This window comes from Marilutibacter penaei (assembly GCF_014145395.1).
GTDB lineage: Bacteria > Pseudomonadota > Gammaproteobacteria > Xanthomonadales > Xanthomonadaceae > Marilutibacter > Marilutibacter penaei.
In genome coordinates, this window is record NZ_JACHTE010000011.1 from 1 (window position 1) to 57671 (window position 57671).

Here is a 57671-nt window from a genome sequence, read left to right on the forward strand (position 1 = left end):
TCGGAGGAGCGCTAAGATCGAGACGAATTAGGCGTTAGGACCAGTCGATGCGTTCTGGGGGTATTTATGGGGGCATTTCTGGCGTTTAGCACCGCAACCAATTGATTAATAAGGCGATGTGATTGTCGTCGCCGGCATGGACTCGAGGTGGAATGGCTCGCGCCGGCGGACATCGAAGCCGCGTACGGCTTCAGTGCGCCTGCCGCCATCCTCAGTGCGAAGGCGGCCCAGGTCGACCCCTACCGGTTCGCCCACCGCCTGCTCGCGGACATCGTCCGCCGCGGCGCAGTCGTCCACGACCACGAGACGGTCGTGGGCATCGAGGCCAGCAGGCGCCGCGTCACCCTGCAACTCGCCTCGGGCGCGACGGTCCGCGCCGGCCAGGTGGTCCTCGCGTGCGGCTACGAAAGCCAGGCCTGGCTGCGGCAACGGGTGGCGCGCAATCGCAGCAGCTATGCCTTCGTCAGCGCCCCGCTCCCGGCGGCGCGGCTGCAGGCGCTGTCACGCACCCTCGTGTGGGAAACCGCCCGTCCCTATCTTTACCTCCGTACGACGCCCGACCACCGCCTAATGGTGGGCGGCGCCGATGACGCCGTGGATATCCCCAAGCGGCGCGACGCGCGAGTCGCGGGCAAGGCACGAAAACTGGCCCGCAAGGCGGCCGCCCTGTTCCCGGACCTGCCGCTGCAGCCGGAATTCGCCTGGGCCGGTACGTTCGCGGAAACCCCGGACGGCCTGCCGCGGTTCGGCGCCCATCCCCAGTGGGGACCGCGCGTGCTGTTCGCCATGGCCTACGGCGGCAACGGCATCACTTACTCCGCGATCGGCGCCGGCCTGCTGCGCGCGACCATCGAAAAGCGCCCCCACCCGCTGCGCCGGCTGTTCTCCTTCGAGCGGGGATAGGCCGGCCCGCATCCCTTACCCGAGCCTGATCAACCTGTACTTGCGCGACTGCGCGACCTCACATCGGGAGCTCAAGCTCAGCGGGGTGTAGTCCGGCATCCGGCTTTACGGCAGCCCGACGCCACCCAGCGGCTCCGTCACCACGTGCTGCTCGAAGCCGGCGATCAGCGGGCGACCCCGGGCGATGGCGTCCTGCACGGCGGGCAGCGACAGCGAGGCCTGGTGGCTCGCTGCATCGGTCCAGACCTCGGTGATCCAGAGCACGTCGTCGTCGCCGGGATCGCGGGCGACGACATAGGCGATGCAGCCGGGCATCGCGGCCGTCCCATCCAGAAGGATCGATGCCAGCGCGTCGCGCTGGCCGGGTGTGCAGCGGATCTTGCCGATCAGGCCGTGCATGGCGGTCGCCTCCTCAGGGTCGCGATTCGCTGAGTTCTTCGAGGATGCCCCACTCGCCCGCGCCACAGTCGCCAATCAGGATCGAGATCGGGCTGCTGTAGTGCTTGAGCAGCGAGTAGCGGCTCGCGGTGACGCGCACGCCGTCGCCCTCCGGGGCGTACGCGATGTCCGAGTAGGTGTTGCCGTCGCCGCGCGCCTTCGCCAATGGCATGGCCTGCCGGATCAGCCCCTTGTACTGCGACGCGGGCAGTTCCAGCGTTCGCTGCTGGCCGTCGGGATAGGTGCGCACGTTGCGGATCAGCGCCGTGTCGCAGTAGAGGTCGGCGGCATCCGGATCGAACGCCCGCTCGCGCGTCTGGTACTCGGCGAACAGCCGCTCGCCGCGGTCGCTGTCGGCGGCGTGGACCGGTGCGAGCAGCGTGCCCGCGGCGGTCAGGGCAATGCAGAGACGCTTCATCCTGGATCCTTGTACTCGAAGGCCATCGTGGCGCCGTCGACCAGCGGGAAGAACGCCGCGTCGGGCGCGAGTTTCAGATCGATCCAGAAGGTGACCTCGCGCGGGTCGGGCGGGGTCTTCGCGAAGCGGGATTCAACTTCCAGCGCCAGTGAACCCGCAGTCCCCGCCTGCAGCCGATGCTGCACGTCGGCGAGGTGGCCTGCACCTTCATCGTCCAGCGCGAACAGGTATGTGGTGACCGGGACGCCCGTACTCAGGAAACCCGTCGATCGCGCCTCGGACAGCGTCTGGAGGTGCCTCAACCCGAGCTGCTGGGTCACCGGCGGACCGGACTCGCCGGCAACGGACACCTTCAGTTCGGCGCTTGCAAGATCGAGCTCGAAGCCATCAGGCACCGACACCTTCACCCGGACCGCCAACGGGTCCACCTGCGCGAACGTGTCCGGTGTGACGTTCGAAAGCCGCCACGCCGTCGACAGCGGAATCGACGCACATGCGGTCGATCCCAGGGCGAGCGCGAGCAGTACGAGATGGGCGAAACGCAGGGTCGGCATCATGGTGTCCTTTCCGGGTGACGGTCCGGGGCCGTCAGTCCTTCCGATATCGCACGCGGCCCAAGCCGATCATGCGTGCCCACATCGAAACGATCAAGCGTCCCGCGCGTCGCCTGGACACCCTGCCGTGGGCAAGACGCAAAGAAACCCGACGGGCCGTGCGGCGTTGACGGGGCCAGCCGGGAGTCTTCCAGCGCCGCCGGGCGACGTCGCGAGGAACTTCAGCCCGCGTCTGCGTACAGCCTGGGAAAATACCGCTCCATCAGCGTTTCAGGGTGGCTCGGCGCGGTGAAGCCATAGCGCGCATACAGGCCATGGGCATCGCCGGTCGCCAAGGTGAAGCGGCGCAGGCCCTGCAGGCGCGGATCGCCGATGACCGCGTCCATCAGCGTCCGCGAGTGGCCGTGGCCGCGATGCTCCGGCAGCACGAACACGTCGACGAGATTGGCGAAGGTCGCCTGGTCGGTGACGACACGGGCGAAGGCCACCTGCCGGTCGCCGACAAAGCCACCGAAGCACAGCGAGTGCGCGATCGCCTTCTCGACCAGCGCGCGCGGGATATCGCGCGCCCAGTAGGTCTGCCCGGACAGGAACCGATGGATGAGGTCGACGTCGAGCTCGGCGGCGTCGGTGCTGATGTGCAGGAGGTCCATGGCATGAGGCTCCGGTGGGCGTCGCGGCGGCGTGCCGCGTTCAGTCGGGTGAGAACTCGGCGAACGCCTCTTCGCCGGTCATTTTCCGCGTGTCGTTGGCAAACGCGTAGAACCCCGGCTTCTCGTCGATGAAGATCTCGGTGGTCAGCGTGAACCCGCGATCCTGGAACAGTCCAGCCGGCAACGCGTACTCGCCGTTCTGCAGCAGGCAGTAGAACAGGTGGGTGCCGCAGGCGCCGCAGAACCCGCGCTCCGCCCAGTCCGACGACCGGTAGCGCACCGGCTCCGCGCCGCTGAACGCGACGTTCGCGCCCCCATGCACGGCGAACATCGGCCCGCCCGACCAGCGCCGGCACATCGCGCAATGGCAGAGCGCGATCTCATCGCAGTCGGGTACGGTGACTTCGATGGCACCGCACAAGCATGTTCCGTTCATGGCTCTCTCCTGGGGAAGCGGGACGTCAGCACCCGTCATTCAGATGTTGGTTCCGTCGCGGCGGCATCCGGTCGCCCTCCGTCGTGGATCCAGTCCAGCGCCGGGTCGATCCACGCGGGAAGGGGCTGGTAGAACGCCCCATGTTGCTTGCCGGTGTTGATCTCGATCTCCTCGAACACCCGCGGCGGCTCGGGCTGGCGGGCGAGCGGCGCACAGCTGCCGGCCAGGTCGTCGCTGATCTCGTGGATCGACAGCACACGGCCCGTCAGTCGGAGGTGGGACGGCACCGGCCCGCCCAGGCACGCCGCGAGCAGGACGAAGCGCACCTCGGGCCGGCGCAGGTAACTGGAGACCCGCGTCGCGATGCCGCCGCCCTTCGAGAAGCCGACCACGGCGATGCGCCCGGGCGGCACGCCCCGGGCAATGAGCGACTCCACCTGCGACACCACCACGCCGGCGTAAGCCGCCATGTCCGTCCCCGGCGGCCGCGGCGCCGAGATCACCACCGCACCCCGCGCCGAAAGCGCGTCCAGCACGGCAGGGTAGTCGTACAGGCCAAAGCGCGGATCGGTCGGGCGCGGGCCCGCGTTCTCGATGATGCGCCCGTGCAGGTAGATGAGATGGACCTGCGTCGTGTCTGGCGCGTCCAGAACATCCGTGCGGACGCTGCCTGCGTGCGTCGCCCCGCCGGATGCGAGTAGTAGAGACAGAAACAAACCGGCCTTCATGGGTTGCCCTTCACCCGTCCGAACGCGCCCTGATGACGCTCCCTTTATCGCACAGGCAGCGGAACGCCATGCCGTCTTGGCGACGGGGCATCGCTGGGCCCGTCGAATCACCGGACGCTTGACGATGACATTAATTCCATTATTCTAGATCAATGGAAACGAATCAGGCCATCGCCGCCCTGACCGCCCTGGGCCACGCCACCCGGCTGGCGATCTTCCGCTTGCTGGTCGAAGCCGGCCCCGACGGCCGGATGGCCGGGGAGATCGGCGAGGCCCTGGCCGTGCCAGGTGCGACGCTGTCCTTCCACTTGAAAGAGCTGGTGCACGCCGGCCTGATCGACGGCGAACCGCAGGGGCGCAAGGTCTGCTACCGGGCCCGGTTCGATGCGATGAACGCACTGGTCGCCTACCTGACCCACAACTGCTGCGCCGGCACGGCGGACACGCGCTGCGATACCGGCGTCGCGCCCGCTCGCTGCTGACCTCCTTTCCCTCCACCGCTCTCCCGGAACCCGTCGATGAAACGTCGCGTCCTCTTCCTCTGCACCGGCAACTCGGCCCGCAGCGTCCTCGCCGAGGCGACGCTGCGTGCCTGGGCCGGCACCCGTTACGAGGCCCTCAGCGCCGGCAGCCAGCCCACCGGCACGGTCAACCCGCACGCGTTGCGCCAGCTCGCGGCCGAGGGCATCGCCACTGCCGGCCTGCGGAGCAAGTCCTGGGACGAGTTCGCCACCGCCGGGGCGCCTCCGTTGGACATGGTGGTCACGGTTTGCGACTCGGCCGCGGCCGAAACCTGCCCGGTGGTGTTCGGCGACTTCCTCCGCGTGCACTGGGGGCTGCCCGACCCGGCCGCCGTCGACGGCGACGACGACGCCCGGCAGGCGGCCTTCCGGGAGGCCCACGCCATCGTCAAGGCGCGTCTGCAGGCCTTCCTCGCCCTCCCCGCCGAGGCCTGGAACGACCGCGCCGCGCTCAAGGACTCGCTCGACCGGATCGGCTTCGTGGAGCCGGACGACGTCGTCGCCGACCATGGCTGATCCAACGCCGGCGATGGGGCGGTTCGAGCGCTACCTGAGTGCCTGGGTGGCGCTGTGCATCGTCGTCGGCACGGCCCTGGGGCACGCGCTGCCGGAGGCCTTCGCGGCCCTCGGCCGGATGGAGGCCGCGCGGGTCAACCTGCCGGTCGCGGCGCTGGTCTGGCTGATGATCATCCCGATGCTGCTGAAGGTGGACTTCGGTGCGATGCGCGACGTCCGCCAGCACTGGCGCGGCATCGGCGTCACCCTGTTCGTCAACTGGGCGGTCAAGCCATTCTCGATGGCGCTGCTGGGGTGGCTGTTCCTGCGCCACGTGTTCGTCGATTGGCTGCCGCCCGGCCAGGTCGACGCGTACATGGCCGGCCTGATCCTGCTGGCCGCGGCGCCCTGTACCGCGATGGTCTTCGTCTGGAGCCACCTGTGCCGCGGCGACGCCAACTTCACCCTCAGCCAGGTCGCGCTCAACGACGCGATCATGGTCGTCGCCTTCGCGCCGCTGGTGGCCCTGCTGCTCGGCCTGTCGTCGATCACCGTGCCCTGGGACACGCTGGCACTCTCGGTCACGCTGTACATCCTGGTGCCCGTGGCGCTCGCCGCCGGGCTGCGCCGCTGGCTGCTGGCCCACGGCGGACAGGCGCGTCTGGACGCCGTGCTGGCCCGTCTCGGTCCGCTCTCGCTGGCCGCCCTGCTGGCGACGCTGGTGCTGCTGTTCGGCTTCCAGGGCCGCCAGATCATCGAGCAGCCGCTGGTCATCGCGATCCTCGCCGTGCCGATCCTGGTCCAGGTCTACTTCAACTCCGCACTGGCCTACCTGCTCAACCGCCGCTTCGGCGTGGCCCACTGCGTGGCCGGGCCTTCGGCCCTGATCGGCGCGAGCAATTTCTTCGAACTGGCGGTGGCGACGGCAATCGCCCTGTTCGGCGTGCATTCCGGCGCGGCACTGGCCACCGTGGTCGGCGTGCTGATCGAAGTCCCCGTGATGCTGTCGGTGGTGCGGATCGTCAACCGCAGCCGCGGCTGGTACGAGCGGCGGCTGGCGACACCGTAACGGCGCAGCGGGTGAGGGCGGTCATCGCGCGTGGGCCAACTGCTCAAGCGCCGGCAGCGTCGGGCGAGTCCGTCGCGGAGGCGATCGCATCGTAGCCGGCCGCCGAGAACTCGATCAGGCAATAGCCGTGGCCGAACGGATCCGCCATCACGGCGATCCGTCCCCAGGACGCCGTGCGGATCGGCTGCTCCGGGATCGCCCCGGCGTGCAGCGAACGCTCGACCGCGGCCTCCAGGTCGTCGACCACGATGTCCAGATGGATGGGCGTCCAGTGCCGCGCATATGACCGCTCACCGCCGGTCGCCGATGGGGCCGTCCCCGCCGCCTTCGCCAGCAGGTAGATCGCACAGTCCGCACCCAGCAACTCCACCCCGTCGGCGCCGAAACGGCGCGCGGGCGCCAGCTGGAAGGCCGCGCAATAGAAACGCTCGCCCGCCTCCAGGTCCGGCACGTCGATGTTCACCAGCAGCTTCATGGCGTGACGCCTCCGCGTCGGTCCGCAGGCATTGTCAGGCCTTCCGCCCGGCCCTGCACCTCAGGGCCACGCCCAGCGCGCCGACCACGCCCGCGAGCATGCAGGCCAGGTGCAGCGGCCCGGTTCCGACCTGCCCCAACAGCGGGTTACCGCCGGCGAATGGCCACGCCGGCGACATGTCCGAATGCATCAAGGCATCGAACAGCACGTGCGAGAACGTGCCGACATAGGCGCCGACGAACGACGCCGTCCACGTAAACGGCGCGTGCGGCACGCGCAGCCAGCGCAGCACCCGCGCACTGACCGGTCGCCCGATCGCACCGGCGATCGTCCCGATCACCAGCGCACCCGGCACGGTATGGCTGGCCCCGTGCACGGCCGGCCAATGGCCCAGCAGGCCGAGCAGCGGCTCGATGTCCATCAGGACCTGCGCGCCACCGAAGACCATGAAACTGAAACGCGGCCCGCCGATGGCCTTGAACAGGACGCCGGGGCCGAGGTGGAACGGGGTAAAGGGCATGCAGTTCCCGGGGGTTGGGTGCGGGTGGGGACGGGCGCCTCGCGCTCAATGGCGCGGCATCGGCACCACGCGACTGATCTCGCAGCCTCTCGAGAACGCCCCGGTGGGCAACGTTCCCATCGCGGCGAGGCCCTGGGAGACGTGGTCGAGCAACACCACCTTGTCGCCCGGGCGCCCGCACACCGCTGCGCCGCGGTTCCTGGACGCCAACTGAATCGCATGGGCGCCGCCCAGATCCGGGCAGGAGCCGACGGTCTCCACCCGGTAGTAGCGATTCCCGGCGTGCCGCCTCGGCGACACCTCCACCACCAGCCCCTCGCCATCCTCGCGCCATCCGCGCAGGAAACGCGCGTCGACGCACTGGTCCGTGGCCCCGCGGATATCGCGCCAATGCGGAGCGCGGACCTTGACGGGGTCCATCGTCACCGTGGACGCGCCGTGCTCCACGACCGCGGGGGGTACGGGCGGCGACGCGGCAGCGGCGCTCCCGATACCCGCAAGGGCCGTGGCCAAGCCGGCCATCAGCATGTGTGCGGTCCTCATTGCCCTACCTCCCTGGCGGCCCTTCGACCGCGCCGAAGAGCGGGGTCGGATCGATCGGATGACGGTACTACAGACCCGGGACATCAATCCGGATGACGCGATCGTCGAAGCCGAAGACGATGCGGACGGTCAGGCGCCGTCCTGCGTACTGAAGGTGACCGCGCCGTCCGCGTCGAGCACCTCGATACCGGCCTCCCCGTGCTGGTCCACCCGCAGCCGGATGCGCGTGCGGCCCTGCGGATCGGCGAGGAGGATCTCGGCGTCTTCGTTCTGGTTGTGGATCGCGATGCGCCGCTCGACGACCTTGCTGGCCCCGATCACGTCCAGGTCCGCGGGCGGACGCGAGTTGATGTGGATCCCGGCAACGGCGTCGCTGCCATCCGGGCTGACCCGGGTCACCATCCCCATCGCATCGTAGTTCGGATAGTCGAACGCCAGTGCCGACACATTGCCCATCTCCGCGTCGGTGATCGCAAGGCCGCCGACCTCGCTGCCCTCGGCGTCATAGAAGACGATGCCCGCCGGCTGCACGGCGCGCGGATATTCCTTCCCGCCCAGCCGTGGCAACGGGAACTGCTCGGCGTTGGAGATCACCAGCCGCGCCACCCCCGAAGGGTCCACCACGTTGATGCGCTCCACCGTCAGTTCGGCCTGGCTGTCCGGGGACCGGGCGGCGGTCAATGCCACGGCGCCGAGCGCGACCGTCGTGACCAGCGCGTACACCTTGAGCCAGCGAACGTCGCGGATGAGGTTGGCGTGCATATCGGACGTGATGTTGTCTTGGGGGTCGGTCATCGTGGTGCCTGGCGGGTGGGGAGGGGTCGGGTATGGGACCGGCCTGCGCGGCGGAGCGGTGCCGGCTGGAACGCGTTGTCAGGCCTCACCCTGCTGCTCACGAGGCCAACGGGAGAACGCGAACACCCAAAGCAGCAGGATGTTGACGATCGGAATGAGCGCCACCAGCGCCCACGCACCCGAGAACCCCGTCCGCTGCAGAATCCGCCACACCGGCGGCACGAAAAGCACTCCCGAAAAGAACAGGACGATCCAATGCAAAGAGCTGAGTGTTCCCACCAGGTGCCTCCAAGGGTTCGGTCGGTATGGTTCGATGCCTGAATCAGGCCGGGCCGCGAACTGGCTTTGGCGTATATGAACTGTGCGCACTACTCGCCATAACTCGATGCGAGGATACGCCCCTCCTCATCAAGCTCGACGATGAAGGGCACTGCCCGCTTGTCATTGCCCGCATAGCGGCGCTGGATGAGCGACATGCCATCGGTGGCGACCCAGGACGGTCCACGGTAGCCAATTCTCGCGAGCGTCGCGGCGACCCTCTCGGGATCGTCTTCCAATGCCACCGTGATGAAGTTCTCTTCCGGCGAGGGCGTCTCTTTCGCGCGTGCTGAGAGGGTCTCGAGGCATGGCTTGCACCACGTGGCCCAGAAGTAGAGGGTGGCGGGTTGGCCACGCAGCTCAGCAAATGACCGCTTCTGGCCGGACAGGTCGATCATGGCTGTCTCGTCGATAGGCCTGCCTTTCAAGGCATCAGAGCTTGGGGCGAACAGCCCGAAGTAATAAGCACCGGCGAGAATGGCGACGATGAGAAGGAGGGAGCCGAACAGTGCGACGTTTTTCATGTCCGTATGACGCCTGGGTTATGCCGGCTCGCGAAGCGGCTTCGGGCTGAATGAACTGCTAGCTGCCTGCGGGGACCGGCAACGCATCCACAACAATATGCACCAGTTCTTCTGGGTACGTGACTGATGCCGGAGTGGTTGTCAGCGGCGGTGGGTCTGCTGCCCCTCGAACGGATTCGGTCAAGCCGCTGGTAGCTTCGTAGATTGGGGCATTCACGGTGAAGGTGGAAGGCACTGGCGCTGTGCCGGCCAGCGCTTGATACAGAACTGCCGCATTCAGCAACGCAATACCCGGGCCAGGGTGCACCCCATCAGGGTCCGTCCATGCAAATTCTTGAGGGGTAGAACGTAGCACCTGAAGCTTTTCCGAAACTTCGAGGTACGAAATACCGGCCTCGACGGCGGCAGCAGACTCAGCGGATACCAATGCTTGAGAAGCAGACGGGTTGCCTTGGTAGCTTCCCAGCAGATACGCCTTGGTGCCTGAGTCCGCGGCCAGCGACGCGAGCGACTTGATGGCCTTACGCGACTCCAAGCAGCACGCAGGGCCAAACGAACACAAAAGATCGCCGCCGCGTTCCTGAAGGACAACGGCGTCATATCGCTTGGTCTCCAAGGCGCGGGCAACAGAGCCGTCATTTACTCTCTGAGCAAGTGTTGCTCCACCTTGGACTATCATGTCGCTTTCGACACTCTTGCCATTTGCGGCAGCAAGCGCGTCGAACACGGCCGGCGTATTTCCGACGTACGTCAGGCTATTTCCTACAAACAGCACGAACTGCTGCGATTCTGGTGGGTTCGCCGCCCTACACGGAATTGATATCAAGACAAGAATGATGATCAGGAGCCGCATGGGATGCATATGTCAGCTAAAGGCAGCTAACGCCGGAGCCAAGCCGAGCTGCGAAGCGGCGCCGGCTTGAATGAATAGTCAAGCTTCAACCTTCGCCGGAGCCTCTGCCTGCTGATTTTCAGCCGGAGAGGGATAGTGGTACCAACTTTCATGAGGTGAGAATTCACCGCAAGCCAGGCAAGCCGTGTTGCGCCACTGGTACCTGCAACCAGGACAGACACCACGTGTCCAGAAAGTGTTCCAGACGGTTCCGCAGTTGGCACGAGTGCAAAGCCAGCGGTCTTCGCCTGCCGGACGCCACTCACATATGGGACAGTAGATTTCCGGTTGCGACATTATTGCTGCTGAGACCTAAAACCTGAATTAAGCCGACCCGCGAAGCGGCTTCGGCTTGAATGACTTGTTCGGGCTTAGCCTGCAGACCAATCGAAGACAGCTAATCACAGTCCGGCTTCGTCAGCTCAAGGAGGATACCTGGCGTGCCGAGTTCTTCTACACGGTCGGCTCCGCCACGGGCACCGTAACCCTGCTGTGAGTTCGTACCGCCATAGGTGCGGGTCAGTTGAGTTGCCTCGGATGTGTTCATGTCATATAGCGAGATTTCAACCGTATGATCCTCGCTTGTAGCCCCAATTTTGATGCCTAGGCTATAGCCATTAGGCAGTTCAACCTGCTTTATCTCATTCTCAGTCACAATCCATTTGGAGACATGCTCGCCGTTCCATGAGAGCGAGACGCTCTGTGGTGAAAGGCAACGCCCGCCGTTTGCTGCAATTGCTTGATGAGCCCACGGTGATGCTAAGAGGGCAGCCAGAAGCGAAAGAGCGATTTTCATGTCACCTCCTTGGGTTGCCACAGCTAAGGCCTAACGCCTAATACGCTTCCAGAACGAAGCATTCGTTGAGTATCACCCCGCTGCCGGGGCGCTATTGACCCGAATCTACTACGGATCATCCCGGGTCCCGCCCTCCCCCGCTGCGGCGCCGCGCCCTTGCCCCTGCCGCCGCATCCCGTCGGCCTCCCCAGCCGACGAAGGTCGCATTGTTATACTGCGCCGACTCTGCCTTGCCTCTCGCCGTGCCCGTCGACCCCGTCGGCAGGCCGCGGCGCCGGGTGCCGGGCGACCCCCAGCCACAGGCGACCCCCCGCCCGGAGCCACGCATGACCAGCACGTCCGAACTTTCCGATCCGGCTTCGGCCAACACCTCGCTGACCAACGGGGTGAACGACCCGGACTACACGCTGGAGCACAAGTACACGCGGGAATCGGGGCGCATCTACCTGTCGGGCGTGCAGGCGCTGGTCCGCCTGCCGCTGATGCAGCGGCTGCGCGACCAGGCGGCCGGGCTGGAAACGGCGGGCTTCATCTCGGGCTACCGCGGGTCGCCGCTGGGTGGCTTCGACCTCGAGCTGTGGCGGGCGCGCAAGCACCTGGCCGATGCCGGGGTGAAGTTCCAGCCGGGCCTCAACGAGGACCTGGGCGCGACCATGGTCTGGGGCACGCAGCAGACCAACCTGTTCCCGGGCGCGAAGGTCCAGGGCGTGTACGGCATGTGGTACGGCAAGGGCCCGGGCGTGGACCGGACCGGCGACGTGTTCAAGCACGCCAATGCCGCCGGCACCTCGCCGCACGGCGGCGTGCTGGCGCTGGCGGCCGACGACCACGCCTGCCGCAGCTCGACCCTGCCGCACGGCTCGGAGCACGAGTTCGTCAGCGCGATGATGCCGATCCTCAACCCGGCCGGCGTGCAGGACATCCTGGACATGGGCCTGGTCGGCTGGGCGATGAGCCGCTACACCGGCCGCTGGGTGGGCTTCAAGACGATCGCCGAGACGGTGGAGTCCTCGGCCTCGGTGGACGTGAACCCGCTGGCGCTGCGGATCGTCACCCCGGACGACTTCGACATGCCGCCCGGTGGCCTCAACATCCGCTGGCCCGACCCGCCGATGGACCAGGAGATGCGCCTGCACCAGTACGCGGTGAAGGCCGCGCAGGCCTTCGCCCGCGCCAACGGCATCGACCGCATCGTGGTCGACTCGCCGAACCCGCGGCTGGGCATCGTCACCACCGGCAAGAGCTACCTCGACGTGCTCCAGGCGCTGGAGTACCTGGGCCTGGACGCGCGCGCCTGCGCCGACCTCGGCATCCGCGTCTACAAAGTCGGCATGACCTGGCCTCTGGAACCGGTGGGCATCCGTGCGTTTGCGCGCGGCCTGCAGGACATCGTGGTGGTGGAGGAGAAGCACGCCTTCATCGAGAGCCAGATGAAGGAGCTGTTCTACAACTTCGATGGCGCACGTCCGAGCATCGTCGGCAAGTACGACGAGAGCGGCGAGTGGATCCTGCCGTCGACCTCGGAGCTGACCCCGGCGCGCATCGCCGGCGTGATCGCGCGGCGCATCCAGAAGTTCCACGACAGTGAGCACATCCGCGACACCCTGCGCTGGATGGAGCAGAAGGAGTCGGCGCTGGCGCTGCCGCGTGCGCAGTTCCCGCGCGTGCCGCACTACTGCTCGGGCTGCCCGCACAACACCTCCACGGTGGTGCCGGAAGGCTCGCGCGCGCTGGGCGGCATCGGCTGCCACTACATGGTCACCTGGATGGACCGCAGCACCGACACCTTCACCCACATGGGCGGCGAAGGCGTCACCTGGGCGGGCCAGGCCGCGTTCACCGACACGCCACACGTGTTCCAGAACCTCGGTGACGGCACCTACTTCCACTCCGGCTCGCTGGCGATCCGCCAGTCGATTGCGGCTGGCGTGAACATCACCTACAAGATCCTCTACAACGACGCGGTGGCGATGACCGGCGGCCAGCCCGTCGACGGCACCCTGAGCGTGCCGCAGATCGCGCAGCAGGTCCGCAGCGAAGGCGTGCACACCATCGTGGTGGTGTCCGACGACGTATCGAAGTGGCGCAAGCGCGAGCTGTTCCCGTCCGAGGTGGAGTTCTTCGACCGTCGTGAACTCGACGACGTGCAGAAGCGCCTGCGCGAGGTGAAGGGCGTCAGCGTCCTGATCTACGACCAGGTCTGCGCCACCGAGAAGCGCCGCCGCCGCAAGCGCGGCAAGATGGTCGACCCGGCCAAGCGCGTGGTCGTGAACTCGCTGGTCTGCGAAGGCTGCGGCGATTGCGGCAAGAAGTCGTTCTGCGTGTCGGTGCTGCCGAAGGAAACCGAGTTCGGCCGCAAGCGCGAGATCGACCAGAGCAACTGCAACAAGGACTTCAGCTGCGTGACGGGCTTCTGCCCGAGCTTCGTGACCGTCGAGGGTGGCGATCTCAGGAAGGGAGTGTCTGACAAGAGCGGGGCCGCATCGAACGCGAAGGACCGCCTGAAGGACCTGCCGATGCCGGTGCTGCCGGCGCTCGAGCAGCCCTGGAACATCCTGATCACCGGCGTCGGCGGGACCGGCGTGGTGACCATCGGCGCGCTGCTCGGCATGGCCGGCCACCTGGAAGGCAAGGGCGCGACCGTGCTCGACCAGACCGGCCTGGCGCAGAAGGGCGGCGCGGTGACGACGCACATCCGCATCGCGAAAACGCCGCACGACCTGCATGCGGTGCGCATCGCGGCGGGCGAAGCCGACCTGGTGCTGGGCTGCGACATGGTGGTGGTCAACGACTACTGGGCGCTGTCGAAGATCCGCGAGGGCCGCAGCCACGTGGTGCTGAACAGCTACGAGGCGATGCCGGGCACCTTCACGACCCGACCGGACATGGAGTTCCCGGCGAACGCGATCATCCAGGCGATCACCACCGCCATGGGCGATGGCGGGCGTGCCACTCACAAGCCGCACGTGGTCGACGCCACCCAGGTGGCGACCGCGCTGCTGGGCAACGCCATCGGCAGCAACCTGTTCCTGCTCGGCTACGCCTGGCAGCAGGGCCTGGTGCCGATCAGCTTCGACGCGCTGATGCGCGCGGTGGAACTCAACGGCGCTGCGATCGAGATGAACAAGACCGCGTTCGCCTGGGGCCGCCTGGCCGCGATCGACCTGCCGGCGGTGCTGGCCGCGGCCGGCATCGCCCCGACCCCGGCGGCGGCCACCGGCGGCACCACCGTGCTGCCGATGCTGGAGCCGGGGGCGTGGGAGAACACCGAGTGGGGCGCGACCTCCGCGCCGCGCGCGACCCGCGACGAGGACGAGCTGCGCCACCTGCCGAACGCGCTGGGCACGGCGAAGTCCGATGCCGACAGCGTCGCCTTCCTGCCGCTGGACGACGAGCGCCTGTCGCGCTCGCTGGACGAGCTGATCGCCCGCCGCGTGGCCTTCCTGACCGAATACCAGGACGCGGCCTATGCGGCGCGCTACAGCAGCCTGGTCAGCCGCGTGCGCGACGCCGAGCAGGGCAAGTCACCAGGCAGCACCGACCTGACCGAGGCGGTGGCGCGCTATGCGTTCAAGCTGATGGCCTACAAGGACGAGTACGAAGTCGCGCGCCTGTACACCAGCGGCGAGTTCATCCGCCGACTGGAGCAGCAGTTCGACGGCGACGGCAAGTCGATCCAAAGCCGACTGAAGTTCCACCTGGCGCCGCCGCTGCTGGCGAAGAAGAACGCGAAGGGCGAGCTGGTGAAGGGCGAGTACGGCCCGTGGGTGTTCACTGCGTTCAAGTGGCTGGCGAAGCTGCGCCGCCTGCGCGGCGGCACCTTCGACATCTTCGGCTACACCGAGGAGCGGAAGATGGAACGCCGGCTGATCGCCGAGTATTTCCAGACCGTCGAGTCGCTGCTGCCCGCGCTGGATGCGGGCAACGTGGGCCTGGCGGCGGAGATCGCGTCGATCCCGGAGCACATCCGCGGCTACGGCCACGTGAAGGAGGCGCACCTGCACAAGGCGAAGGCGCGCGAGACGGAGCTGCTGGCGGAGTGGAAGAACCCGCTGCGGGTGGTGAAGGTGGCCTAAGCCCGCCACACCGAGCCGCGTGGACAGAAGCCTCGCACGCGGGGCTTCTGTCTCCACCTTCAATCTCAAGATGCGCAGATAGGGATTGACGCGCCGCCTTTCATTGGGACTGAAAAATCTATTCATGATTCCCGTCGCTCAGCGGTAAAAGATGGCCTAAGGCGCTTATTTGAAAGCCTTTAGACCTTGACTATCTATTCATAGATAGATTCAAATAAGGCTATGCCATCCCATAGCCAAGCCGTTGAGGCCCTGTTACGCCGCGGCCCGCGAACATCAGCCGCACTGGCGGCGGCACTCGGCGTCAGTCAACCGACGATATCCCGTGCACTCGCCGATCTGGGTGAGGCGGTGGTCCGCATCGGACGCGCGCGTGCCAGCCGCTACGCGCTGGCACGCGAGGTGGGGCGCAACGGCAGCCAATGGCCGCTGTTTCGCGTCAACCATAAAGGCCAACCGGATCCGCTGGGCAGACTGCATGCGCTTCACGGCTGCTGGTTACTGGAATCGGAGCGGTCATTGCCACTGTACCGGCATGACGAGTTCGCGAACGGTGAGTACCCTGACCTTCCATGGTTTTTGTATGACCTGCGCCCGCAGGGCTTTCTAGGCCGCGCACTTGCCAGGCGCCACGCCATGGAGTTGGGTATCTCGGAGAATCCCGAGGACTGGTCTGCCGATGACGTGCTGATTGCTCTGTTGCGGCGGGGTGATGACCTACCCGGCAACCTTGTGCTCGGGGAGAGCGCGCTCGAGCAGGCTTTGGTTGGCACCCTGTTCGACGATCCCGACACGCTCATTGCACCAGCGCAGCGTGCACGGGCTTACCCGGAACGTGCGCGTCAAGCAGAGGCGGGCGATGCCGCTGGCTCATCGGCCGGCGGTGAGCAGCCCAAGTTCACCGCGGAACTCGACGTCGGCAATCATGCGCGCGCTTCGGTGATCGTGAAGTTCGCTCGCCATGACCCCGCCAACATAACCGCACGGCGCTGGGTGAACCTGCTGGCCTGCGAACACTTGGCCGGGGACGTATTGGCGGAAAACGGCATTGAAGCGGCGGTCAGCGAAGTGATCGACAGCGATGGCTGGCGCTTCCTGCAGTCCACCCGTTTCGACCGCACGCCGCAGCGTGGCCGCCTCGGCACCGTGACCCTGCGCGCGCTGGATACCGCCTATGTCGGCGGCGATCCGAACCACTGGCCGGCGTCCGCCATCGCATTGCAGCGCGAGGGCATCGTGTCCGCGGAAGATGTCAATCGGGTCCTGCGCCTGCACCTGTTTGGCCGCTTCATCGGCAACACCGACATGCACTTCGGCAACTTGAGCTTCTTCACTGAGCCCGGGGAGTTGCAGGTCAGGCTCGCACCCGCGTACGACATGCTGCCGATGCACTACCGTCCCGGTGCCGGTGGCACGGTGCATGAACGCCCCTACGACCTCCCGCTGCCGACCGGAGACATGGTCAGTTGGCGTTGGGCCGGGTACGCCGCCCTGGCCCTGTGGCAGCGCGCCCAGGAGGACGCACGCATCGAACCTGCGTTCCGCGCGGTTGCGGCGGGCAACGCCCAACGGATTGCGCGCCTCCTGGAACGCTTCGAGGGCTGAGCCCCCCCCGCGGCGCTCAGCGCGCCTCGAGGATGTCCGAGAGCCGGTCGGCGGTGCCGGGCAGGCGCTCGAGCACGGGGTACTTGGGGCCGTCGCGGTAGTCCAGGGTGGCGGTGCGGATGACCTCGCCGTGGCGGACCAGCAGTTCGATCGCGCTGCCGTCGGTCTGGGCGGCCCTGATCGCGTCCTCGAGCACGATGGGGTCGGCGGCGTAGCCGTTCACTGCCAGCAGCGTGCTGCCCTGGGTGACCCCCGCGTCGAAGGCGGGGCCATCCCAGCGCACGGCACTGACCAGGTTGTCCTTGGCCGACAGCACCAGGCCGATCGAGGCGGTGTGGTCGGCGATCTGGCGCTGCGCCTGCACGGCCTTGTGGTACGGCGTCGGCGTGTCGCGGTAGGCCAGTCGCCAGCCGGAGGCGGGCAGGCCGTCCAGCGGTGGCGCGTTGGCGTCCAGGCGTTCGCGCAGGAACGACGCCCAGTCATGGCGGACGACGTCATCGAGGGTCGCCACGACGTCGTCGAAGTCGTAGGGGCGCACCTGCCACTGACCGTCGTCCATGCCGAAGAAGCGCGCGGCGAAGTCGTCCAGTGAGCGGCGGCCGCGCGAGCGGTCGCGCAGTTCCGCATCGACCGCCAGCCACAGCAGCGCACCGGCGTTGTAGTAGTCCTCGCTGAGCTGGTGGCTGCGCGCGGCCTGCGGCCGGCGGGCGGCGATGATCGGGTCGTGGGTGGTGTCCTGCAGGTTGCGCCAGGCGAAGCCGGGGCGGTCGACCGTATACGTCGACGCCACCAGCGCCAGCGCACCCATCGCCTCGTCGCGCGTCCACAGGCCGGAACGCGCAGCCAGCACCATGCCCCAGTACTGGGTCTGGCCTTCGTAGACCCACAGCAGCTCGTCGCGCATCGGGACCTGGAAGTTCGGCGTCGCCAGGCCGTCGGGACGGCGGAACTTGCCGTTCCAGGAGTGCACGAATTCGTGCGCGAGCAGGTCGCGGCCGGCGGGCTGCGCGTCCCAGTCGGTGAAATAGCCGGGGGGCAGGCCGTTCTCGCTGGAGCGATGGTGCTCCAGGCCGATACCGCCAAGGTGGTTGGACAGGGAGAACAGGAAGTCGTAACGATCGAAGTGCTGCGAGCGGAACAGCGTGTAGGCCTGCTCCACCAGTTCGCGGTGCTTGCGGAGCTGCGCGTCGCTGGCGGCGAGGTAACGCGGCGAATCGGCGAACACGTCGAGGTGGACCGGCCGCGAGGCGCCGGGGTCGAGTTCGAAGCGGCGATGGTGGCGGCCGGCAAACACCGGCGAGTCCTGCAGCGTCTCGAGGTCCACCTCGGCATAGCGCAGGGTGTCGCCGGTGCGTGCCTGCAGTTCCAGCGCGCTGCCGGCCTGCCAGCCGGTGGGCAGGGTCAGGATCGGCGCGTAGCGCAGCTGGTCGGCGGCGGTGTTGGCCGGATACAGCAGCACGGTGCCCCACTGCAGGTTGAGCAGGTCGCGCGTCATCACCACCCGGCCCTGGTCGGGCGCGGTGGGGGTGAGCATGTCGAACGCGACCTCGATCATGGACACGCCCGCGGGCACGTCGAGCATGAAGGCGAAGACCTCGTTGGGGTCACGCGTCCATGCGAGCGGCTGGCCGTTGGCGGTGATGCGCAGGCCGGCGAGCTTGTGGATCGGCCCATCCGGGCGGTGCTTGCCGGGGATCCACTTGGGGAACAGCAGGGTCAACGGACCGGCCTGCACGGGGATGCGCTGGCGCACGCGGAACATGCGGCGCGCGGTATCGGTGGCATCGACCTCCAGCGCGATCGTGCCCGGCCAGGCCGATGCCGGCACGGCGGGCGTGCCCCAGTCGGCGGCAGGCACGGGAGCCGGTTGCGCCGCCGCAGGGACGGCCAGAGAGGCGATCAGGGCGGCGGCCAGCAGGGCAGGACGGATCAGGGACATCGACACACTCGTGCAACGGCGGACACGCCCAGATCCTACGCAAGAAGCGCGCCAGCCGGACGTGCCGAAGGCACGGTCCGGGTTCAGGGCGCCTCGTTCCCGGCCTGTTTTTCGCGGTCCAGCCAGCGCTTCTCGGCGCGGTACAGCTCGCGCGCCTCGATGTCCCAGGCCAACAGGTCGGCCGAAAGCACGCGGTACAGCGAGACCATCACCAGCGCCATCAGCAGCGCGAACGGCAGCGCCGCGACGATCACCACCGCCTGCAATGCCTCAAGTCCGCCCGCGACCAGCAACGCCACCGCGATCGCCGCCTGCAGCACGCCCCAGACCACCCGGCGCGACAACGGCGGGTCGTCGCTGCTGTCGCTGGACATGCTGGCCAGCACCAGCGTTGCCGAGTCCGCCGAGGTCACGAAGAAGCTCATCAGTAGCAGGACCGCCGTCCAGACCAGTACGGTCGAGAACGGCAGCAGGTCGGTCATCGCGAACAGCACGTTCTCGTAGCCGCGCGCCAGCGCGGAGAGCAGGTCGGCATGGTCGAACATCTCGGCATGCAATACGGTGCCACCGAAGCCGGCGAACCAGACGAAGCTCACCAGCGCCGGCGCGAACACCACCCCGAGGATGAACTCGCGCACGGTACGGCCGAACGAGATACGGGCGAAGAAGGACCCGACGAAGGGCGCCCAGGCGATCCACCAGGCCCAGTAGAAGATCGTCCAGTCGCCGACCCAGGCCCGCTGCGAGAACGGCGTCATCCGCAGGCTCATGGCGGGGAGGAAGTTGAGGTAGTCGCCGAGGCTGGTGGTCAGGGTCTCGAAGATGAAAGCCGTCGGGCCGAGCACGATCACCAGCGCCAGCAGCAGCGCGGCGATGCACAGGTTGAGGTTGGACAGCCACTTGATGCCGCGCTGCAGGCCGGTGGCGCTGGACGCCATGTACAGCACGAAGGCCACCGCGATCACCACCAGCTGGGTGGCCAGCGTCGGCGCGATGGGGGTGACATGGCCGAGGCCAGCGGTGATCTGGGTGGCACCGAAGCCCAGCGTGGTGGCCACGCCGATCGCGGTCGCGACCACCGCCAGCACGTCGATCAGCTGTCCGAGCGGCCCGTGCACGTGCCGGCCGATCAGCGGCGTCAGCAGGTCGCTGACCTTGCCACGCGCCTGCCGGTTGAACTGGAACCACGCCAGCGCCAGACCCATCAGCGCATAGATGGCCCACGGATGCAGGCCCCAGTGGAAGAACACGTAGCGCATCGCCGCCCGCGCCGCCTCGTTGCTCTCCGGCGGCAGGCCCTCAGGGGGACGCTGGAAGTGCGACAAGGGCTCGGCCGCGCCCCAGAACACCAGGCCGATGCCCATGCCCGCCGAGAACAGCATCGCGAACCACGACGCGCGCGAGAATTCAGGCTCGGCCTCGGCGCCGCCGATGCGCAGGGTGCCGAGCCGCCCGAACGCCACGTAGGCCAGGAACGCCAGCACGCCGAACACGATCACCAGGTACAGCCAACCGGCCCCGGAGAGGGTCATGGCCTGCACGTGCGCACTGAAGGTGCCGAACGCCTCGGGCGCAAGCACGCCGGCCAGCACCAGGATCGCCAGCAACGCCACTGAAATCCGGAAAACCATGGGGCCCCACCCTGGATCGGTCCCTGCATGGTACGGACGGGGGGTGAAGCCCTTGCATGGACGGCCGCCGTACCGGGAACCGTACGACCCACTCCCGCACGGTATGGGTGCGGTGCGGCATCGGCGATCGTCGCCGGGGCTCGAGGGCGAGCCCTGTCTGGATCGGCGTCACAGTTCGGCGGTCGAGACCATACGGCTCGCCATGGTGGCGACACATACGGCGTAGAACGGAAGCACAGGGGACCACTACAGGGAGTTCGTGGCACATGAAACGTCGTTCATTCGTTCTATCCGCCGTCGTCGCCGCCGGGCTGAGCCCGGTCCTGCTGCAGGCCGCCCCGCCGGACATGGCGGCACCGGGCCTCGACCTGGCCCCCACCCTGCAACAGCACCTCGATACCGAGGAAGCCGCGCTGCGGCCGCAGCGCCAGGCCTTCCAGCGCCACTTCCGGCAGGCCTATGCCCGCTACCCGTCGATCCCGGCCGGCACCCTGGAGGCGATCGCCTTCGTGCAGACCCGCTGGATGGACGTGCAGCCCGACGTCGGCGCGGCGGAGAGCCACCAGCACATGCCGCGCGCCTGGGGCGTGATGGGCCTGTACGCCGGCGAGGGCTTCGCCGACCAGATCACCGAGGGCGCGCACCTGATCGGCGCGCGGCCGGCGCAGGTCAAACGCAACCCGCGGCTGAACATCCTCGCCGCCGCCGCGCTGCTGGACCAGGAGATCCGTCGCGACGGCGGTGCGCGCCAGGCACAGGCCGCCACGCCGGAGTCCATCCGCCCCGCGCTCATGCGCTATGCCGGTTTCTCGCCGTCTCCGGCGGAGGCGGCGCGAGCCAGCGCGGTGGGCGACTATGCGCGAACCAGCTTCGCCTATGACGTGCTGCTCGCGCAGGACCGCGGCGTGAACGACCGGGGCATCGTGGTCCCGGAACGCGCGATCGAATGGGAACGCGCCTTCGATGCCGACCAGCTGGTGACCCTGCGTGCGCCGATGGTGCGCCTGGACGCCGCGCGCGACCGCATCGACCTGGGCCCCTATGCGGTCGATCCGGTCACGGAGACGCTTACCCGTGGGCACGGGGACGACGCACCCGCCATGGCGAGCGGCGCCGGGCCGGCCCCCGACGTCGGCACCCAGAGCACCGACTACGGCCCCGCCCTGTGGGTGCCGTCGCCGTACTACCGCTCGCGCTCGTCCTACAGCTCGGTGACGATCCACACCGCGCAGGGCAGCTACGCCGGCACCATCAACTGGTTCAAGAGCAATCCCTACAGCGTCAGCGCGCACTACGTGATCCGCAGTTCGGACGGCCAGGTGACCCAGATGGTGCGCAACTCGAACGGCGCCCACCACGTCGGCGTGCACAACGGCACCACCCTGGGCATCGAACACGAGGGCTACGTCAACAACAGTTCCTGGTACACCACGGCGATGTACAACAGCTCGGCGGCGCTGGTGCGCAGCTTCTGCAGCAAGTACTCGGCGATCAGCTGCGCCAACGCCTACAACGGCAACGCCCACAGCGGCGTGGTGGTGCTGTCGACCTCGATCGACGTGAAAGGCCACCAGCACTACAGCAGCCAGACCCATACCGACCCCGGCATCAACTGGGACTGGCGCCGGTACTACACCCTGCTCAACCCGGGCAGCGGCGGGACGACGAAGTACCTGGACCGCTTCGAGAGCAGCGTCGGCCACTTCAACACCAGCCCGACCTACTCGGGCAGCACCACCGGTATCTCGACCGCGTCCAGTGCGACCCGCAACTGCAGCACCCGCAAGAACGGCAGCTGCTCGCTGCGGGTCCTGCTCAAGGACAATGCGTCCAGCAGCGCGGCCTGGTCGGTTCGCCTGCTGTCCGGCAGCGGCAGTCCGTCCAGCAACACCGCGCTGACCCGCGCCAACGGCACGATCGGCTTCTGGGTCTACGCGGGCGGCAGCGGGATGAAGGTCGGGGTCGGCATCGACGACAGCGATGGCACCGAGCGTTCGACCACGAAGACGCTTACCGCAAACACCTGGACATACGTCTCCTGGTCGCTGACCAACTCGGCGCACTGGAACGCCTGGGTGGGCGGCAATGGCGCCATCACCGGTGGGACGGTGAAGCTCGACGCGATCTGGATCGAGCGGGCGCAGACGGCATACGACGTCAACGTCTATATCGACGACGTGCAGATCAGGAACTGACAGCTCACGCCCTGATCAGGGCGAGTGCCGGCATCCATTACCCCCGGCCTGCAAGGGTGCGGGCCGGGGACATGGCGATCAGGCGGCGGTACCTTGCATGCCGCTTCCAACGCGTGCCTCCTCAACTGCCATGGCGCCAGACCACGCAGCGGTTGTGGGCCGGCATCGCGACATCCTCGACGAGGGATAGCCCGGCGCGTCGCGCCAGCGCATCAACGGCTTCGATGTCGCGCAGTCCCGAGCGCCCATCGCGCGCCTTCAGCCACGCGTCGAACTCGGCGTTGCTGTCGCTGGTGTAGCGGCCTTGCCGGTTGAAGGGCCCGTACACTGCCACGCGGGCATCCGGCGCCAGCCAGTGCGGCAGGTCGGCGAACAGGGCCTCGACCTCCGGCCAACCCATGATGTGCAGGGTGTTCGCACTGAACACTGCATCGAAGCACCTGCCCTCGGCAGGCGGCCGCAGGCCCTCGCCGGCGACCGACTGCAGCGGGATGGGGGGCGGCGTGTTCGGCAATGCCGCTTCATCGAGCCAGGCGCGAATGCCAGGCAGCGCGTCGGGGTGGTCGCTGCATTGCCAGGCCCAGGACGGCATGGCGGCAGCGAAATGCACGGCGTGCTGGCCGGTGCCGCTGCCGATTTCCAGCACCGATCGCGCACCATCGAAATGACGCATCAGCACGTCGAGGATGGGGTCTCGGTTGCGTTCGCAGGCAGGCGCGAAGGGCTTGTCGACGGCGGGCTTGTCGACGGCATTACCGGTGCCGCGAGCGGTCATGCGCCGGGCATGCGCCGCGCCGGCACGCCGCGGATCGCGCGCTCGATGTAGGACCACACCCAGAGCGCCGCCGCGAGCACCGCCGCGCGCGCCAGATTGACGGGCGCGGCCATCGCGTCCAGCAAGCCTGCGTCCAGGGGCGCGTCCAGTCCCATGCCCGCGAGCACCGCGACTGCCAGCACGGCCGTGGCGATGGCAGCGACCAGCCAGAAGGCTTCACGCACGCACGCCGCCAGGACCGAGCACCGGTCCGCCGGGGGCGAGGTTTGCGTGACGCGTTCGCGGGGGAGGGAGCAGCTGGCCATGGGCGTACTGTGCACGAGGGCCGGTCACGGCCGCGTGCAGCGGCGCTGAACCGCAAGCGAACGCCTGCTTCGCAGCCGCGACCTTGCCGGGCTTCGCCCCTTTCCGGCAGAACGCCGGTAGGCTGTCCCGATGAAATCCCAGGACCTCACCCAGGGCCCGATCGGGCGCACCCTGTTCGTGTTCGCGCTGCCGATCCTGGGCGGCAACGTGTTGCAGTCGCTGAACGGTTCGGTGAACGCGGTGTGGGTCGGGCGCTTCCTCGGCGAAGAGGCGCTGACCGCGACGGCCAACGCAAACAACATCATGTTCTTCCTGATCGGCGCGGTGTTCGGCCTGGGCATGGCGGCAACGATCCTGGTCGGCCAGGCCACCGGCCGCCGCGACCACGCGCTGGCGAAGCGGGTGATCGGTACGGCGGCGACCTTCTTCGGCAGCGTGTCCCTGCTGGTGGCCGCCATCGGCCTGCCGCTCTCCCGCCACCTGCTGGTGTGGATGGACACCCCCGGCGCGGCGCTGCCCTACGCCGAGGCCTACCTGCGCATCATCTTCATGGCGGTGCCCTTCATCTACCTGTTCGCCTTCCTCACCGCCATCCTGCGCGGCGCCGGGGACACCCGCACGCCCTTCCTGTTCCTGCTGCTGGTCGTGCTGCTGGACATCGTGCTGAACCCGCTGCTGCTGTTCGGCATCGGGCCGTTCCCGGAAATGGGCATCGCGGGTTCGGCGACCGCGACCTTCGTCGCCAATGGCAGCAGCCTGCTGGCGATGCTGCTGTGGCTGCGTCACCGGCGGCACCCGCTGTGGATCGGCCGCGGCGAACTGGGCCTGTTCCGCCCCGACTGGACCCTGCTGCGCACCCTGGTCACCAAGGGCGTGCCGATGAGCCTGCAGATGGTGCTGATCTCGGCGGCGATGATCGCGATGATCAGCATGGTCAACACCTATGGCACGCATACCACCGCGGCCTACGGCGCGGCCCTGCAGCTGTGGACCTACGTGCAGATGCCGGCGATGGCCATCGGTGCCGCCTGTTCGACGATGGCGGCGCAGAACGTCGGCGCGGGGCGCTGGGACCGGGTCGGCGCGACCACGCGCGCAGGCGTCGGCTTCAACTTCGCGATGACCGGGGCGCTGATCGTCCCTCTGGTGCTGTTCGACCACGCGACGCTGTCGCTGTTCATGCCCGACGGCAGCCCCGCCCTGCCGATTGCCCGCCACCTCAACCACATTGCGATCGGCTCCTTCCTGTTCTTCGGCGTGACCTTCGTCGTATCCGGCGTGGTGCGCGCGACCGGCGCGGTGGTGCCGCCGCTGCTGATCCTCGGGATCGCGCTGTGGGGCATCCGCATCCCGTTCGCGAACCTGCTGCAGCCGACGCTGGGCGTCGATGCGATCTGGTGGAGTTTCCCGGCGAGCGCGGTCAGCGCGATGCTGATGTCGCTGGCCTATTACCGCTGGGGCCGCTGGCGCGAGGCGCGGATGCTGCCAGCGACGCCCGCCGAGGTCGCCGTGCCGGCCGAGGTCCACTCGCAGGTGCCGGCGCCGGTGGCGGACGAAGGCGCCCGCCTCGATCCGGACGGCGACCGTCTCACGCCCTGAGACGCCGGGCTGGCCCACTGGCCTCCTTTGGCGGAGGCGACGATGGGCCGGGCACTGGCAACGCGCGACAACCATGACCTCGAGGAAGGGCTCGATTTCAGCAGTACCGCGCCGCGGGCGCGAACGCGCGGCGACGGCGGCGCGCTGACCCGGCGACTGGCGCGCCGCTACGGCGACCGCATCACCGGCCATTTCACCCTGCCCGGTCACGAAGGCCGGTACGCGGACCTGCCGGACGACCTGCCGCCGGCGCTGGCGGCAGCCTTGCGCACGCGCGGCATCGACCGGCTGTACTCGCACCAGGCCGAGGCGTGGACGGCGGTCCGGCGCGGCGAGCATGTCGCGGTGGTGACGCCGACCGCCTCGGGCAAGTCGCTGTGCTACACGCTGCCGGTAGTGGCCTCGGCCATGCAGGCGCGCGCGCGGGGGGGGTCGTCGAAGGCGCTGTACCTGTTCCCGACCAAGGCGCTGGCGCAGGACCAGGTCGCCGACCTGCTGGAACTCAGCCGTGCCGGCGACCTTGGCCTGAAGGCCTTCACCTTCGACGGCGACACCCCCGGCGATGCCCGCCAGGCGATCCGCCTGCACGGCGACATCGTCGTCAGCAACCCGGACATGCTGCACCAGGCGATCCTGCCCCACCACACCAAGTGGGCGCAGTTCTTCGAGAACCTGCAGTACGTGGTGATCGACGAGGTCCACGGCTACCGCGGTGTGTTCGGCAGCCACGTTGCCAACGTGCTGCGCCGCCTCAAGCGCATCTGCGCGTTCTACGGCGCCTCGCCGCGCTTCATCCTGTGCTCGGCGACGATCGGCAACCCGCGCGCACACACCGAGGCCCTGGTCGAGGCACCGGTGACCGCGATCGAGGCATCCGGCGCCCCGCGCGGCGACCGCCACGTGCTGCTGTGGAATCCGCCGGTGGTGAACCCGGACCTCGGCCTGCGCGCCTCGGCGCGTTCGCAGAGCAACCGGATCGCCCGCATCGCGATCAAGGCCGGCCTGAAGACCCTGGTGTTCGCGCAGTCGCGGACCATGGTCGAGGTGCTGACCAAGTACCTGAAAGACGTGTTCGACCACGACCCGCGCAAGCGGCCGCGCATCCGTGCCTACCGCGGCGGCTACCTGCCGACCGAACGCCGTGCGGCGGAGCGCGACATGCGCGCCGGCGACGTCGACGGCATCGTCAGTACCTCGGCGCTGGAGCTGGGCGTCGACATCGGTGCGCTCGACGTGGTGGTGCTGAATGGCTACCCGGGCAGCGTCGCCGCGACTTGGCAGCGCTTCGGCCGCGCCGGCCGTCGCACGCAGCCCTCGCTGGGGGTAATGGTCGCCAGCTCGCAACCGCTGGACCAGTACGTGGTGCGGCATCCGGAGTTCTTCGGCGAGGCCCCGCCGGAGCACGCGCGGATCGCCCCCGACCAGCCGCTGCTGCTGTTCGACCACATCCGCTGCGCAGCGTTCGAGCTGCCGTTCGACGCCGGTGAACGCTTCGGGCCGATCGAACCGACGCCGTACCTGGAGGTGCTGGCCGAGACCGACGTGCTGCACCGCGAGGGCAACCGCTGGGAGTGGATCGCCGACAGCTACCCGGCGAACACGGTGTCGCTGCGCTCGGTCGCCGACGGCAACTTCGTGGTGGTCGACCGCAGCGATGGCCGCCAGTCGATCATCGCCGAGGTCGACTACTCCGCCGCCGCGCTGACGCTGTACGAAGGCGCGATCCACATGGTCCAGAGCACGCCCTACCAGGTCGAGGGGCTCGACTGGGACGGCCGCAAGGCCTACGTCACCCGCACCTTCGTCGATTACTACACCGATGCGATCGACTACACGAAGCTCAAGGTGCTTGAACGCTTCGAAGCGGAGCGTGCGGGCGAAGGCGAGGCCGGCCATGGCGAGGTGCACGTGGTGCGCCGCGTGTCCGGCTACAAGAAGATCCGCTACTACACCCACGAGAACATCGGCTATGGGCCGGTCAACCTGCCCGATCAGGAGCTGCATACCACCGCAGCCTGGTGGCAGTTGCCGCAGGCGGTGCTGCTGGCATGGTTCGGCTCGCGGCAGGAGGCACTCGACGGCTTCCTCGGCGCCGGGCATGCGCTGCACCTGGTCGCCAGCGTGGCGGTGATGGCCGATGCCCGCGACCTGCAGCAGGCCGTCGGGAACGGCGACGGCGCGTGGTTCGCCAGCGCCGATGCTCAAGGACGCGGGCGACTTCGCGGCCCGGATGGCGGCGAACATGCCCTCGACGACGAAGCCCGCTTCACCCCCACCGTCTACCTGTACGACAACTTCCCCGGCGGCGTTGGCCTCAGCGAGCCCCTGTGGAAGCGCCAGGCCGAGCTGGTGCAGCGCGCGAGCGAACTGGTGGATCGCTGCGACTGTCGCGCAGGGTGTCCGGCCTGCGTCGGCCCGGTACTCGCGGGCGATGAAGAGGCGACGAGTCCCGCCTCGCCGAAGACCGTGGCGCGCCGGGTGCTGGCCCTGCTCGGAGCGGTTGAAGCAGGGCCGTCGCTCGAGCGGGGCCACGTCCAATGCGGGACGCCGGCATGACGGCGGCCGCCCACCCCGCCTTCCGCTGCAAGCGTCAAGCCCTGAAGGCGACCGTGTGCAAGCGTCCGCGGCGTCCGCGGCGTCCGCGCCACGCGCGTCCATGAACGCGACCCTCGAGCGCCTGCGTGTTCTGCAGCGACAGTCGGGGGCCTCCGCCCTCGTCGCGCCGGCCCGCGTCCACACCGATGTGGCGCCGCCCCCCTTGGATCCGGCTCCGGTCCTCCGCCGGCTGCTGCCGCTCCGGCAACGCACCCCACCGGTACGCCCGGCCCCGGTTGACCGTGAGCTGCCGGGTGAGGAGATCGCCGAAGGCCTTCGTCTGGTCACGACCTCCGTGCCCTTTCCACCCCCGTCCTCGCCCGTGCCGTTGGCGTTCGCGGGACGCAACGATGCGATCACCCCTGCACGCCTGCTGTTCTTCGACACGGAAACCACCGGCCTGGCCGGAGGCACCGGGACGCGGGCGTTCCAGATCGGTGCGGCCGACTGGCACGCCGGACACCTGCGCGTGCGGCAACTGCTGATGACCTCCATGGCGGCCGAGCCGGCCATGCTGCGCGAGTTCGCGCGCTGGCTGGAGCCCCGGACGGTGCTGTGCAGTTACAACGGCCGCTGCTACGACGCGCCGCTGCTGAAGACCCGCTACCGCCTCGCGCGCATGGTCGAGCCGCTCGGCAAGCTCGACCATCTCGACCTGCTTTTTCCGACCCGACGCTTCCACAAGGGCCGCTGGGAGAACTGCCGGCTCGGCACCATCGAACGCCGGCTGCTCGGCATCGTGCGCGAAGACGACCTGCCCGGATCGCAGGCACCGGCGGCCTGGCTCTCGTACCTGCGCGGTGGCGCGGCGGCCGACCTGCGGCGGGTCTGCGCCCACAACCACCAGGATGTCGTGACGCTCGCACGCCTGCTGCTGTCGCTCGCCAGCAGCGCCGACGACAACGCCGTCGCGTTACCGGGCCTTCATGCCGCGGAGACCCCGGAGGTGTAGGCTGCCCGCAACATCGAACCCAAGGAACACGCCATGCGCCCGATGTTTCCCCTTGTGCTGTGTGCGACCGGCCTGTTGTCCGCCTGCGCCACCACCGCGCCGACCCCACCCCCGCAAGCCGCCGCCTGCAATGCACAGGGCGCGCACTGGGCCGTCGGCCACGCACCGGATGCGGCGACCGTGGATCGGATCGTCTCCGATACCGGCAGCCGCAGTTCCCGTGTCCTCGCGCCGACCTCGCCCGCCACGGCGGACTACCGGCCGGACCGCGTGAGCATCATGGTCAACGAACGCGGCGCGATCACCGGCATCAAGTGCGGCTGACCCCGATCCGCACCCACGGCCGTTCAATCCCGTGCCGGGTTGCCGCGACGTGGATCGATGCGGATCGATGCGTCCTCGCGCCCCCCGCACCTGACCCCTCCTGAGGACCTGTCGATGACGCCCCGCCTGCTCACCGTCCCGTTCGCCGCGATGTTCCTGTCTGCCACTGCCTGCGCGCCCGCCGCGCCGCCCACCACCTCGCGCCAGGCCCCACCGATGTCCGATCCGATGCCTGCCATGGAAATGAAGTGCAACCCCGAGGCCGCGAAAGCCGAACTGCTCGGTCAACCGGCGAATGAAGCCAACCTCGAACGCGCCCGCGCCGCCAGCGGCGCCGAACACGTCCGCGTGATCAAGCCGGACATGATGGTCACGCTGGAGTTCAATCCCAGCCGCCTCAATGTCGACGTCGACGAAGCGGGCAACATCACCAATCTGCGCTGCGGCTGAGTGACCGCATGGCCCGGCGTCCGCGCACGGGCGCGGTCGTTCCGGCAGGGTTGAACGGTCAACCGCGTGGGGCGCGCTTCATGAATCGGAGCAAGGCGCCCTCCCACTGCCGGTCGCCCCGCGCGCCGCGCGCGCCGGCCCGCATCGCAACGCGGTGCACGCGGCCGTCCCGCCACCCGGCAAGCACCTCCGGCGCGATGTAGGCGCGCCGGCAGACCGCAGGCGTATTGCCCAGCAGGGCGGCGACCTCTTCCACGACCGCGTTCTCCGCCGCCTTCACTGCGCGCTCGGACGGAGGCCGCCCATCGCGGCCTTCCGGCAGGGGCGTGGTCGCCAGCCGCTGGAACGCGGCGAGTGTGGCGCCCCATGTCCGGAAGTCCTTGGCGGTGAACGGGTTGCCCATGGCCTCGTGCAGCCAGGCGTTGACGTCGCCCGAGTCGACCGGCACCAGTTCCCCGTCGTCGTCGCGATACTGGAACAGCCACTGACCCGGCAACTGCTGGATGGCGCGGATGTGGCGCGCCAGCCGCGCATCGTCGACCGCGGCGCGCTGGGCCTGGCCCGACTTGCCACGGAAACGGAACTGCACGCGGCCGCCCCGCAGGAAGTCGACATGCCGGTTGCGCAGGGTGGTCAGGCCGAAAGATCCGTTCTCACGCAGGTAGCCCGCGTTGCCGACGCGCAGCAGGGTCCTCGCCATCACCGCCACCACCACGGCCAGCACCTTGTCGCGGGGCCATCCGGCCTGGCCGAGGGACGCCCGCACGCGCCGGCGCAGGCGGGGCAGCGCTTCACCAAAGGCGATGACATGGTCGAACTTGTCCGCATCCCGCACCCGCCGCCACTCCGGGTGGTACCGGTACTGCTTGCGCCCCCGCGCATCGCGCCCGGTGGCCTGCAGGTGACCGTTGCCATGGCGGCAGATCCAGACGTCCTCGTAGGCCGGGGGAATCGCCAAAGCCTGGAAGCGCTCCCGCAGGGCGCGATCCCGCACCACCCGCCCGTCGGCGTCCACGTAGCTGGATCCCGCACCGCAACGCCGCCGCCGATACCCCGGGTCGCTGTCGCTGACGTAGCGCAGGCCGGCGTCCCGCAGCAGACGGCTCACGGCGGCAGGGGGTGGCGTGGAAGCGGACATCCACGCTGAATAGACGATCGCGGATCAAGACCGTGGCAAGGCCGCGCCTGCACGGACCCGTGACGCCCCCGACCGGACACTGGCGGCCCGATCCGCCTGGAGCCGCGATGCGCCCCGTCCTGCCGCGCCTGGCCTGCATCCTCGCCTGCCTGGCCGTTGCGGGCGCCTGCACACCCCTCCCGGCGGACCCCGAGCACACCCTCGAGCGGGTGCGGGGCGGGGTGATGCGCGTCGGCGTCGTCGACGATCCGCCCTTGATCCACGCCGGCGCGGACGGATCGCCCACCGGCAGGGAAATCCAGGCGCTGCAGATGCTGGCCCGGGAGCTTCAGGCCCGCATCGAATGGCATCCCGGCACCCATGACCGGCTGATGGAGGGCCTCGACGCGTTCCGCCTGGACCTGGTCGTGGGGGGAACCGAAGTCGACAGCCCGTGGCAGGATCACGTCGCACTCAGCCAGGCGTACCGGGTCAGCGCGCCCGACGGGATGCCCGTCATGCGCGTGGTGGGCCTGCCTCCGGGCGAGAACGGCTGGCGGCGCGAGGTGGAACGTTTCATGGCACGCGATGCCGTGCGCCACGTGCTGCAGGCCGACGCGCCGCGGCCATGATCCCGCGTCCCCACCGGCCGCTGCCGACGGCCCAACAGGCCTTGATGCGCCGGGCCGAGCGCCTGGCCTGGGTGACGCTGGCGATGCTCGCGGCCACCTCGGTGCTCATGTATGTCGTGATGGGCGAATCGCAGGCGATGAAGACCGCATGGACGGAGGATCTCGTCAGCATGGTGCCGCCGCTGGCATTCCTGGTCGCCGCGCGGTTCGCGCGCCGACCGCCCGATGCGACCTACGCCAATGGCCGCTCACGCGCGTTCGACATCGCCTTCCTCGCCTCGGCGGTGGCGCTGTCCGGGATCGGCCTGTGGCTGGTGGTGGATGCCCTGTATGCGCTCGGAACCCGCGAACACCCCAGCATCGGCAGCGTGCAGGTCGGTGGCGAAACCCTCTGGCTGGGCTGGGTGATGATGGCGGCGCTGGCGCTCAGCGCGCTCCCGCCCGTACTCCTGGGACGCCTGAAGCTCAGGCTCGCGCGTGAGCTGCACCTCAAGCCGCTGCACACCGATGCGGACATGAACAAAGCGGACTGGATGACCGCGCTGGCCGGCGTGGCGGGCCTGTTCGGGATCGCACTGGGCTGGTGGTGGGCCGATGCCGTCGCCGCGCTCGTGATCGCCGGCGACGTGCTCCACGATGGCCTGCGCAACCTGCTGCATGCCTTCCGCGACCTCCATGACGCCCGACCCGAGACCGTCGAACGGGGTGAGCCCGATCCCATCGTCGCGCAGGTGCGTGAGCGGGTGGCCGCGCTGGACTGGGTGGCGCGCTGTGAGCTTCGCCTCCACGAAGAAGGCCTGCGCCTGTGCGGCACGCTGCTCATCGTCGCGCGCGATGGTCGCGCCGATCCGGTGCGGCTGGCCCAGGCCTGCCGGGAAGCGCGCCTCGTCGACTGGCGCATCGACGAAGTGACCGCCACCCTGGTCGACGACACGACCCTCCAGGCGCGGCGCGCCTAGTCGTCGTCGCTGAAGTCGACTTCGATCTTGTCGTCGCTGTCGCTGTCCCAGCGCATGCCCTGCTCGCGCTGGCACCGCGACGGCACCGGTTCGCCAGTGCGCTCCGTGCCCATGCCGGCGCACTCCGGGCGTGCATCCACAGCGGCGTTGGTGTCGTAGTACTCGCCGGTTGCGCAGGCCGCGAGACCCGCCAGCAGGACGGCGGTGGCGATGGCGCGTAACGAAGGGGGAAGACGGTGCATGCGGCGGCTCCTGGATGCGTGCGCACACCACGCTACGCGCGTGGCGGCGCGCGCGCCACCGCCACCGCCACCGCCACCGCCACCGCCACCCGTCATGGTCCGGCGGCGCCCTCGGCGGGCGACACCGGTGCCGGTTCGATGGCAGCCCGGGCTACGCCATGCGGTGCTTTTCGCCAGGCAATCACGACCGCCAGGGCCAGCAGTACGCCCGCGATCAACCATGGCGCACCCGGCAGGTGGACCGGCGTGGCCTCATCGATCGCCCAGGCGAAGCTGAAGGTGAACAGGCCCGGGCCGAGGATCCCGGCCAGCGCCACCAGGCTCATCAGCGCGCCCTGGATGCGCCCCTGCACTTCCGCGCCGACCTCGCGCGTGATCAGCGCCTGGGTCGACGGGGCCGCCAGCGCCCACAACGCACTGACCGGGATGCCCAGCAGCCATACCCAACCGCTGTCGCTGAAGCCGTACACCATGAAACCGACCACGCCGCAGGACAGGCCCAGGAGCAGGGTGCGACGCTCGCCCAGCCATCTGACGACACGGCCGACCAGCACCGCGTTCACGATGATGCTGCATACGCCGACCGCGGCCAGGATCCAGCCGACCTCGCGCGGACCCCAGTCGAACCGGTAATCGGCGAACAGCACGAACACGCTCGGATAGACGTAGTGCGCGAGGTTGGCGAGGAACACCACGGTCGCCAGGCCCAGCACCTGCGGATAGCGGCGCAGCAGCACCAGCGAACCGACCGGATTGGCATGGGCGAAGTCGAAACGGGGGCTGCGCTTCTCCGGCGGCAGCGATTCCGGCAACACGAACCAGCCGTAGGCGAAGTTCAGCATCGCCAGCGCGGCGGCGAACCAGAACGGCGCACGCAGGTGGGTCTCGCCCAGCCAGCCCCCGATCAGCGGACCGACCACGAAGCCGATACCGAAGGCCGCGCCGAGCAGGCCGTAGCTCTTCGCGCGCTGGTCGGCGGGCACGACGTCGGCGATGTACGCGTTGGCGGTGGTGAAGCTGGCCGAGGTGACGCCGGCGATGATGCGGCCGAGGAACAGCAGCGGCAGCGTATGCGCAACCGCCATGAACACGAAATCCAGCGCCAGGCCCAGGCAGGACAGCAGGATCACCGGCCGCCGGCCGAAGCGGTCCGACAACGCGCCCTGGATCGGCGAGCACACGAACTGGATGGCCGCGAACACCACGCCGAAGATGCCGACCCAGACCGCCGCATTCGCGGTATCGCCGCCGACGAACTGTTTGATCAGCTGTGGCAGCACCGGAATGATCAGGCCGAACGCCAACACGTCCATCAGCACGACCAGGAAGATGAACACCAGCGCGGCGCGGCGCGGCGTAATGGGCGTGGACTCGGTCACGGCATCGACGCGGGCAAAGGGGGCCGCAGTCTAGCGCAGGGGGCCGTGGCGCCCCCGCCCACCCTCGTCCATGGGTCGCACCCCATGCGCGGCGTTCCCCTGTCGTCGCAAAACAGTTTCATATTCAACTATTTACGTGCACCCCGTTTATTTGCCGCAGCGCACAATCTGTGCTTTATTCGGAGGACCCTTGGTCCAAGGCCGGCCGGATCGCGCGAGCGAACCGCGCTGCCGTGTCCCCCGCGCCCGGAACGGCGACGGGGCCGCCCGGCAACGGAAGCCGGCCGCATGACCATCCGGCACCTGCACTGCGGAGCACGCCATGGATCCTGCGCAACATCCGGCTCGACCCACGCCAGCCACCGGCCTGTACGACCCGCGCGACGAGCGCGATGCGTGCGGTTTTGGCCTGATCGCCCAGCTCGACGATGTCCCGAGCGCGGCGCTGGTGAAACGGGCGCTCGAAGCCTTGTCGCGCATGACCCACCGCGGCGGCATCGCCGCTGACGGCCTGTCCGGCGATGGCTGCGGCCTGCTGCTGCGCCGTCCGGATGCCTTCCTGCGGGCGCTCGCCAGCGAGGCGGGCATCGCCCTGGGCCAGCGCTACGCCGCCGGCCTGGTGTTCCTGCCCCATGACGAAGCCGCCGCGGCCAAGGCGCGCGAGACCTTTTCGATCGCCCTGCGCGAGGTGAAACTCGCCGTCGGCGGCTGGCGTGTGGTGCCGGTCGACACCTCGGTCTGCGGGGAGCTCGCCAAGGCCTCGCTGCCGCGCATCGAGCAGCTGTTCGTGGTGCCTGCCGTCGACATCGACGGCGAACGTCCCGACCCGGCGGCCTTCCTGCACGCGCTGTACCTGGCGCGCCGCCGCGCGGAGCAGCGCCTGCGCGCGCTCGGCGAAGCCTTCGACGACGTCTACGCGGTGACCCTGTCGTCGAGCACCATCGGCTACAAGGGCATGGTCATGCCGGAGCACCTGGCGACCTTCTACCCGGACCTGCAGCGTGCCGACCTGGCCAGCAGCGCGGTGGTGTTCCACCAGCGCTTCTCGACCAACACCACGCCACGCTGGCCGCTGGCACAGCCGTTCCGCATGCTCGCGCACAACGGCGAGATCAACACCATCGCCGGCAACCGCGCCTGGGCGCAGGCCCGCGCGCATGCCTGGCGCACGCCTACTTTGGACCCGCGCGAGTTCGAGCCGGTCATCAACATCAGGGGTTCGGATTCGCAGAGCCTGGACGAGATGCTGGAACTGCTCGAGGCCGGCGGCATGGACCTGCTCAAGGCCATGCGCATCCTGATCCCGCCGGCGACCCAGTCGCTGGAATACAAGGACGCCGACCTCGCCGCGTTCTACGAGTACTACGCGCTCAACACCGAGCCGTGGGACGGCCCGGCCGGCATCGTCACCTGCGACGCGCGCTTCGCCGCCTGCTCGCTGGACCGCAATGGCCTGCGTCCGGCGCGCTGGTCGCTGAGCCGCGACCGCCACTTCATGATCGCCTCCGAAGCCGGCGTGTGGGACCTGCCCGCCGCCGAGGTCGAGGCCAAGGGCAAGCTCGGCCCGGGCGAGATGATCGCGGTCGACCTGCAGGCCGGCGAGCTGCTCGACACCGACGCGATCGACCGCATCAACCGTGGCCGCGCGCCCTACAAGCGCTGGTTGAAGCAGGGCATGACCTACCTGCAGAACGAGCTGATCGACCCGAGCACCGCCGCCGAGCCGTTCGAGCCCTCCACCCTCGCGACCTTCCAGAAGCTCTACCAGCTGACCCGCGAGGAACGCGAACAGGTGCTGCGCCCGCTCGCCGAAACCGAGCAGGAAGCGACCGGCTCGATGGGTGACGACGTGCCGGTGGCCGCGATCAGCCAGCAGGTACGCCCGCTGTACGACTGTTTCCGCCAGGCGTTCGCGCAGGTGACCAACCCGCCGATGGACCCGCTGCGCGAGGACTGCGTGATGTCGCTCGCGACCCAGCTGGGCCGCGAGGGCAACATCTTCGTCGAGGGGCCGGACAACGTCCGCCATGTCCTGCTCAACTCACCGATCATGTCGCAGCGCAAGATCCGCCAGCTGCTGTCGATCGCGCCCTACGACACCGCGCACAAGCTGCTCAAGCTCGACTACGCACCCGACGAGGGCCTGCAGGCCGCGCTGCAGCGCCTGTGCGCGGAGTCCGAGGCCGCCGCGCGCGCCGGCCGCACCATGCTGATCCTCAGCGATCGCTATCCGGAGCGTGGTCGCCTGATGGTCCACGCCCTGCTGGCTACCGGCGCGGTGCACCAGCACCTGGTGCGCACCGGCCTGCGCTGCGAGGTCAACCTGATCGTCGAGACCGGCACCGCGCGCGATCCGCACCATTTCGCCTGCCTGATCGGCTTCGGCGCGACGGCGGTCTACCCGTACCTGGCCTACCAGACCCTGCACGACCTCGGCACCCGCGGCATCCTCAAGGCGCCGGACGGCGAGATCGCGCAGATCGGCCGCAGCTATCGCCGCGGCATCAAGAAGGGCCTGCTGAAGATCATCTCGAAGATGGGCATCAGCACCATCGGCAGCTACCGCGGCGCGCAGCTGTTCGAGATCATCGGCCTGGACCGCGAGGTGGTCGCACTGTGCTTCGATGGCGCCCCGGCGCGCATCGGCGGCGCCGGGTTCGCCACGCTGCAGGCGGATGCCGCGTTCCTGGCCGAGCATGCCTGGGACGACAGCGCGCTGCCGCAGATCGGCGGCCTGCTCAAGTTCAAGCCGGGCGGCGAATACCACCAGTACAACCCCGACGTGGTGATGGACCTGCAGCGCGCGGTGCTGACCGGCGAGCGCGAGGACTGGAAGCGCTACGCCGATACCGTCAACCTGCGCCCGACCGCGGCCCTGCGCGACCTGCTGGCGCTGCGCCCGGCGGCGACGCCGGTGCCGGTGGACGAGGTCGAGGGCGTCGATGCCCTGGTCCGGCGTTTCGACACCGCGGCGATCAGCCTGGGCGCGCTGTCGCCCGAGGCGCACGAAGCGCTGGCCATCGCGATGAACCGCCTGGGCGGCCGCAGCAATTCCGGCGAGGGCGGCGAGGACCCGGTGCGCTATGGCACCGAGAAGGCGTCGAAGATCAAGCAGATCGCGTCGGGACGCTTCGGCGTCACCCCGCACTACCTGGTCAATGCCGAGGTGCTGCAGATCAAGGTCGCGCAGGGCGCCAAGCCCGGCGAGGGCGGCCAGTTGCCCGGCCACAAGGTCAACGAACTGATTGCCCGCCTGCGCCACGCGACGCCGGGCATCGGCCTGATCTCGCCGCCGCCGCACCACGACATCTATTCGATCGAGGACCTCGCGCAGCTGATCTTCGACCTCAAGCAGGTCAATCCGGAGGCGCTGGTCTCGGTCAAGCTGGTCTCGCATGCCGGTGTCGGCACGATCGCCGCGGGCGTGGCGAAGGCAGGCGCCGACCTGATCACCATCTCCGGCCACGACGGCGGCACCGGCGCGAGTCCGCTGTCGTCGATCCGCTACGCCGGCACCCCCTGGGAGATCGGCTTGTCGGAGGCCCGCCAGGCGCTGGTCGCGAACAACCTGCGCGAGCGCGTGATCCTGCAGACCGACGGCGGTCTGAAGACCGGCCTCGACGTGGTCAAGGCGGCCCTGCTGGGCGCCGAGAGCTTCGGCTTCGGCACCGCACCGATGATCACCCTGGGCTGCAAGTACCTGCGCATCTGCCACCTCAACAACTGCGCCACGGGCGTGGCTACGCAGGACGAGCGCCTGCGCAGCGCGCACTTCACCGGCCTGCCGGAGCGCGTCGAGAACTTCTTCCGCCTGCTGTCGGAGGAAGTGCGCGAGCTGCTGGCAAGCCTGGGCGCACGCACCCTGGGCGAGATCGTCGGCCGTGCGGACCTGCTCGAACAGGTCGAACGCGAAGGCGCGCATGGCCGCCGACTCGACCTCGCGCCGCTGCTGGCGGTCGAAGGCCTGGCGCATGGCGGCCATTGCGGCGCGCCGCAGCCCACGCCAGCACCGGGCGGTCTGTCCGCGGAACTGGACGTTGCGCTCGCGGATGCCATCGCGCACAAGCGCGGCGGCACGTTCGAATTCGACATCCGCAACACCGACCGCAGCATCGGCACGCGCCTGTCGGGTGCCATCGCCCGGGCGCACGGCGACCACGGCATGGCCGACGCGCCGATTGCCCTGCGCTTCAACGGCACCGCGGGGCAGAGCTTCGGCGCGTTCAACGCCGGAGGCCTGAACCACGAGCTCGTCGGCGAAGGCAATGATTACGTCGGCAAGGGCATGGCCGGCGGCCGCATCGTCGTGCGCCCGCCGTCGGACGCGCGCTGGACCACCCATGAGTCGCCGATCATCGGCAACACCTGCCTGTACGGCGCCACCGGCGGCGAGCTGTATGCCGCGGGCCGCGCCGGCGAGCGCTTCGGCGTGCGCAATTCGGGCGCCGTGGCTGTGATCGAAGGTGCCGGCGACCACTGCTGCGAGTACATGACCGGCGGCGTGGTGGCGGTGCTGGGCCGGACCGGGCTGAACTTCGGCGCCGGCTTCACTGGCGGCATGGCCTACGTGCTCGACCTCGACCGCGACTTCGTGGACCGCTACAACCACGAGCTGATCGACATCGTGCGCATCGCCGGCGACGGCTTCGAGCACCACCGCTCGCACCTGCGCGACCTGCTCGAGGCGCATGCGCTGCATACCGGCAGCCTGCGCACCCGGCGCATCCTCGACGAGCTGCGCGACTACGTCGGCAAGTTCTGGCTGGTGAAGCCCAAGGCCGCCAGCCTGGCCTCGCTGGCCGATACCCTCAGGAGGGCTGCGTGATGAAGAAGCCCGCACCGAAGAAGAACGTCTTCGAGTTCCTCGACCAGCCGCGCAGGATGCCCGCGCGCATCCCGCTGGCGCTGCGCCGCGACGGCGACTGGGGCGAGCTGTACGGCGCCTTCAACGCCGACGCCGCCAAGCACCAGTCCGAGCGCTGCCTGGACTGCGGCAATCCGTACTGCTCGTGGAAGTGCCCGCTGCACAACTACATCCCGAACTGGCTGGAGCTGGCGCGCGAGGACCGCATCCACGAAGCGGCGACCCTGTGCCACGAAACCAACCCGCTGCCGGAGATCTGCGGCCGCGTCTGCCCGCAGGACCGCCTGTGCGAAGGCGCCTGCACGCTCAACGACGGCTTTGGCGCGGTCACCATCGGTGCCGTCGAGAAGTACATCGTCGACCGTGCGGTGGCTGAAGGCTGGACACCGGACCTGTCGCGGGTCACCGCGACCGGCCAGCGCGTCGCCGTGGTCGGCGCCGGGCCCGCGGGCCTGTCCTGCGCGGACCGGCTGGCGCGCGCCGGCATCCAGGCGGTGGTGTTCGACCGCTACGAGCAGATCGGCGGGCTGCTGCAGTTCGGCATCCCCAGCTTCAAGCTTGACAAGTCGGTGATCCAGACCCGCCGCGAACTGCTCGAGGGCATGGGCGTGGAGTTCAGGCTGGGCACCGAAGTCGGGCGCGACGTCGGTTTCGATACGCTGTTGGAGGAGTTCGACGCGGTGTTCCTAGGCCTGGGCAGCTACCGCTACACCGATGGCGGACTGCCCGGGCAGGACCTCAAGGGCGTGCTGCCGGCCTTGCCCTTCCTGGTGCAGAACGGCCGCGTGGTGACCGGCACCGAGCCTGGCGGCAAGCCGATCGCCGGCTGGGAGGACAGCCTCGCCCTGCCGGACCTGAAAGGCCGCCGCGTGGTCGTGCTCGGCGGTGGCGACACCGGCATGGACTGCGTGCGCAGCGCGATCCGCCTCGGCGCCGCCGAAGTGACCTGCGCTTACCGACGCGACGAAGCCAACATGCCCGGCTCGGCCCGTGAGGTCGCGAACGCGCGCGAGGAAGGCGTGCGCTTCCTGTTCAACCGCCAGCCGCTCGAGCTGGTCGGCCGCGGCGACCAGGTCACCGGCGTGCGCGTCGCCGAGACCCGACTCGGCGAGCCCGATGCCAACGGCCGGCAACGCGCCGAGATCGTGCCGGGCAGCGAATCGGTGCTTGAGGCCGACGTCGTCATCATCGCCTTCGGGTTCCGCCCCGACGCGCCCGAATGGCTGGCCCGCCACGGCATCGAGCTGGAAGCCGATGGCCGCATCCGCACGTCCGGCGAACACGGCGAGCGCCCGTACCAGACCGCCCACCCGCGTGTGTTCGCCGGTGGCGACGCCGTTCGCGGCGCCGACCTGGTGGTCACCGCCGCATTCGAAGGCCGCGAAGCCGCAGTGGGCATCTCTCGCCTGCTGCGCAGCAATGGCGGGGGGCGCAAGCTGCAGGCGGAGGATATCGCGGCGGCCTGACGGCGGCCGCGATCACGTCCGCGTCCGGTCCGCATCCGGCGACACGCGCCGCGACGCCCCCGCCTCAGCGGCAGCCAAGTTCCCGCAGCTGTCGGCTTGCGATGTCGACGCCGCTGCCGTCGCCCCTCCGCCTCCCCTCGCCGATGGATCTGCGCAGGTCGGCGCAGATCGAGGCGGTCCGCATGCGCTGGAGCCGCCCACCGAGGGAGTTGTCCTGGAACTGCAGCGTCATCCCCACCGTCGGTTCGAGGGCCAACTCGCGCGGGCGCTCGAGCGCCTTTCCGGTCCCGAAGCGCAGGGCCACGCCCTCCGCCGGCACGGACAGATCCAGTGAAGCCGGGGCATGCGCTTGCGGAAGCGGTGCCGCGGCCGTGAGCGCCTTCGCCGCGCTCGCGCGCTCTGGTGCCGGCCCACGCGGCGCGGGTGCATCCCCGGCCTTCCCCGGGACCGGTGTGATCACGGAGGGCGGCGGCGAGGGTATGGGCGGCGTTCTTTTCACCCACGCTATGCGCGTCACGCTCTCTGATGGGCGGGCTTCCGGCCGCGCGGTCTGCAACGCGCTGGACCACCAGACCGCCAATCCAACATGGACGCACACGCATGCCGCCATCGCGATGATGCGCAAACGGCGCTCAGCTGGGTCAGCATCAGGCGTGCTGCGTCCCGGTCGCTGCTCCCGCGGCGGTAGTCCAGCAACAGGGATCGGGGCCACGAGTACGCGTTCCATGCCTTGGCTCATCCACGTTGAACTCCATTTCTTTCGCGTGCCGACGGACGGCAACTGCGAACCGCGACGTTAGGACGTCGCCACCGACGCGTCAATCAAGGGTGCCATGCCGCCTTGGAGGCGCAGCGGGCCGCCGCTCACCGATACTCCGGATTTGGATGGTCGAAGCGGCAGCCGGCGTCCCACTTGTCGCGCTGGTTGCCGTGGGCGGGGATGCCGCCGGCATCCTTCAGCAGGCGCGCGAGGTGCATCAGGTTCCAGGCCATGAAGGTGGTGTTGCGCTGGGTGAAGTCGTTGTCGAAGCCGGCACCGTCGTCGCCGTAGGACGGGCCGGGGCCGGCCTCGCCGATCCAGCCGGCATCGGCCTGCGGCGGGATCGTGTAGCCCAGGTGCTGCATCGCGTATTGCAGGGTCATGGCGCAGTGCTTGATGCCGTCCTCGTTGCCGGTCACCAGGCAGCCACCGACGCGGCCGTAGTAGATGTACTGGCCCTTGTCGTTGAGCTTGCCGGACTCGGCGTAGAGCCGTTCGATGACGCGGCGGCAGACCGAGCTTTCCTCGCCCAGCCAGATCGGCGTGCACAGCACCAGGATGTCGGCGGCCATGACCTTGCGGCACAGGGCGGGCCAGTCGTCGCGTTCGAAGCCGTGTTCGGTCATGTCGGGCTGCACGCCCGGGGCCAGGTCGAGGTCGACCGGGCGGAGGATCTCGACGTCGACGCCGTTCGCCTCCATCACGGCCATGGCCACGCGTGCCAGGCGCCCGCTGTGCGACTCGGTGCCGCTGCGCTTCAGCGTGCAGTTGAGGAACAGCGCGCGCAGGTCGTCGTAGCGGGCGGGCGGGCGGGGCGTGTCAGGCATCCGGGTCTCCTCGTGACCGGTCCGCGTCAGGCCGGTTGCAGGAGTCGCAGGCCGAATGCGTCCTCCGGCGCGTTCCAGCGCTCCACGACCCGCATGCCGGCCTGGCCGGCAAGCGCTTCGAAGGCGGCGTCGGTGTATTTGTGGCTGTACTCGACCTGCATCGCTTCACCCTCGGCGAAGCGGAAGGCGCGGCCATCGACGTGCACGTCCTGGTCGCGCTGGCTGACCAGGAAGGTCTCGATGCGCGCACGCTCCGGCACATAGCGCGCCAGGTGGCGGAAGCCGGCAAGGTCAAAGTCGCTGCCGACGTCGCGGTTCAGGCGGGCCAGCAGGTTCAGGGTGAATTCGGCAGTGACGCCGGCCGCGTCGTTGTAAGCCGCCTCCATCGTGCCGATGTCCTTGACCAGGTCGATGCCGATGAGGGCCTGGCCGCGAGTGCCCATGGTCGCGTGCATGGAACGCAGCAGGCGTCCGGCCGCGGCTTCGGTGAAGTTGCCGAGCGTCGAGCCGGGGAAGAACACCAGCGTGTGGCGCGCCTCGCGCGAGGGCTCGGGCACCGGGACCGGCTGGGTGAAGTCGGCACAGACGGGCAGCATCTCGATATCGGGGAACTCGCCCGCGAGCCGCTCGACGCTCGCCAGCAACGCGCTGCGGGAGATCTCGATCGGGGTATACGCGACCGGATCGACCAGGCCCTCCAGCAGCAGGCGCGTCTTGCGTCCGCTTCCGCTTCCGTATTCGACGACGTGCGGGCAGTCGTTGACCGCTTGCGCGATGGCCGGCATCGCCGCCTCCAGCAGCGCGAGTTCCACGCGCGTGAGGTAGTACTCGGGCAGTCGCGTGATGCGTTCGAACAGCTGGGAGCCGCGCGCGTCGTAGAAGTACTTCGAAGGCAATGTCTTCGGCGTGGCCGCCAGGCCCGCCAGGGTGTCGCCGAGGATGTCGTCGGGCGTGGGCTGGAGGTCGGTGAGCGGCGGCATCGCGAGGGCATCCATGGTCAGGCGTCCCGGGCCAGGCGCAGGCCGGAGAACTGCCAACGGTCCGGCGACTGGAAGAAATTGCGGTAGGTGGGCCGGACATGATCGCGCGGCGTGGCGCAACTCCCGCCCCGCAGCACCCACTGCCCGCACATGAACTTGCCGTTGTATTCCCCGAGCGACCCCTGCCAGGGCGCAAACCCGGGATAGGGGCCGTAGCCGCTGGAGGTCCACTCCCATACATCGCCGAACAGTTGCGCCGGCTGTCCGGGCGACGGCGGTGCGGCGCGCGGATGCAGGCCATCGTCGTCGGCGAAGTGGCCGGCAACCGGCTGCGTCCGTGCCGCCTGCTCCCACTCGAACTCGGTCGGCAGGCGGGCGCCGGCCCAACGCGCGAAGGCATCGGCTTCGAACCAGCTCAGGTGGCAGACCGGGGCATGGGGATCGATATCGCGCATGCCACCGAGGGTGAAGGCAGCGTCCAGCCCTTCGTCCCAGTACAGCGGACGGTTCCAGCCGGCCTCCTGCACGACCGTCCACCCGGCGCTCATCCACAGGGCCGGGTCGCGATAGCCACCTTCATCGATGAACGCCCGGTACTCGCCGTTGCTGATCGGCCTGGACGCCAGCGCGTGCGCCGGCACGAGCACGCGGTGCGGCGGCGATTCGTTGTCATACGCGAACCCGGATCCCGCGGGCCATGCGGCGGCACCCACGGTGACGATGGCCTCGTCGCACGGGCACCACGCCAGGGGGCTGCCCGCCCCGGTGCTGGACGGCAGGTCGTCACGATAGGCCGGGCGCAGCGGGTTGCACCACAGCGCATGCTTGATGTCGGTCAGCAGCAGTTCCTGGTGCTGCTGCTCGTGGTGCGTGCCGAGCAGGAGGATGCGCGCGGCTTCGTCGTCGATGCGTCCCGCGTCGAAGGCGTCATCGACGCGCGCGTCGATGGTGTCGCGGTACGCCTTGACCTCGTCCAGCGAGGGGCGCGTCAGGAGTCCCCGGCGTGGGCGCTCATGCATCGGGCCCACGCTGTTGTAGTAGCTGTTGAACAGGTAGTCCCATGCGGCATCCACGGGCCGGTAGGCCGGATCCCGCGCGAGCACGAAGCGCTCGAAGAACCAGGTGGTATGGGCGAGGTGCCACTTGGCCGGACTCGCGTCCGGCATGCTCTGCACCATGGCGTCCTCGGCCGACAACGGTGCGGCCAGGCGGGCGGTGCGCGCGCGGATGCGCCCGAAGCGTTCGCGGAGGTCGGCGCTGGTGTCGAAAGACAGGGCCGTCAGGGAGGCAGCGGGCGCGCTCATGGCCATCGAGCCTAGCGCAGCACTCGTGACGGATCGTGCATGGCGCCATCACCTTGCTGACGCAACGCTGTCAGTATGGACGCCATGGATGCCCTGACTGGACCCGACCGCCGCCCGACCGCGGACCTGGACGACGACGCCCTCGCGGCGATGTTCGCCACCCCGGCGGACGTGAAGTGCCTGGACTGCGCCGCGCATGGTCCACGGCTCCGCTCGGTGCATGCCGCGGCGCTCGCCGCCGTGGACGCCGGACGCATGCCCTGGCGCGCCGGCAACGACGCGTGGCTGGCGAGCATCGAGCGTGTGCGCGCCCTTGCCGCCGACCTGTTCGACGGCGACCCGGAGGGCGTCGCGATGCTGCACTCGGTGGGACACGCGATGTCGCTGGCGGCCCGCAACCTGCCGCTGGAGCGCGGCGAATCGGTGCTGGTGCTCGACGCGCAGTTCCCGTCCAACCTGCTGCCATGGCAGCACCGCTGTGCGCAGGTGGGGGCGCGGGTCGTGCGCGCGGTCCGCCGTGTCGGACAGGATTGGACCGGCGCCGTGCTCGATGCGCTCGAGGCGAACCCCTCGGTGCGCATCGCGGCGCTGCCACACGCGCACTGGCACGACGGCGCGCTGCTGGACATGGACGCCATCGCGGGGCGTTGCCGGGCCCGCGGGATCGCACTGGTGCTGGACCTCAGCCAGAGCCTGGGCGTGCTGCGCGTCGACATCGATCGCTGGCAACCCCAGTTCGTCGCATCGGTGGGGCACAAGTGGCTGCTGGGCGGGTATGGGCTGGCGTGGCTGTGGGTGGCGCCGCATTGGCGCCGGCACGGCGAGCCGCTCGAGCAGCACTGGTTCGCCCGCGACCATGACGCGGCGATGGCGTCGCCGCTGCAACTGCCTCCATTCCGGGATGGCGCACGGCGTTTCGATGCCGGTGCAGTGGCGCACGGGCAGCTGCTGGCGATGGCGGAAGCTGCGCTGGGCCAGCTCAAGGCCTGGGGCGTCGACGCGGTGCACCAGGCGCTGGCGCGACGGACCGGGGCCTTCGATGCCGCCCTCCACGCAGGCGGCGCCGGCGACTGGAGCACGCCGGGCCACGCACCGCACGTCCTCGGCCTGCGTCCTCCCCGCGACAGGCTCGATGCGGTCGCCGCTGCGTTATCGCAGCGGGGCGCGGTGTTCACGCAGCGCCACGGCGTGTTGCGGATCGCCCCCTACCTGCAGGTGACCGTGGCGGACATGCACGGGCTGGCGCGGGCCGCTGCCTCGGCCCGTTGACGGCCGGGCCGGTCAGCGGCCGGCGCTGGTCTCGATGAAACGCAGGAACTCGGCACGGGTGCGGGCGTCCTCGCGGAAGCTGCCCAGCATGGTCGACGTCACCATGCTGACGCCGCGCTTGTGCACGCCGCGGGTGGTCATGCACTCATGCGCGCCGACCACCACCACGCCGACGCCGCGCGGCTGCAACACGTCCTGGATGACCTGGGCGATCTGCGCGGTCATCTTCTCCTGGACCTGCAGGCGGCGGGCGAAGGTCTCGACCACGCGCGCGAGCTTGCTGATGCCGACCACCTTGCCATCCGGCAGGTAGCCCACGTGCGCCTTGCCGATGATCGGTGCCATGTGGTGCTCGCAGTGGCTTTCGAACTCGATGTCGCGCAGCACGATCATCTCGTCGTAGCCCTCGACTTCCTCGAAGGTCCGCTTGAGGTAGTCGGCAGGATCGACGGAGTAGCCGCTGAACCAGTCGCGATAGGCCTTGGCCACGCGCTTGGGCGTATCGAGCAGGCCTTCGCGGGCCGGGTCGTCGCCAGCCCAGCGCAACAGCGTCCGGACGGCCGCCTCGGCTTCCTCGCGGGTCGGTTCGGGGGTGTCGGCCATGACGTGGGGATCCAATGGATGGAGGAGCATGCTACTCCACGGGCCTCGCGGGGCGGAAACGGCGGGGGATTCCCGCGCGCACCGGCGCGGTCCCACCCGATCGCAAGGCACGCACCACGTGCAAAGAAAAGCGGAGCCGCAAGGCGGCCCCGGCAATGGGACTACGTGTGTTCTACGCGCACGCGTTCGTGGACGTGCTGCAACGGAACCTACGTGCCGGGGGGACGGCCCGCAATGAAACGGCGCACATTCACGGCCGGGTGTTCAGCCACGGTTCCGGTGCGCGCCACTCATGCCTCCGCGGGCTCGACCGGTCGGCGACGGCGGCCCGGCGTTTCCGCCGCAATCCCCACGCTGCTGTGGCCGGCAATGCGCGCACTCTCCATCGCCGCCTCCGCGCGCGCCAGCAGCCCGTCCACGCCCTCGCCGCGTTGCGACATCGCCAGGCCGATGCTGACCGTCACCGTGATGGCGTGGCCGTCCACCGCGAAATCGCGCCGCTGGAAGCCGTCTACCAGCCGGTGCGCCAGCAGTTCGCAATCGTCTCGATGGCACTCGCTGACCACCGCGAACATGTCCGACTCCATGCGGGCGACAGTGTCGTCGGGCCGCACCAGACCCCGGATGCGTGCCAGGACCTGCTGCATGACGGTATCGCCGACCACGTAGCCATGCTTCTGGTTGACCTCGGAGAAGTCATCGAGGTCGATCAGCAGGATCCCGTATTCACTGGCCCCGAGGTGGCCGATCCGGCTCCAGGCTTCCATCATCTCGGTCACCGCATGGCGGTTGAGCGCGCCGGTCAGCGGGTCGCGTTCCGCCGACTGCCGGGCCAGCAGCGTGATGCGATGGCGGTTGGCGGCATGCTGGCTCAGCGCCAGCGCGAGCACCGCCGACTGCAGCACCGCGGCGAGCGGAAGCAGGCGCTGCGCCCACGGAAGGTCCATCGCGCCGAACTGGTGCAGCAGCATCATCACGACCACCAGCAGCAGCGGCGTCCAGCCCACCAGGAAGTAGGCCGCCAGCGAGGCGCGCCGCTGCCACGCCTGGATCGCGAAGACCACGGCGATCGGCAACACGAGCACCAGCAGCAGGTTGGACGCCAGGTAGAACCAGCCGTAGACGCGCTCGCGACCGACGAGCAGGATCGCCAGCAGCACGAAATGCAGCCACACCGCGACATGCAGGATCCGTGCGCGGCGCGGCATCAGGCGGTCGAGTTCAAGGAAGCGGATGGTGAAGATCAGCTGCAGGGCGACCGCGAGGGTGGCGAGCGCATAGCGGCCCAGTGCACCGCTGGCATCGATCCACGCCAGCACCGGGACCTCGCCCGCGTCCCCCGACAGCAGCATGGCGTAGGTGGCGATGGCGACCAGGTACGCGGCGTAGCTCAGGTACAGCAGGTCGCGGAAAGCCACCCACAGCCCGACCATGAAGATCGCCATCAGCATCAGCGTGGTGAAGATGGCGCTCGAGAGGCGGGCCTCGCGCCGTTCGGAGAGGATCACCTCGTCGCGCGGGTGCAGCCCGAGCACCAGCGGTTGGCTGGACGAGCCGTTGACCCGCAGGTAGGCGACGCTGGCCGCGGGCCAGCCCTGTGGCAGTGGCAGGTCCCAGCCGCGGCGCAACAGGTGGCTTTCCGCCTCGAGGCCCTGGTTCACGCGGACCGCGGGTGCGCCCGGCGGGTGGAAGGTCACCGGGCCCAGTGCGCTGCCGCCATCGAGCACCAGGACGAGCGGCTGGTCGGCGGCCACCCGCACGTCCGTGGTCAGTCGCAGCCAGTAGCCGGCACGGCGCCGCGGCAGGGACAGCCGCACGGTGTCACCGGGATGTTCGGCCACGAGCCGGCGTTGCACCGGCGCGACCGCCGGTGGCGTGGCGATGTCCTGTTCGGTGTGCAGCAACTCGACCTTGAGTGCCTGCGCCCCGCCCACACCGGGCCAGGCAGCGGCCAGGACGACCAGCAGCAGCGCCAGGGCGATCCGCATTCGACGTGCCTCCTTCCGAAGGGCACGAGTCTACGCGGGCACCGATACCGCGCGGTAGCCGGGACCGGTCAGCGGCGGCCGGCCACGGCCTCGCGTGCCGGCGACACCGAGGGCCAGCCTCCGGCCAGCGCCCGGTACACGCCGACCGCGCCCGTGACGCTGCGGGTGCGCACGCCGGCCAAGGCTTCTTCGGCCAGCAGGCGCGTGCGCTCGGCATCGAGGACCTCGAACAGGTCGGCGGCACCGGCCTCGAACCGCACGCGTGCCAGTCGCGCGGCCTCGCGGCTGTCGGCGGCGGCCCGCGCCAGGTGGGCGTCTTCCTCGCGGACACGCGCGTATCGCACCAGGGCGTTCTCGGTGTCCTCCAGCGCGCGCAACACCGTCTGCTGGTAGGCGGCGAGCTCACCCTCCGCCCCGGACTCCGCGGCGGCGATCCTCGCCCGCACGCGGCCGACGTCGAGGAAGGACCAGTCGATGCCCAGCGCGACCAGGCGGGTCTCGCTGTCGCGCCCGAACAACGCGCCGCTGTCGATGGCCTGGCTGCCGATCAGGCCGCCCAGGGTGAAGCGCGGGAACAGGTCGGCGGTCGCCACGCCGACGCGCGCGGTCGCCGCGTGGAGGCGGGCCTCGGCGGCGCGAACGTCGGGGCGGCGACGCAGCAGCTCGCCGGGCGTGCCGGGGTCGAAGGCGGGCGGCAACGCCGGCAGCGGCGCGTGGGGCGAGAGCACGGCGCGCAATGCGCCGGGGGCCTGCCCGGTCAGCACCGAGAGGCGATGCATCTGCACCGCTTCCGCCGCTTCCAGCGCCGGCACCCGGGACAGGGTGCCCTCGAGCTGCGCGCGGGCCCGTGCACTGTCGAAGCCCGTGCCGCGCCCGGCATCCAGCCGCGCTTCGACCAGGCGCAGGGTCTCGCGCTGGTTGTCCGCGTTCCCGCGGGCGACCTGCAGCCGTTCCTGCACGCCACGCAGTTCGACGTAGCCGCCGACCACCTCGGCCACCACCGCGACCTGCAACGCGGCCAGGTCGGCCTCGGCGGCAACCGCGTCGGCCCCACCGGCCTCGATGCCGCGGCGAACGCGACCGAACAGGTCCAGCTCCCAGCTCGCGACGGCCGCGATTTCAAGGCTGTCGACATCGCGGGCGTCGCGGTCGACGCCAGGCATCTGGTCGGCGCTCGAACGCGATTCGCCGGCCTGGCCGGTGGCGGTCACGATCGGGGCGAGCTCGAAACGGCGACCGCGCAGCAGGGCGTCCACCTGGTCCAGGCGGGCGAGCGCGATGCGCAGGTCATGGTTGGCGACCAGGGCGTCCTCGACCAGGCGCACCAGCAGCGGATCGTCGAAGGACTCCCAGAAGCGGGCGTTGGCATCCGGCGTGGGGCGCGCCGCGGTCGCATTCGCGGGCAGCTCGCCGAACGAGGGCGGCACCGGCATGGCCGGACGCACGTGGTCCGGCCCCACCATGCACGCGGCGATTGCAGCGGCCATGGCTGCAAGGAGGACGACGCGTCCCGCGCGCCGTGGGAGGGACTCAGGCATGGAGGTTCTCCGCATCGGGAAGGGCGACGGCAGGCCGTCGTGCCTCGCGCCGCAGCGCCCAGGTGCGCAGGGCGACATAGAAGACCGGCGTCAGGAACAGGCCGAACAGGGTCACGCCGAGCATGCCGGCGAACACGGCGACGCCGAGTGCGTTGCGCACCTCGAAGCCGGCGCCACTGCCCAGCACCAGCGGCACCACGGCGGCAGTGAAGGTGATCGAGGTCATGATGATCGGGCGCAGGCGCAGGCGGCAGGCCTCCAGCGCGGCCTCGACCGGGGTGCGGCCCTGCATTTCGAGCTCGCGTGCGAATTCGACGATCAGGATCGCGTTCTTGCAGGCCAGCGCGATCAGCACCACCAGACCCACCTGGACGAAGATGTTATTGTCGCCACCGGCCAGCCACACGCCCAGCAGGGCGGACAGCACGCACATCGGCACGATCAGGATCACCGCCAGCGGCAGGGTCCAGCTCTCGTACAGCGCCGCCAGCACCAGGAACACCAGCAGCACCGCCAGCGGGAACACGATCAGCGCGGCATTGCCCTGGGTCGCCTGCTGGTAACTCAGGTCGGCCCATTCGATCGCCATGCCCGGCGGCAGCACCTGCCCCGCCATCGCTTCCAGCGATGCCATCGCCTGGGCCGACGACAGCACGCGCGGATCGGACTCGCCCGCCAGGTCCGCGGCCGGGTAGCCGTTGTAGCGCAGGACCGGGTCGGGGCCGTAGCTTTCGCGCACCTCGACCATCGAGCCGATCGGCACCATCTCGCCGTGCACGTTGCGCGTGCGCAGGTTGGCGATGTCGTCGACGCTGTCGCGGAACGGCGCGTCGGCCTGGGCGATCACCTGCCAGGTGCGGCCGAACTGGTTGAAGTCGTTGACGTAGGCCGAACCGAGGTAGACCTGCAGGGTCTCGAACAGACCGCTCAGCGGCACGCCCTGGGCCTTGGCCTTGGTGCGGTCGACGATCGCATCCAGCTGTGGCACGTTGGCCTGGTAGCTGGTGATCGGGAAGCCCATGCCCGGCGTCTGCGAGATCGCGCCCTGCATGCCGTTCACGGCGTTCTGCAGCTCGCCATAGCCGAGTCCGGCGCGGTCCTGGATGAACATCGAGTAGCCCGAGCCGTTGCCGAGACCCAGGATCGGCGGCGGCATGAAGGAGAACGCGAAGCCCTCCTGCAGCGCGCCCACCTTCTGGTTGATTTCGGCATTGATCTCCGCGGCGGTGCGCGTGCGCTCGCCGAACGGCGCCAGCGGCAGGAACACCACGCCGGTGTTGGGCGTGTTGGTGAACTGCAGGGCGTTGAGGCCGGGGAAGGCGATCGTGTGGTCGACGCCCTCGGTCTCCATTGCGATATCGGCGACCTTGCGCAGCATGGCGTCGGTGCGGTCCAGCGACGCGCCCTCGGGCAGCTTCACGCCGGCCATCAGGTAGAGCTTGTCCTGCACCGGGATGAAGCCTGGCGGCACCAGCTTGAACATCAGGCCGGTCGCGGCCAGCAGCACTGCGTAGACCAGGAACACCGTCCCGCGCCCACCCAGCGAGCGCTTGACCGCGCCCTGGTAACGCTCGGAGCTGCGGCCGAAGAAGCGGTTGAAGGGACGGAAGATCCAGCCGAACAGGCGGTCGATCCACACCGTGAGCCGGTCCTTCGGTGCGTCATGCGGCTTGAGCAGCATGGCCGCCAGCGCCGGCGACAGGGTCAGCGAATTGACCGTCGAGATCACCGTGGAGATCGCGATGGTCACCGCGAACTGGCGGTAGAACTGCCCGGTCACGCCGGACAGGAACGCCATCGGCACGAACACCGCACACAACACCAGGCCGATCGCGATGATGGGCCCCGAGACCTCCTTCATTGCCTGGTGGGCGGCTGCGAGTGGCGTCAGCCCTTCTTCGATATTGCGCTCGACGTTCTCGACGACCACGATCGCGTCGTCGACGACGACGCCGATCGCCAATACCAGACCGAACAGCGTCAGGGTATTGATCGAGTAGCCGAGCAGCTGCAGCGCGGCAAAGGTGCCGACGACCGACACCGGCACGGCGATCAGCGGGATGATCGACGCACGCCAGGTCTGCAGGAACAGGGTCACCACCAGGACCACCAGCAGCACCGCTTCGAGCAGGGTCTTGACCACCGACTTGATCGAATCGCGGACGAAGATCGTCGTGTCGTAGACCGCCTCGTAGGCAACGCCCTCGGGGAACTGGCCCGACAGCTCTTCCATGGTCGCGATGACGGTCTCCTGGATGTCCAGCGCATTGGCGCCCGGCGCCTGGAAGATGCCGATGCCGACCGCGTCCTGGCCGTCGAGCTGCGAGCGCAGGGTGTAGTCGCCCGCGCCCAGCTCGAGCCGCGCCACGTCACGCAGGCGCACGACCTCGCCGTCGTCGCCGGCCTTGACCACGATGTCGCCGAATTCCTCCACCGAGGAGAGCCGGCCCTGCGCGTTGATCAGGGTCAGGAAGGCCGCGTCCGGCATCGGCTCGGCGCCGATCTGGCCCGCCGACACCTGCACGTTCTGCTCGCGCATGGCGGCCAGCACCTCGCCCGCGGTCAGGCCGCGCGCGGCGATGCGGTCGGGGTCCAGCCACGCGCGCATGGCGTAGTCGCCGCCACCGAAGACCTGCGCGTCGCCCACGCCGCTGATCCGCGCCAGTGCGTCCTTGACGTGCAGCCGCGCGTAGTTGCGCAGGTAGAGGGTGTCGTAGGTGCCGTCCGGCGAGGTCAGGTGCACGACCATCAGGAAGGTCGGCGACTGTTTCTGCGTGGTCACGCCCTGCCGGCGCACGTCCTCGGGCAGGCGCGCGAGCGCCTGGCTCACCCGGTTCTGCACGCGCACGGTGGCGTCGTCGGCATCGGTGCCCGGCTCGAAGGTCACGGTGGTCTGCAGCACGCCGTCCGAGCCGGCGACGGACTTGATGTACATCATGTCCTCGACGCCGTTGATCGCCTCTTCCAGCGGCGTCGCGACGGTTTCGGCGATGACCTTCGGGTTGGCGCCGGGGTACACGGTGCGCACCACCACCGAGGGCGGTACCACCTCCGGGTACTCGCTGACCGGCAGCGAGGGAATCGCGATCAGGCCGACCGCGAAGATGATGATCGACAGCACCGCGGCGAAGATCGGGCGGTCGATGAAGAAGCGTGAGAAGTCCATGGCGAAGCATCCTCGCGGCGCGCGGCCGCAACTGTCCTGGCCCGCGCGGTGGCGCGGGCACGCATGTGTCGAATCGGGGCCGTCGCGGGCTGGCCGGCCCCGCCGCGCACCGGGGGGAGGGGCGTGCGCGGCGGGGCCGGTGCCGCTAGGGGTGGCCGATGAAGGCGGACGAGGTCGCCGTCATCGGCCGCCGCCTGCACCGCCCGGGTGGGCAGGGTCGGCGCTGGCCACCGGCGGTCCGGCCGGCGGCGCACCCATCTCGACCTCGACCGGCGCAACGGGCATGCCGGGGAAAAACACCTTCTGCAGGCCGTGCACGATGACCCGGTCGTCCGCCTGCAGGCCGGCGAGCACCTCGCGCAGCCCGCCCACGTCGCGACCCAGCTGGATGTCGCGCCGCGCCGCGGTGCTGTCCTCGCCCATCACGTAGACGTACTTGCGGTCCTGGTCGGTCAGCACCGCCTGCCGGTCGACCAGGAGCGCCTCGCGCGACTGGCCGCCCTGCAGCTGCACGCGGGCGAACTGGCCGGGGGTCAGCGCGCCATCCGGGTTGGCGACCACCGCGCGGGCACGCAGGGTGCCGGTGCCGGCGTCGACCTGGTTGTCGATGAAGTCCAGGGTGCCGGCATGCGGATGGCCGTCCTCGCCGGACAGCCCGACCTTCACCGGCCGCCCGAGGACATCGGCATAGCCCTGCCAGGTGCGTTCGTCGGCCTCGAAATAGACGTGCACCGGGTCCAGCGACACCAGCGTGGTCAGCACCGTCGCGTCGGCCTGGGCGAGGTTGCCGGCGGTGACCCGGGCCTGGCCGATGCGGCCGCTGATCGGTGCGCGCACCTCGGCGAACTGCAGGTCGAGGCGGGCGCGGTCGAGCGCGGCGTCGGCGGCGCGGACCGCGGCGTCGGCCTGCGAGCGCGCGGCGCGGCGTGACTCGAACTCCTCGCGCGAGATCGCCTTGGCCTCGACCAGCGACTGCGCGCGCGCATGCTGGGTGCGGGCCAGGTCCGACTCGCTGCGTGCCCGCGCCAACTCGGCCTGGGCGCGCTCGAGCTCGGCGCGGTAGTGCCGAGGATCAATCACGAACAGCAGGTCGCCCTTGGCCACAACATCGCCTTCGGTGAAGGCGACGCGCTCGACATAGCCACTGACGCGGGGGCGCAGTTCGACCGTCTCGACCGCGCGCACGCGGCCGGTGAAGTCGTCCCACGGGCGCACTTCGCGTTCAACCACCCGGGCCACGCTGACCTCGGGGGGCGGCATGGCCGCGGAGGGGTTGGCCTGGGTGCCGCAGCCCGCGAGCACGGCGCTGGCGAGCAGCGCCAACCCCCATGCGGGGCGGGACGGGCCGGCGCCGGCCCGTGCCCGGCGGCGGGTGGCGCGGGGCTGGGGAAGGGATCGCGAGGGGAGACGGGTCATGACGGGAGGTCCTTGTCCTGGGGGGAGGCGGGGTGCAGCGGTGCCAGCAATCCCCACAGCAGCCTGCGCGCGGCCTGCTGACAGCCTTCTGGCAGCAGGTCGGCCCGGTCCGTGGGGGTGGCAGCACCGCACTTGAGGGAAAGCGACGGGCGGGCAGGTGGGGATTCGACGGGCGGCAGGGTCGACGGATCGGCCTCGTGGCCGCTCGCGGTCGAGCCGCCTGGCGCCGCTGTATCGAAGGGAATCACGGGCGGCAGCGATTGCGGGTGGTGGCCGCGGTCGACCAGGGCGAGGACCTGCTGGCCAATGGCGATGGCGCTTGGACGGTCGGGGCGGGCCGTCGCCAGCGCCGGGCGGTCGCAGACCGCACCGCCGACGCTGAGCAGGTGCACCCGCACGCCCTGGCCACGCGCTTCGTCGTGCAGGACCCGCGCCATCATGCGCAGCGCGGCGGCGCCGACCGAGCGGTGGCCGTGGCCGGCCCAGGGGCGGGCGTCGCCCGGTCCGCCGACCATCACCCAGGTGCGGTTGTGGCCGCGCGTGGCCAGCACGGGCAGCAGGTGGCGTGCCGCGGCGAGGTGCGGCAGCAGGTCTTCGTCCAGGCGTCGTCGCAAGGCATCGGCCGGCTGGTCGAGTACCGCGCCGGCGGCCGCCCGGCCGCAGACACAGGCGACCACGCCGCCCAGCGGCCGGTCCAGCGCGCGCAGCCGCGCGGCGAGGGCGGCACCGGCGGCGTCGTCGGCCACCGAACCGGCCACTGCGATGATCCGGTCCGGCGCTTCGGCCTGCAGGGCCGCGAGCGCCCCGGCGTCACGGGCCACGGCGATCACCGGGCGGTCGCGGACGAGGGCGGCCTGGACCACGCCGCGCCCGACCACGCCGGTGGCGCCGAGGACCAGCAGCGGCGGGAGCGATGTCCCGCTCACGGGATGGAACCTCCCGCATCTGGGACATTGTCCCGGCTACGGGCCAAACGGCGGAGCCCGTCGAGGGCGGGCGCGACCAGCATCAGCAGCGGCAGGCCGAGCACGGAGGCCAGCACCCAGAGCGCCATCCAGGCTTCCACGCGCCCCGCGACCAAGCCTTCCCGGACCACCATGACGGCGATGACAGCGAGGACCGACAAGGCGGACAGCATCATCGGGAAGTACACGCGCTGGAGCAGGCGGGGGGACAGCATGGCCGTTCTCCTGGGGGAATGGCGGCCAGACTACGCCGACGCACGGCACTTGATTAGCCGGTGAATCGGGGAATAATTGTTCCGCATACGGCCCAATCACCCCCTCGCCACGCAAGGACTCCCCCATGGCCCGCGATCTCAACGACACCCTCATCTTCGTCAAGGTGGTGGAAGCCGGCAGCTTCATCGGTGCCGCCCGCGCGCTGCGCCTGCCCAAGACCAGCGTCAGCCGCAAGGTGCAGGAGCTGGAGGAGCGCCTGGGCGCGCAACTGCTGCACCGGACCACGCGCAAGCTCGGCCTGACCGAGGCCGGCAACGTCTACTACGAGCACTGCCAGCGGATCGCTCGCGAGCTCGACGAAGCCGAGAGCGCCGTCGGCCAGCTGCAGGCGGGGCCGCGCGGCTGGCTTCGGGTCACCGCGCCCTATTCGATGGGCATCGACCGGATCGCCCCGCTGCTCGGCGAGTTCCACGCGCGCCACCCGGAGGTCCGCGTGGAGATGGTCCTCAGCAACGATACGGTCGACCTGGTGGGCAAGGAGATCGACGTCGCCCTGCGCGTCGGCAGCCTGCCCGACTCCAACCTGGTCGCGCGCCGGCTCGCGGTGCTCGGCACCCAGGTCTACGCCAGCCCGCACTACATCGAGCGCCACGGCGAACCGCTGCACCCGGACGAGCTGCGCCACCACCGCACCCTCGCGATGCCCAAGAACCGCCGCAACGCCCACCGCTACGTGTGGACGCTGGGCGATGGCGACGGCCTGTCGGAATTCGAGATCGACCCGATCATGGTCGCCAACGACCCGGCCGCGCTGCGCGGCGCACTGCTGTGCGGCGAGGCGATGATGATGGCCGCGGACGTGATGGTCCGGCCGCACGTGGAGCAGGGCTACCTGAAGCGGGTGCTGGCCGGCTGGAGCGGCCCGGACTACGAGTTCAACGCGGTGTTCCCGCGGGGGCACGTCCAGTCACCGAAGGTGCGCGCCTTCGTCGACTTCCTCGTCGACCGGGTCAACATGGACGTCGACTACATGGCGCACATGTGCCCGAACGCCCGCCGCAGCTGCGAGGCTGGCGCGAAGGCGCAGGCCGCGGCGGTCAGGGCCGAGCTGGACAAGGCCTCGGCAGCGAGCGCCAGCCGCCAGGCGCCCGCCCGGCCGCGCGAGGAAACACCGGCCTGACCCCGACACCCGACCGCCTCAGTACACCCATTGCAGGCGGGTCTGGATGGCATCGGTGGTCCCGGTCTGGCCTGGACCGTCGAGATCGGTGCCGGTCCACTGCACGCCGGCCTTGAGGCGCCGGGACGCCCACCAGTTGAGGCCGAACGTCGAGATCCGGAAGGCGCCGCCATCGATGCCGCCGTCCGAGAGGTCGGTGGCGCCGACCCGGGCCACCAGCTCCAGCGCGCCCCAGCGCCCGTCCGGCAGCACCCGGCGTGCGTAGCCGACCTTGCGGTCGTAGGGGCGCGTCTCCCCGGTCAGGACCCAGGCGCCGGTGACGTACCAGCCGGTGAAGCGCGGATCACCGAAGGCCGGCGCATCCACCTGGTTGACCACCCACTCGCCCAGGATCGACACCGGCCCATGGTTCCACAGGGCTTCCACGCCGAGGAATTCCGCGCTGTCGGCCGCGAAGTCGCCGGTGTTCACGTAGTTGGGCAGCACGTTCGAGGCCGGCCGGCCGCGGAAGTTCAGCAGGCCGTCGTTGTCCTCCACGTGACGCGCGTTGATGCCGAGGTGCAGGAAGCGGTCGCCCTCGTCCCGCCACCAGGCCAGCCCGGTGAGCCGGGCGCCGACATGGTTGCCGCGCTCGTCCAGCGTGACGTGACCGGACTGCAGCCAGGCATCGTTGTAGACGCCCACTTCGAAGGTGCCGCGCTCCCCGCCCCATTGCCGCAGCCAGTTGATGCCCAGGGAGCGCGACTGGAAGAACGGACTCAGCACCCGCTCCTGGTGCGGCAGGTTGGCGGAGTCACCGACCATCTCGTAGACCGCGACTTCCTTGACCTTGCCCACCATGAGGCTGCCGGCCGCGCCGAAGTCGTACTTGAGCTGGATGTCGGTCCAGGACCAGTCCGGGTCGCCGGGATTCTTGTTGAAGCCCTTGTATTCGAAGCTGACCAGGTAGGTGAGCTTGCCCGAATGCCCCAGCCGCCCGCGGTTGGTGAAGCGGATCGCCCGCCACTCGTCGTCATGCCCCTGTGCCCCGACCTCGGCCGCGGTGGCATCGTCCTGGTCGATCGCGTTCCAGTCGTAGAGCAGGACCAGACCCGGCTTCCAGGTCATCCAGCCCTCGTCGTCCTGGATTTCCTCGAGCACCTCCCCGGGCAACTCGGGGAGCGCATAGTCGTCGACCCCGCGCAGCGCGGATTCGTCGATCTGGTCCGGCAGGTCGCTCTCGGGCGACTGTGCGCGCACCGGCGGCGGGGCCAGCAGCAGGACCAGCAGCGCCGG

50 protein-coding genes and 1 pseudogene (1 of these 51 running past the window's edge) are annotated in these 57671 nt (G+C 69.6%); 18 read left to right on the top strand and 33 right to left on the bottom strand.

Annotation, left to right across the window (positions count from 1 at the left end):
- Positions 1-126: 126 nt before the first annotated feature.
- Positions 127-903 (top strand): annotated as a pseudogene (locus H4F99_RS14010) (NAD(P)/FAD-dependent oxidoreductase); the annotation flags it as partial.
- Positions 904-1008: 105 nt separating this feature from the next.
- On the opposite strand, the gene H4F99_RS14015 reads toward H4F99_RS14010, so the two are convergent.
- From H4F99_RS14015 to H4F99_RS14040, 6 genes are all read right to left on the bottom strand, one after another.
- A complete protein-coding gene (locus H4F99_RS14015) occupies positions 1009-1302 on the bottom strand; it encodes a putative quinol monooxygenase (protein ID WP_182670563.1) in 294 nt (97 codons plus the stop codon).
- 13 nt (positions 1303-1315) lie between these two features.
- Positions 1316-1759: a hypothetical protein gene (locus H4F99_RS14020; RefSeq protein ID WP_182670565.1), complete on the bottom strand. Its 444-nt coding sequence runs from the start codon at positions 1757-1759 to the stop codon at positions 1316-1318.
- A complete protein-coding gene (locus H4F99_RS14025; protein ID WP_182670567.1) occupies positions 1756-2316 on the bottom strand; it encodes a hypothetical protein in 561 nt (186 codons plus the stop codon). Before H4F99_RS14025 ends, H4F99_RS14020 begins: the two co-directional genes overlap by 4 nt.
- Positions 2317-2534: 218 nt before the next feature.
- The gene (locus tag H4F99_RS14030) at positions 2535-2966 is read right to left on the bottom strand and encodes a GNAT family N-acetyltransferase (RefSeq protein ID WP_182670568.1); all 432 of its coding nucleotides are present in this window, start codon (positions 2964-2966) and stop codon (positions 2535-2537) included.
- Between the two features lie 40 nt (positions 2967-3006).
- A complete protein-coding gene (locus tag H4F99_RS14035; RefSeq protein WP_182670570.1) occupies positions 3007-3402 on the bottom strand; it encodes a GFA family protein in 396 nt (131 codons plus the stop codon).
- A 35-nt stretch (positions 3403-3437) separates the two neighbouring features.
- Entirely contained in the window at positions 3438-4130 is a 693-nt protein-coding gene (locus tag H4F99_RS14040; RefSeq protein ID WP_182670571.1) for an alpha/beta hydrolase, read from the bottom strand.
- A 152-nt stretch (positions 4131-4282) separates the two neighbouring features.
- On the opposite strand from H4F99_RS14040, the gene H4F99_RS14045 reads away from it, so the two are divergent.
- From H4F99_RS14045 to arsB, 3 genes are read left to right on the top strand one after another with little or no spacing between them, the layout of a single operon-like run.
- On the top strand, positions 4283-4612 hold the full coding sequence (locus tag H4F99_RS14045; protein WP_182670573.1) for an ArsR/SmtB family transcription factor: 330 nt from the start codon (positions 4283-4285) through the stop codon (positions 4610-4612).
- A 36-nt stretch (positions 4613-4648) separates the two neighbouring features.
- Positions 4649-5167: an arsenate reductase ArsC gene (locus H4F99_RS14050; RefSeq protein WP_182670575.1), complete on the top strand. Its 519-nt coding sequence runs from the start codon at positions 4649-4651 to the stop codon at positions 5165-5167.
- A gap of 13 nt (positions 5168-5180) precedes the next feature.
- Positions 5181-6215, top strand: coding sequence for an ACR3 family arsenite efflux transporter (gene arsB / locus H4F99_RS14055; RefSeq protein WP_182670636.1), 1035 nt, complete (start codon positions 5181-5183; stop codon positions 6213-6215).
- 43 nt (positions 6216-6258) lie between these two features.
- Here the strand turns inward: arsB and H4F99_RS14060 are convergent, their stop codons facing one another.
- From H4F99_RS14060 to H4F99_RS14095, 8 genes are all read right to left on the bottom strand, one after another.
- Positions 6259-6690 (bottom strand): VOC family protein, encoded by a 432-nt coding sequence (locus H4F99_RS14060; protein ID WP_182670577.1) that lies wholly within the window; start codon positions 6688-6690, stop codon positions 6259-6261.
- A gap of 34 nt (positions 6691-6724) precedes the next feature.
- Positions 6725-7210, bottom strand: coding sequence for a hypothetical protein (locus H4F99_RS14065; RefSeq protein ID WP_182670579.1), 486 nt, complete (start codon positions 7208-7210; stop codon positions 6725-6727).
- A 45-nt stretch (positions 7211-7255) separates the two neighbouring features.
- A complete protein-coding gene (locus H4F99_RS14070; RefSeq protein WP_182670581.1) occupies positions 7256-7753 on the bottom strand; it encodes a hypothetical protein in 498 nt (165 codons plus the stop codon).
- 129 nt (positions 7754-7882) lie between these two features.
- Complete coding sequence (locus H4F99_RS14075; RefSeq protein ID WP_182670582.1) at positions 7883-8548, bottom strand: hypothetical protein; 666 nt, start codon at positions 8546-8548, stop codon at positions 7883-7885.
- A gap of 78 nt (positions 8549-8626) precedes the next feature.
- On the bottom strand, positions 8627-8827 hold the full coding sequence (locus tag H4F99_RS14080) for a hypothetical protein (protein WP_182670584.1): 201 nt from the start codon (positions 8825-8827) through the stop codon (positions 8627-8629).
- 89 nt (positions 8828-8916) lie between these two features.
- Entirely contained in the window at positions 8917-9390 is a 474-nt protein-coding gene (locus H4F99_RS14085) for a TlpA family protein disulfide reductase (RefSeq protein ID WP_182670587.1), read from the bottom strand.
- Between the two features lie 58 nt (positions 9391-9448).
- Positions 9449-10243 carry an SGNH/GDSL hydrolase family protein gene (locus tag H4F99_RS14090; protein WP_182670589.1) on the bottom strand — a complete coding sequence of 265 codons (795 nt, stop codon included), beginning with the start codon at positions 10241-10243 and terminating at the stop codon, positions 9449-9451.
- Positions 10244-10679: 436 nt separating this feature from the next.
- Positions 10680-11078, bottom strand: coding sequence for a hypothetical protein (locus H4F99_RS14095; RefSeq protein WP_182670591.1), 399 nt, complete (start codon positions 11076-11078; stop codon positions 10680-10682).
- Positions 11079-11404: 326 nt separating this feature from the next.
- On the opposite strand from H4F99_RS14095, the gene H4F99_RS14100 reads away from it, so the two are divergent.
- Complete coding sequence (locus tag H4F99_RS14100) at positions 11405-15154, top strand: indolepyruvate ferredoxin oxidoreductase family protein (RefSeq protein WP_182670593.1); 3750 nt, start codon at positions 11405-11407, stop codon at positions 15152-15154.
- A 222-nt stretch (positions 15155-15376) separates the two neighbouring features.
- Entirely contained in the window at positions 15377-16759 is a 1383-nt protein-coding gene (yjjJ, locus tag H4F99_RS14105; protein ID WP_182670595.1) for a type II toxin-antitoxin system HipA family toxin YjjJ, read from the top strand.
- A 16-nt stretch (positions 16760-16775) separates the two neighbouring features.
- On the opposite strand, the gene H4F99_RS14110 is transcribed toward yjjJ, so the two are convergent.
- Positions 16776-18698, bottom strand: a complete 1923-nt coding sequence (locus tag H4F99_RS14110) for a M61 family metallopeptidase (protein WP_246372243.1) — start codon at positions 18696-18698, stop codon at positions 16776-16778.
- 83 nt (positions 18699-18781) lie between these two features.
- Positions 18782-20329 carry a BCCT family transporter gene (locus H4F99_RS14115; protein ID WP_182670597.1) on the bottom strand — a complete coding sequence of 516 codons (1548 nt, stop codon included), beginning with the start codon at positions 20327-20329 and terminating at the stop codon, positions 18782-18784.
- A gap of 266 nt (positions 20330-20595) precedes the next feature.
- Here H4F99_RS14115 and H4F99_RS14120 point away from each other — a divergent pair, with 266 nt between their 5' ends.
- The gene (locus H4F99_RS14120; RefSeq protein ID WP_220481196.1) at positions 20596-22524 is read left to right on the top strand and encodes an N-acetylmuramoyl-L-alanine amidase; all 1929 of its coding nucleotides are present in this window, start codon (positions 20596-20598) and stop codon (positions 22522-22524) included.
- 121 nt (positions 22525-22645) lie between these two features.
- Here the strand turns inward: H4F99_RS14120 and H4F99_RS14125 are convergent, their stop codons facing one another.
- Positions 22646-23299: a DUF938 domain-containing protein gene (locus H4F99_RS14125; protein WP_182670599.1), complete on the bottom strand. Its 654-nt coding sequence runs from the start codon at positions 23297-23299 to the stop codon at positions 22646-22648.
- On the bottom strand, positions 23296-23523 hold the full coding sequence (locus tag H4F99_RS14130; RefSeq protein ID WP_182670601.1) for a hypothetical protein: 228 nt from the start codon (positions 23521-23523) through the stop codon (positions 23296-23298). The genes H4F99_RS14125 and H4F99_RS14130 overlap by 4 nt, the downstream gene beginning before the upstream one ends.
- A gap of 211 nt (positions 23524-23734) precedes the next feature.
- On the opposite strand from H4F99_RS14130, the gene H4F99_RS14135 reads away from it, so the two are divergent.
- From H4F99_RS14135 to H4F99_RS14155, 5 genes are all read left to right on the top strand, one after another.
- Entirely contained in the window at positions 23735-25204 is a 1470-nt protein-coding gene (locus H4F99_RS14135; protein WP_182670603.1) for an MATE family efflux transporter, read from the top strand.
- A 42-nt stretch (positions 25205-25246) separates the two neighbouring features.
- Complete coding sequence (locus H4F99_RS14140) at positions 25247-27760, top strand: DEAD/DEAH box helicase (protein WP_182670605.1); 2514 nt, start codon at positions 25247-25249, stop codon at positions 27758-27760.
- A 100-nt stretch (positions 27761-27860) separates the two neighbouring features.
- Positions 27861-28751 carry a ribonuclease H-like domain-containing protein gene (locus tag H4F99_RS14145; protein WP_182670640.1) on the top strand — a complete coding sequence of 297 codons (891 nt, stop codon included), beginning with the start codon at positions 27861-27863 and terminating at the stop codon, positions 28749-28751.
- 33 nt (positions 28752-28784) lie between these two features.
- Positions 28785-29075, top strand: coding sequence for an I78 family peptidase inhibitor (locus tag H4F99_RS14150; protein ID WP_182670607.1), 291 nt, complete (start codon positions 28785-28787; stop codon positions 29073-29075).
- Between the two features lie 114 nt (positions 29076-29189).
- Entirely contained in the window at positions 29190-29525 is a 336-nt protein-coding gene (locus H4F99_RS14155; protein ID WP_182670609.1) for an I78 family peptidase inhibitor, read from the top strand.
- Positions 29526-29583: 58 nt separating this feature from the next.
- On the opposite strand, the gene H4F99_RS14160 is transcribed toward H4F99_RS14155, so the two are convergent.
- On the bottom strand, positions 29584-30663 hold the full coding sequence (locus tag H4F99_RS14160) for a DNA topoisomerase IB (RefSeq protein ID WP_182670611.1): 1080 nt from the start codon (positions 30661-30663) through the stop codon (positions 29584-29586).
- Between the two features lie 107 nt (positions 30664-30770).
- On the opposite strand from H4F99_RS14160, the gene H4F99_RS14165 reads away from it, so the two are divergent.
- Together H4F99_RS14165 and H4F99_RS14170 are read left to right on the top strand one after the other, a co-directional pair.
- Positions 30771-31274 (top strand): transporter substrate-binding domain-containing protein, encoded by a 504-nt coding sequence (locus H4F99_RS14165; protein ID WP_182670613.1) that lies wholly within the window; start codon positions 30771-30773, stop codon positions 31272-31274.
- Positions 31271-32233 (top strand): cation efflux transmembrane domain-containing protein, encoded by a 963-nt coding sequence (locus H4F99_RS14170; RefSeq protein ID WP_182670615.1) that lies wholly within the window; start codon positions 31271-31273, stop codon positions 32231-32233. The genes H4F99_RS14165 and H4F99_RS14170 overlap by 4 nt, the downstream gene beginning before the upstream one ends.
- Here H4F99_RS14170 and H4F99_RS14175 read toward each other — a convergent pair.
- Positions 32230-32475 (bottom strand): hypothetical protein, encoded by a 246-nt coding sequence (locus H4F99_RS14175; RefSeq protein WP_182670616.1) that lies wholly within the window; start codon positions 32473-32475, stop codon positions 32230-32232. The two genes, H4F99_RS14170 and H4F99_RS14175, sit on opposite strands and share 4 nt — an antisense overlap.
- Positions 32476-32567: 92 nt before the next feature.
- Complete coding sequence (locus tag H4F99_RS14180; RefSeq protein WP_182670617.1) at positions 32568-33854, bottom strand: MFS transporter; 1287 nt, start codon at positions 33852-33854, stop codon at positions 32568-32570.
- Positions 33855-34176: 322 nt separating this feature from the next.
- Between H4F99_RS14180 and gltB the strand changes: the two genes are divergently transcribed.
- Positions 34177-38679 (top strand): glutamate synthase large subunit, encoded by a 4503-nt coding sequence (gene gltB / locus H4F99_RS14185; RefSeq protein WP_182670618.1) that lies wholly within the window; start codon positions 34177-34179, stop codon positions 38677-38679.
- Entirely contained in the window at positions 38679-40184 is a 1506-nt protein-coding gene (locus H4F99_RS14190) for an FAD-dependent oxidoreductase (protein ID WP_182670619.1), read from the top strand. Before gltB ends, H4F99_RS14190 begins: the two co-directional genes overlap by 1 nt.
- 64 nt (positions 40185-40248) lie before the next feature.
- Here the strand turns inward: H4F99_RS14190 and H4F99_RS14195 are convergent, their stop codons facing one another.
- The 4 genes from H4F99_RS14195 to egtB all read right to left on the bottom strand — a co-directional run bounded on the left by H4F99_RS14195 (position 40249) and on the right by egtB (position 44061).
- A complete protein-coding gene (locus tag H4F99_RS14195) occupies positions 40249-40488 on the bottom strand; it encodes a hypothetical protein (protein WP_182670620.1) in 240 nt (79 codons plus the stop codon).
- A 560-nt stretch (positions 40489-41048) separates the two neighbouring features.
- Positions 41049-41771, bottom strand: a complete 723-nt coding sequence (locus H4F99_RS14200) for a flavodoxin family protein (protein WP_182670621.1) — start codon at positions 41769-41771, stop codon at positions 41049-41051.
- A gap of 26 nt (positions 41772-41797) precedes the next feature.
- Entirely contained in the window at positions 41798-42766 is a 969-nt protein-coding gene (gene egtD, locus H4F99_RS14205; protein WP_182670622.1) for an L-histidine N(alpha)-methyltransferase, read from the bottom strand.
- 2 nt (positions 42767-42768) lie between these two features.
- Positions 42769-44061, bottom strand: a complete 1293-nt coding sequence (gene egtB, locus H4F99_RS14210) for an ergothioneine biosynthesis protein EgtB (RefSeq protein ID WP_425488032.1) — start codon at positions 44059-44061, stop codon at positions 42769-42771.
- Between the two features lie 78 nt (positions 44062-44139).
- Here egtB and H4F99_RS14215 point away from each other — a divergent pair, with 78 nt between their 5' ends.
- Complete coding sequence (locus tag H4F99_RS14215; RefSeq protein WP_246372246.1) at positions 44140-45324, top strand: aminotransferase class V-fold PLP-dependent enzyme; 1185 nt, start codon at positions 44140-44142, stop codon at positions 45322-45324.
- Between the two features lie 12 nt (positions 45325-45336).
- On the opposite strand, the gene folE is transcribed toward H4F99_RS14215, so the two are convergent.
- The 7 genes from folE to H4F99_RS14250 form a co-directional block, all read right to left on the bottom strand.
- Complete coding sequence (gene folE / locus H4F99_RS14220; protein WP_182670624.1) at positions 45337-45927, bottom strand: GTP cyclohydrolase I FolE; 591 nt, start codon at positions 45925-45927, stop codon at positions 45337-45339.
- 290 nt (positions 45928-46217) lie between these two features.
- Complete coding sequence (locus H4F99_RS14225; RefSeq protein WP_182670625.1) at positions 46218-47915, bottom strand: sensor domain-containing diguanylate cyclase; 1698 nt, start codon at positions 47913-47915, stop codon at positions 46218-46220.
- A gap of 68 nt (positions 47916-47983) precedes the next feature.
- Complete coding sequence (locus H4F99_RS14230; RefSeq protein ID WP_182670626.1) at positions 47984-49453, bottom strand: efflux transporter outer membrane subunit; 1470 nt, start codon at positions 49451-49453, stop codon at positions 47984-47986.
- A complete protein-coding gene (locus tag H4F99_RS14235) occupies positions 49446-52619 on the bottom strand; it encodes an efflux RND transporter permease subunit (protein ID WP_182670627.1) in 3174 nt (1057 codons plus the stop codon). Before H4F99_RS14235 ends, H4F99_RS14230 begins: the two co-directional genes overlap by 8 nt.
- Before the next feature lie 180 nt (positions 52620-52799).
- Positions 52800-54035, bottom strand: coding sequence for an efflux RND transporter periplasmic adaptor subunit (locus H4F99_RS14240; RefSeq protein WP_182670628.1), 1236 nt, complete (start codon positions 54033-54035; stop codon positions 52800-52802).
- On the bottom strand, positions 54032-54961 hold the full coding sequence (locus H4F99_RS14245; RefSeq protein WP_182670629.1) for an SDR family NAD(P)-dependent oxidoreductase: 930 nt from the start codon (positions 54959-54961) through the stop codon (positions 54032-54034). Before H4F99_RS14245 ends, H4F99_RS14240 begins: the two co-directional genes overlap by 4 nt.
- Entirely contained in the window at positions 54958-55215 is a 258-nt protein-coding gene (locus tag H4F99_RS14250; RefSeq protein WP_182670630.1) for a DUF2798 domain-containing protein, read from the bottom strand. Before H4F99_RS14250 ends, H4F99_RS14245 begins: the two co-directional genes overlap by 4 nt.
- A 125-nt stretch (positions 55216-55340) precedes the next feature.
- Between H4F99_RS14250 and H4F99_RS14255 the strand changes: the two genes are divergently transcribed.
- Positions 55341-56396 (top strand): LysR family transcriptional regulator, encoded by a 1056-nt coding sequence (locus H4F99_RS14255; RefSeq protein ID WP_182670631.1) that lies wholly within the window; start codon positions 55341-55343, stop codon positions 56394-56396.
- An 18-nt stretch (positions 56397-56414) separates the two neighbouring features.
- Here H4F99_RS14255 and H4F99_RS14260 read toward each other — a convergent pair whose 3' ends face one another.
- Positions 56415-57671 carry the 3' portion of an OprO/OprP family phosphate-selective porin gene (locus H4F99_RS14260; RefSeq protein WP_182670632.1) on the bottom strand. It continues 30 nt past the right edge of the window, so 1257 of the gene's 1287 nt are visible here — the last part of the coding sequence; its start codon lies beyond the right edge, outside the window; its stop codon occupies positions 56415-56417.

Excerpts from the sequence above, each read along its gene's own strand:
- folE (WP_182670624.1), bottom strand. The coding sequence starts at position 45,927 with ATGGCCGACACCCCCGAACCGACCCGCGAGGAAGCCGAGGCGGCCGTC.
- H4F99_RS14090 (WP_182670589.1), bottom strand. The coding sequence starts at position 10,243 with ATGCGGCTCCTGATCATCATTCTTGTCTTGATATCAATTCCGTGTAGG.
- H4F99_RS14050 (WP_182670575.1), top strand. The coding sequence starts at position 4,649 with ATGAAACGTCGCGTCCTCTTCCTCTGCACCGGCAACTCGGCCCGCAGC.
- H4F99_RS14015 (WP_182670563.1), bottom strand. The coding sequence starts at position 1,302 with ATGCACGGCCTGATCGGCAAGATCCGCTGCACACCCGGCCAGCGCGAC.
- H4F99_RS14100 (WP_182670593.1), top strand. The coding sequence starts at position 11,405 with ATGACCAGCACGTCCGAACTTTCCGATCCGGCTTCGGCCAACACCTCG.
- H4F99_RS14070 (WP_182670581.1), bottom strand. The coding sequence starts at position 7,753 with ATGAGGACCGCACACATGCTGATGGCCGGCTTGGCCACGGCCCTTGCG.
- arsB (WP_182670636.1), top strand. The coding sequence starts at position 5,181 with ATGGGGCGGTTCGAGCGCTACCTGAGTGCCTGGGTGGCGCTGTGCATC.
- H4F99_RS14165 (WP_182670613.1), top strand. The coding sequence starts at position 30,771 with ATGCGCCCCGTCCTGCCGCGCCTGGCCTGCATCCTCGCCTGCCTGGCC.
- H4F99_RS14235 (WP_182670627.1), bottom strand. The coding sequence starts at position 52,619 with ATGGACTTCTCACGCTTCTTCATCGACCGCCCGATCTTCGCCGCGGTG.
- H4F99_RS14170 (WP_182670615.1), top strand. The coding sequence starts at position 31,271 with ATGATCCCGCGTCCCCACCGGCCGCTGCCGACGGCCCAACAGGCCTTG.
- H4F99_RS14250 (WP_182670630.1), bottom strand. The coding sequence starts at position 55,215 with ATGCTGTCCCCCCGCCTGCTCCAGCGCGTGTACTTCCCGATGATGCTG.
- H4F99_RS14085 (WP_182670587.1), bottom strand. The coding sequence starts at position 9,390 with ATGAAAAACGTCGCACTGTTCGGCTCCCTCCTTCTCATCGTCGCCATT.
- H4F99_RS14190 (WP_182670619.1), top strand. The coding sequence starts at position 38,679 with ATGAAGAAGCCCGCACCGAAGAAGAACGTCTTCGAGTTCCTCGACCAG.
- H4F99_RS14045 (WP_182670573.1), top strand. The coding sequence starts at position 4,283 with ATGGAAACGAATCAGGCCATCGCCGCCCTGACCGCCCTGGGCCACGCC.
- egtB (WP_425488032.1), bottom strand. The coding sequence starts at position 44,061 with ATGGCCATGAGCGCGCCCGCTGCCTCCCTGACGGCCCTGTCTTTCGAC.
- H4F99_RS14095 (WP_182670591.1), bottom strand. The coding sequence starts at position 11,078 with ATGAAAATCGCTCTTTCGCTTCTGGCTGCCCTCTTAGCATCACCGTGG.
- H4F99_RS14075 (WP_182670582.1), bottom strand. The coding sequence starts at position 8,548 with ATGACCGACCCCCAAGACAACATCACGTCCGATATGCACGCCAACCTC.
- H4F99_RS14175 (WP_182670616.1), bottom strand. The coding sequence starts at position 32,475 with ATGCACCGTCTTCCCCCTTCGTTACGCGCCATCGCCACCGCCGTCCTG.
- H4F99_RS14225 (WP_182670625.1), bottom strand. The coding sequence starts at position 47,915 with ATGCGGATCGCCCTGGCGCTGCTGCTGGTCGTCCTGGCCGCTGCCTGG.
- H4F99_RS14145 (WP_182670640.1), top strand. The coding sequence starts at position 27,861 with ATGAACGCGACCCTCGAGCGCCTGCGTGTTCTGCAGCGACAGTCGGGG.
- H4F99_RS14065 (WP_182670579.1), bottom strand. The coding sequence starts at position 7,210 with ATGCCCTTTACCCCGTTCCACCTCGGCCCCGGCGTCCTGTTCAAGGCC.
- H4F99_RS14150 (WP_182670607.1), top strand. The coding sequence starts at position 28,785 with ATGCGCCCGATGTTTCCCCTTGTGCTGTGTGCGACCGGCCTGTTGTCC.
- H4F99_RS14160 (WP_182670611.1), bottom strand. The coding sequence starts at position 30,663 with ATGTCCGCTTCCACGCCACCCCCTGCCGCCGTGAGCCGTCTGCTGCGG.
- H4F99_RS14125 (WP_182670599.1), bottom strand. The coding sequence starts at position 23,299 with ATGACCGCTCGCGGCACCGGTAATGCCGTCGACAAGCCCGCCGTCGAC.
- H4F99_RS14135 (WP_182670603.1), top strand. The coding sequence starts at position 23,735 with ATGAAATCCCAGGACCTCACCCAGGGCCCGATCGGGCGCACCCTGTTC.
- H4F99_RS14215 (WP_246372246.1), top strand. The coding sequence starts at position 44,140 with ATGGATGCCCTGACTGGACCCGACCGCCGCCCGACCGCGGACCTGGAC.
- H4F99_RS14110 (WP_246372243.1), bottom strand. The coding sequence starts at position 18,698 with ATGTCCCTGATCCGTCCTGCCCTGCTGGCCGCCGCCCTGATCGCCTCT.
- H4F99_RS14025 (WP_182670567.1), bottom strand. The coding sequence starts at position 2,316 with ATGATGCCGACCCTGCGTTTCGCCCATCTCGTACTGCTCGCGCTCGCC.
- H4F99_RS14035 (WP_182670570.1), bottom strand. The coding sequence starts at position 3,402 with ATGAACGGAACATGCTTGTGCGGTGCCATCGAAGTCACCGTACCCGAC.
- H4F99_RS14040 (WP_182670571.1), bottom strand. The coding sequence starts at position 4,130 with ATGAAGGCCGGTTTGTTTCTGTCTCTACTACTCGCATCCGGCGGGGCG.
- H4F99_RS14060 (WP_182670577.1), bottom strand. The coding sequence starts at position 6,690 with ATGAAGCTGCTGGTGAACATCGACGTGCCGGACCTGGAGGCGGGCGAG.
- H4F99_RS14200 (WP_182670621.1), bottom strand. The coding sequence starts at position 41,771 with ATGCCTGACACGCCCCGCCCGCCCGCCCGCTACGACGACCTGCGCGCG.
- H4F99_RS14120 (WP_220481196.1), top strand. The coding sequence starts at position 20,596 with ATGAAACGTCGTTCATTCGTTCTATCCGCCGTCGTCGCCGCCGGGCTG.
- H4F99_RS14155 (WP_182670609.1), top strand. The coding sequence starts at position 29,190 with ATGACGCCCCGCCTGCTCACCGTCCCGTTCGCCGCGATGTTCCTGTCT.
- H4F99_RS14020 (WP_182670565.1), bottom strand. The coding sequence starts at position 1,759 with ATGAAGCGTCTCTGCATTGCCCTGACCGCCGCGGGCACGCTGCTCGCA.
- gltB (WP_182670618.1), top strand. The coding sequence starts at position 34,177 with ATGGATCCTGCGCAACATCCGGCTCGACCCACGCCAGCCACCGGCCTG.
- yjjJ (WP_182670595.1), top strand. The coding sequence starts at position 15,377 with ATGCCATCCCATAGCCAAGCCGTTGAGGCCCTGTTACGCCGCGGCCCG.
- H4F99_RS14030 (WP_182670568.1), bottom strand. The coding sequence starts at position 2,966 with ATGGACCTCCTGCACATCAGCACCGACGCCGCCGAGCTCGACGTCGAC.
- H4F99_RS14230 (WP_182670626.1), bottom strand. The coding sequence starts at position 49,453 with ATGCCTGAGTCCCTCCCACGGCGCGCGGGACGCGTCGTCCTCCTTGCA.
- H4F99_RS14115 (WP_182670597.1), bottom strand. The coding sequence starts at position 20,329 with ATGGTTTTCCGGATTTCAGTGGCGTTGCTGGCGATCCTGGTGCTGGCC.
- H4F99_RS14240 (WP_182670628.1), bottom strand. The coding sequence starts at position 54,035 with ATGACCCGTCTCCCCTCGCGATCCCTTCCCCAGCCCCGCGCCACCCGC.
- H4F99_RS14255 (WP_182670631.1), top strand. The coding sequence starts at position 55,341 with ATGGCCCGCGATCTCAACGACACCCTCATCTTCGTCAAGGTGGTGGAA.
- H4F99_RS14140 (WP_182670605.1), top strand. The coding sequence starts at position 25,247 with ATGGGCCGGGCACTGGCAACGCGCGACAACCATGACCTCGAGGAAGGG.
- egtD (WP_182670622.1), bottom strand. The coding sequence starts at position 42,766 with ATGGATGCCCTCGCGATGCCGCCGCTCACCGACCTCCAGCCCACGCCC.